At 61.6% G+C, this 56818-nt stretch carries 55 protein-coding genes (1 of these 55 only partly in view); 29 read left to right on the top strand and 26 right to left on the bottom strand.

Going from position 1 to position 56818, the window contains the following annotated elements; genetic code table 11:
* The coding region (locus CC207_RS04965) for an aminopeptidase (protein WP_371916439.1) at positions 1-745 on the bottom strand (745 nt) is incomplete at its 3' end.
* An 88-nt stretch (positions 746-833) separates the two neighbouring features.
* Between CC207_RS04965 and CC207_RS04970 the strand changes: the two genes are divergently transcribed.
* Complete coding sequence (locus tag CC207_RS04970) at positions 834-1253, top strand: hypothetical protein (RefSeq protein WP_088851681.1); 420 nt, start codon at positions 834-836, stop codon at positions 1251-1253.
* 55 nt (positions 1254-1308) lie between these two features.
* Positions 1309-1722: a hypothetical protein gene (locus CC207_RS04975; RefSeq protein WP_028688711.1), complete on the top strand. Its 414-nt coding sequence runs from the start codon at positions 1309-1311 to the stop codon at positions 1720-1722.
* Positions 1723-1761: 39 nt separating this feature from the next.
* Here CC207_RS04975 and CC207_RS04980 read toward each other — a convergent pair whose 3' ends face one another.
* Together CC207_RS04980 and CC207_RS04985 are read right to left on the bottom strand one after the other, a co-directional pair.
* Positions 1762-1995, bottom strand: coding sequence for a DUF1161 domain-containing protein (locus CC207_RS04980; RefSeq protein ID WP_028688712.1), 234 nt, complete (start codon positions 1993-1995; stop codon positions 1762-1764).
* 75 nt (positions 1996-2070) lie between these two features.
* Entirely contained in the window at positions 2071-2496 is a 426-nt protein-coding gene (locus tag CC207_RS04985) for an OsmC family protein (protein ID WP_028688713.1), read from the bottom strand.
* A gap of 152 nt (positions 2497-2648) precedes the next feature.
* On the opposite strand from CC207_RS04985, the gene CC207_RS04990 reads away from it, so the two are divergent.
* A complete protein-coding gene (locus CC207_RS04990) occupies positions 2649-3653 on the top strand; it encodes an LLM class flavin-dependent oxidoreductase (protein WP_028688714.1) in 1005 nt (334 codons plus the stop codon).
* A 72-nt stretch (positions 3654-3725) separates the two neighbouring features.
* Here CC207_RS04990 and CC207_RS04995 read toward each other — a convergent pair whose 3' ends face one another.
* Both CC207_RS04995 and CC207_RS05000 read right to left on the bottom strand, forming a co-directional pair.
* Positions 3726-3947, bottom strand: coding sequence for a DUF1161 domain-containing protein (locus tag CC207_RS04995; protein ID WP_028688715.1), 222 nt, complete (start codon positions 3945-3947; stop codon positions 3726-3728).
* Positions 3948-4049: 102 nt separating this feature from the next.
* Entirely contained in the window at positions 4050-4265 is a 216-nt protein-coding gene (locus CC207_RS05000) for a dodecin (protein ID WP_011531496.1), read from the bottom strand.
* Between the two features lie 150 nt (positions 4266-4415).
* Between CC207_RS05000 and CC207_RS05005 the strand changes: the two genes are divergently transcribed.
* A complete protein-coding gene (locus CC207_RS05005) occupies positions 4416-4742 on the top strand; it encodes a YqjD family protein (RefSeq protein ID WP_028688716.1) in 327 nt (108 codons plus the stop codon).
* On the opposite strand, the gene CC207_RS05010 is transcribed toward CC207_RS05005, so the two are convergent.
* Positions 4739-5632: a LysR family transcriptional regulator gene (locus tag CC207_RS05010; RefSeq protein ID WP_028688717.1), complete on the bottom strand. Its 894-nt coding sequence runs from the start codon at positions 5630-5632 to the stop codon at positions 4739-4741. The genes CC207_RS05005 and CC207_RS05010 overlap by 4 nt on opposite strands.
* A 110-nt stretch (positions 5633-5742) precedes the next feature.
* Between CC207_RS05010 and trpB the strand changes: the two genes are divergently transcribed.
* Together trpB and trpA are read left to right on the top strand one after the other, a co-directional pair.
* On the top strand, positions 5743-6960 hold the full coding sequence (gene trpB / locus CC207_RS05015; protein ID WP_028688718.1) for a tryptophan synthase subunit beta: 1218 nt from the start codon (positions 5743-5745) through the stop codon (positions 6958-6960).
* Positions 6957-7766 (top strand): tryptophan synthase subunit alpha, encoded by an 810-nt coding sequence (gene trpA, locus CC207_RS05020; RefSeq protein ID WP_028688719.1) that lies wholly within the window; start codon positions 6957-6959, stop codon positions 7764-7766. The genes trpB and trpA overlap by 4 nt, the downstream gene beginning before the upstream one ends.
* A gap of 98 nt (positions 7767-7864) precedes the next feature.
* Here trpA and CC207_RS05025 read toward each other — a convergent pair whose 3' ends face one another.
* Both CC207_RS05025 and CC207_RS05030 read right to left on the bottom strand, forming a co-directional pair.
* Positions 7865-8197, bottom strand: a complete 333-nt coding sequence (locus CC207_RS05025; RefSeq protein WP_028688720.1) for a DOPA 4,5-dioxygenase family protein — start codon at positions 8195-8197, stop codon at positions 7865-7867.
* A 51-nt stretch (positions 8198-8248) separates the two neighbouring features.
* The gene (locus tag CC207_RS05030; RefSeq protein ID WP_028688721.1) at positions 8249-9145 is read right to left on the bottom strand and encodes a LysR family transcriptional regulator; all 897 of its coding nucleotides are present in this window, start codon (positions 9143-9145) and stop codon (positions 8249-8251) included.
* A gap of 109 nt (positions 9146-9254) precedes the next feature.
* Between CC207_RS05030 and betC the strand changes: the two genes are divergently transcribed.
* The 3 genes from betC to CC207_RS05045 all read left to right on the top strand — a co-directional run bounded on the left by betC (position 9255) and on the right by CC207_RS05045 (position 13424).
* Positions 9255-10772: a choline-sulfatase gene (gene betC, locus CC207_RS05035; RefSeq protein ID WP_088851682.1), complete on the top strand. Its 1518-nt coding sequence runs from the start codon at positions 9255-9257 to the stop codon at positions 10770-10772.
* Positions 10773-10786: 14 nt separating this feature from the next.
* On the top strand, positions 10787-11710 hold the full coding sequence (gene choX, locus CC207_RS05040; protein ID WP_088851683.1) for a choline ABC transporter substrate-binding protein: 924 nt from the start codon (positions 10787-10789) through the stop codon (positions 11708-11710).
* 148 nt (positions 11711-11858) lie between these two features.
* Complete coding sequence (locus CC207_RS05045) at positions 11859-13424, top strand: SulP family inorganic anion transporter (protein ID WP_088851684.1); 1566 nt, start codon at positions 11859-11861, stop codon at positions 13422-13424.
* Between the two features lie 125 nt (positions 13425-13549).
* On the opposite strand, the gene CC207_RS27105 is transcribed toward CC207_RS05045, so the two are convergent.
* From CC207_RS27105 to hemF, 3 genes are read right to left on the bottom strand one after another with little or no spacing between them, the layout of a single operon-like run.
* Positions 13550-13774 carry a hypothetical protein gene (locus tag CC207_RS27105; RefSeq protein ID WP_139121014.1) on the bottom strand — a complete coding sequence of 75 codons (225 nt, stop codon included), beginning with the start codon at positions 13772-13774 and terminating at the stop codon, positions 13550-13552.
* Positions 13743-14567 carry a shikimate dehydrogenase gene (gene aroE / locus CC207_RS05050; RefSeq protein ID WP_062360019.1) on the bottom strand — a complete coding sequence of 275 codons (825 nt, stop codon included), beginning with the start codon at positions 14565-14567 and terminating at the stop codon, positions 13743-13745. The genes CC207_RS27105 and aroE overlap by 32 nt, the downstream gene beginning before the upstream one ends.
* A 25-nt stretch (positions 14568-14592) precedes the next feature.
* Positions 14593-15504: an oxygen-dependent coproporphyrinogen oxidase gene (gene hemF / locus CC207_RS05055; protein ID WP_011531485.1), complete on the bottom strand. Its 912-nt coding sequence runs from the start codon at positions 15502-15504 to the stop codon at positions 14593-14595.
* A gap of 132 nt (positions 15505-15636) precedes the next feature.
* Here hemF and CC207_RS05060 point away from each other — a divergent pair, with 132 nt between their 5' ends.
* Positions 15637-16614: an NADPH:quinone reductase gene (locus CC207_RS05060; RefSeq protein WP_069015954.1), complete on the top strand. Its 978-nt coding sequence runs from the start codon at positions 15637-15639 to the stop codon at positions 16612-16614.
* A 539-nt stretch (positions 16615-17153) separates the two neighbouring features.
* On the opposite strand, the gene CC207_RS05065 is transcribed toward CC207_RS05060, so the two are convergent.
* Both CC207_RS05065 and dprA read right to left on the bottom strand, forming a co-directional pair.
* Positions 17154-17711 carry an L-threonylcarbamoyladenylate synthase gene (locus tag CC207_RS05065; RefSeq protein WP_069015955.1) on the bottom strand — a complete coding sequence of 186 codons (558 nt, stop codon included), beginning with the start codon at positions 17709-17711 and terminating at the stop codon, positions 17154-17156.
* Positions 17712-17750: 39 nt separating this feature from the next.
* Positions 17751-18848 (bottom strand): DNA-processing protein DprA, encoded by a 1098-nt coding sequence (gene dprA / locus CC207_RS05070; protein WP_069015956.1) that lies wholly within the window; start codon positions 18846-18848, stop codon positions 17751-17753.
* Between the two features lie 208 nt (positions 18849-19056).
* Between dprA and def the strand changes: the two genes are divergently transcribed.
* The 5 genes from def (at position 19057) to CC207_RS05095 (ending at position 23583) form a co-directional block, all read left to right on the top strand.
* Positions 19057-19563 (top strand): peptide deformylase, encoded by a 507-nt coding sequence (gene def, locus CC207_RS05075; RefSeq protein ID WP_028690050.1) that lies wholly within the window; start codon positions 19057-19059, stop codon positions 19561-19563.
* Between the two features lie 62 nt (positions 19564-19625).
* A complete protein-coding gene (gene fmt / locus CC207_RS05080) occupies positions 19626-20558 on the top strand; it encodes a methionyl-tRNA formyltransferase (RefSeq protein ID WP_028690049.1) in 933 nt (310 codons plus the stop codon).
* The gene (gene rsmB / locus CC207_RS05085; protein WP_069015957.1) at positions 20555-21865 is read left to right on the top strand and encodes a 16S rRNA (cytosine(967)-C(5))-methyltransferase RsmB; all 1311 of its coding nucleotides are present in this window, start codon (positions 20555-20557) and stop codon (positions 21863-21865) included. The genes fmt and rsmB overlap by 4 nt, the downstream gene beginning before the upstream one ends.
* A 24-nt stretch (positions 21866-21889) precedes the next feature.
* A complete protein-coding gene (gene trkA, locus CC207_RS05090) occupies positions 21890-23263 on the top strand; it encodes a Trk system potassium transporter TrkA (RefSeq protein ID WP_028690047.1) in 1374 nt (457 codons plus the stop codon).
* Positions 23264-23274: 11 nt separating this feature from the next.
* Entirely contained in the window at positions 23275-23583 is a 309-nt protein-coding gene (locus CC207_RS05095) for a M48 family metallopeptidase (RefSeq protein WP_088851685.1), read from the top strand.
* A gap of 117 nt (positions 23584-23700) precedes the next feature.
* On the opposite strand, the gene CC207_RS05100 is transcribed toward CC207_RS05095, so the two are convergent.
* Together CC207_RS05100 and CC207_RS05105 are read right to left on the bottom strand one after the other, a co-directional pair.
* On the bottom strand, positions 23701-24588 hold the full coding sequence (locus CC207_RS05100) for a lysophospholipid acyltransferase (protein WP_028690045.1): 888 nt from the start codon (positions 24586-24588) through the stop codon (positions 23701-23703).
* A 41-nt stretch (positions 24589-24629) separates the two neighbouring features.
* Positions 24630-25181: a DNA-3-methyladenine glycosylase I gene (locus CC207_RS05105; protein ID WP_028690044.1), complete on the bottom strand. Its 552-nt coding sequence runs from the start codon at positions 25179-25181 to the stop codon at positions 24630-24632.
* 83 nt (positions 25182-25264) lie between these two features.
* On the opposite strand from CC207_RS05105, the gene glyQ reads away from it, so the two are divergent.
* The 4 genes from glyQ (at position 25265) to CC207_RS05125 (ending at position 29631) form a co-directional block, all read left to right on the top strand.
* Positions 25265-26212, top strand: coding sequence for a glycine--tRNA ligase subunit alpha (gene glyQ / locus CC207_RS05110; RefSeq protein WP_011531473.1), 948 nt, complete (start codon positions 25265-25267; stop codon positions 26210-26212).
* Positions 26209-28263 (top strand): glycine--tRNA ligase subunit beta, encoded by a 2055-nt coding sequence (glyS, locus tag CC207_RS05115; protein ID WP_062360031.1) that lies wholly within the window; start codon positions 26209-26211, stop codon positions 28261-28263. The genes glyQ and glyS overlap by 4 nt, the downstream gene beginning before the upstream one ends.
* Before the next feature lie 4 nt (positions 28264-28267).
* On the top strand, positions 28268-28795 hold the full coding sequence (gmhB, locus tag CC207_RS05120; protein WP_028690042.1) for a D-glycero-beta-D-manno-heptose 1,7-bisphosphate 7-phosphatase: 528 nt from the start codon (positions 28268-28270) through the stop codon (positions 28793-28795).
* 65 nt (positions 28796-28860) lie between these two features.
* Positions 28861-29631: a 1-acyl-sn-glycerol-3-phosphate acyltransferase gene (locus tag CC207_RS05125; protein WP_028690041.1), complete on the top strand. Its 771-nt coding sequence runs from the start codon at positions 28861-28863 to the stop codon at positions 29629-29631.
* Positions 29632-29892: 261 nt separating this feature from the next.
* Here CC207_RS05125 and CC207_RS05130 read toward each other — a convergent pair whose 3' ends face one another.
* Together CC207_RS05130 and CC207_RS05135 are read right to left on the bottom strand one after the other, a co-directional pair.
* Complete coding sequence (locus CC207_RS05130; protein ID WP_028690040.1) at positions 29893-31512, bottom strand: MFS transporter; 1620 nt, start codon at positions 31510-31512, stop codon at positions 29893-29895.
* Between the two features lie 97 nt (positions 31513-31609).
* Complete coding sequence (locus tag CC207_RS05135; protein WP_088851686.1) at positions 31610-33259, bottom strand: GMC family oxidoreductase; 1650 nt, start codon at positions 33257-33259, stop codon at positions 31610-31612.
* A gap of 174 nt (positions 33260-33433) precedes the next feature.
* Here CC207_RS05135 and CC207_RS05140 point away from each other — a divergent pair, with 174 nt between their 5' ends.
* Positions 33434-34321 carry a LysR family transcriptional regulator gene (locus CC207_RS05140; RefSeq protein ID WP_028690038.1) on the top strand — a complete coding sequence of 296 codons (888 nt, stop codon included), beginning with the start codon at positions 33434-33436 and terminating at the stop codon, positions 34319-34321.
* Here CC207_RS05140 and CC207_RS05145 read toward each other — a convergent pair.
* Genes CC207_RS05145 through CC207_RS05155 form a run of 3 tightly spaced genes read right to left on the bottom strand, consistent with a single transcriptional unit; the run spans position 34310 to position 37331 of the window.
* Entirely contained in the window at positions 34310-35128 is an 819-nt protein-coding gene (locus tag CC207_RS05145) for a sulfite exporter TauE/SafE family protein (RefSeq protein ID WP_028690037.1), read from the bottom strand. The two genes, CC207_RS05140 and CC207_RS05145, sit on opposite strands and share 12 nt — an antisense overlap.
* Positions 35125-36405 (bottom strand): FAD/NAD(P)-binding oxidoreductase, encoded by a 1281-nt coding sequence (locus tag CC207_RS05150; protein WP_088851687.1) that lies wholly within the window; start codon positions 36403-36405, stop codon positions 35125-35127. Before CC207_RS05150 ends, CC207_RS05145 begins: the two co-directional genes overlap by 4 nt.
* A 41-nt stretch (positions 36406-36446) precedes the next feature.
* Entirely contained in the window at positions 36447-37331 is an 885-nt protein-coding gene (locus CC207_RS05155) for an MBL fold metallo-hydrolase (RefSeq protein WP_062360039.1), read from the bottom strand.
* A 246-nt stretch (positions 37332-37577) separates the two neighbouring features.
* Between CC207_RS05155 and CC207_RS05160 the strand changes: the two genes are divergently transcribed.
* From CC207_RS05160 to CC207_RS05175, 4 genes are all read left to right on the top strand, one after another.
* On the top strand, positions 37578-38876 hold the full coding sequence (locus CC207_RS05160; RefSeq protein WP_062360041.1) for a sigma-54-dependent Fis family transcriptional regulator: 1299 nt from the start codon (positions 37578-37580) through the stop codon (positions 38874-38876).
* 700 nt (positions 38877-39576) lie between these two features.
* Positions 39577-40026 (top strand): hypothetical protein, encoded by a 450-nt coding sequence (locus tag CC207_RS05165; RefSeq protein WP_011953113.1) that lies wholly within the window; start codon positions 39577-39579, stop codon positions 40024-40026.
* Between the two features lie 81 nt (positions 40027-40107).
* Complete coding sequence (locus CC207_RS05170) at positions 40108-41505, top strand: hypothetical protein (protein WP_230491487.1); 1398 nt, start codon at positions 40108-40110, stop codon at positions 41503-41505.
* Positions 41506-41694: 189 nt separating this feature from the next.
* Positions 41695-42222: a hypothetical protein gene (locus tag CC207_RS05175; protein WP_088851690.1), complete on the top strand. Its 528-nt coding sequence runs from the start codon at positions 41695-41697 to the stop codon at positions 42220-42222.
* Between the two features lie 101 nt (positions 42223-42323).
* On the opposite strand, the gene CC207_RS05180 is transcribed toward CC207_RS05175, so the two are convergent.
* From CC207_RS05180 to CC207_RS05190, 3 genes are all read right to left on the bottom strand, one after another.
* A complete protein-coding gene (locus tag CC207_RS05180; RefSeq protein WP_010951457.1) occupies positions 42324-42647 on the bottom strand; it encodes a hypothetical protein in 324 nt (107 codons plus the stop codon).
* Between the two features lie 117 nt (positions 42648-42764).
* A complete protein-coding gene (locus tag CC207_RS05185) occupies positions 42765-43439 on the bottom strand; it encodes a heavy metal response regulator transcription factor (RefSeq protein WP_003253420.1) in 675 nt (224 codons plus the stop codon).
* Between the two features lie 488 nt (positions 43440-43927).
* Positions 43928-45271, bottom strand: a complete 1344-nt coding sequence (locus CC207_RS05190) for an OprD family porin (protein ID WP_003253422.1) — start codon at positions 45269-45271, stop codon at positions 43928-43930.
* 403 nt (positions 45272-45674) lie between these two features.
* Here CC207_RS05190 and CC207_RS05195 point away from each other — a divergent pair, with 403 nt between their 5' ends.
* The 5 genes from CC207_RS05195 (at position 45675) to CC207_RS05215 (ending at position 54137) form a co-directional block, all read left to right on the top strand.
* Complete coding sequence (locus tag CC207_RS05195) at positions 45675-46946, top strand: TolC family protein (RefSeq protein WP_143496067.1); 1272 nt, start codon at positions 45675-45677, stop codon at positions 46944-46946.
* A 68-nt stretch (positions 46947-47014) separates the two neighbouring features.
* The gene (locus tag CC207_RS05200) at positions 47015-48265 is read left to right on the top strand and encodes an efflux RND transporter periplasmic adaptor subunit (protein WP_010951455.1); all 1251 of its coding nucleotides are present in this window, start codon (positions 47015-47017) and stop codon (positions 48263-48265) included.
* 24 nt (positions 48266-48289) lie between these two features.
* A complete protein-coding gene (locus CC207_RS05205; protein ID WP_010951454.1) occupies positions 48290-51451 on the top strand; it encodes a CusA/CzcA family heavy metal efflux RND transporter in 3162 nt (1053 codons plus the stop codon).
* Positions 51452-51613: 162 nt separating this feature from the next.
* Positions 51614-51937 (top strand): DUF2790 domain-containing protein, encoded by a 324-nt coding sequence (locus tag CC207_RS05210; RefSeq protein WP_003253432.1) that lies wholly within the window; start codon positions 51614-51616, stop codon positions 51935-51937.
* Between the two features lie 202 nt (positions 51938-52139).
* Positions 52140-54137 carry a heavy metal translocating P-type ATPase gene (locus CC207_RS05215; protein WP_010951452.1) on the top strand — a complete coding sequence of 666 codons (1998 nt, stop codon included), beginning with the start codon at positions 52140-52142 and terminating at the stop codon, positions 54135-54137.
* 92 nt (positions 54138-54229) lie between these two features.
* Here the strand turns inward: CC207_RS05215 and CC207_RS05220 are convergent, their stop codons facing one another.
* From CC207_RS05220 to CC207_RS05230, 3 genes are all read right to left on the bottom strand, one after another.
* Positions 54230-54454, bottom strand: a complete 225-nt coding sequence (locus CC207_RS05220) for a hypothetical protein (protein WP_010951451.1) — start codon at positions 54452-54454, stop codon at positions 54230-54232.
* Between the two features lie 127 nt (positions 54455-54581).
* Positions 54582-55607, bottom strand: coding sequence for a hypothetical protein (locus CC207_RS05225; RefSeq protein ID WP_011953109.1), 1026 nt, complete (start codon positions 55605-55607; stop codon positions 54582-54584).
* Positions 55608-55905: 298 nt separating this feature from the next.
* A protein-coding gene (locus CC207_RS05230; protein WP_009395904.1) for an OprO/OprP family phosphate-selective porin crosses the window boundary here: on the bottom strand, positions 55906-56818 show its 3' portion. It continues 395 nt past the right edge of the window; 913 of the gene's 1308 nt are visible here — the last part of the coding sequence; the start codon falls outside the window, past its right edge; its stop codon occupies positions 55906-55908.

A 56818-nucleotide genomic window follows, 5' to 3' on the forward strand; every position in this document is an offset into this window, starting at 1 on the left:
GCAATCGCTCGCGGCTGGCCAACACCAGCCGGGTGAACTGTTCGCGCTGCCGGGCCCCGACCTCATCGATGGCAGCCAACCCACGTGCCGCGCGCCATTGCCGTGTTCCCTCCTGCTCGACAAAGGAGGCGAACGACTCGTTGAACTCGGTATCGTCCTGCACGTAGACGCGCTGGTGCGCCAGCTCATGAAAGATCACCGTGGCCAGGCGCTCATCGCCCCAGCCGGCCATGGTCGACAGGATCGGATCGTCGAACCAGCCCAGGGTGGAATAAGCCTCCACACCTCCCACATAGACATCCAGGCCCTCCTGGCGCATCAACGCCGCCGCGCCGCGGGCCGCGCCCTGCCGGTAATATCCTCGATAGGCCACGCAGCCGGCGATGGGGAAGCAATGGGTCACCGGCTGCAACGACAGCTCAGGGGTCGCGAACACATTCCATACCACATACGGTCGCCCCAAATCGGCGTAGACCCGGTAACTGCCGTTGTCCGGCAACTTCAACTGCGCGCTGGCGAAGGCCCGGGCCTTTTCGGCAAACAACAGGCGCTGGCGCAACACCGGGCTGGTGGCAGGACTCTCGATAACCCGGTCCAGCGGCTGGCGTGCCCGCAACAGCTGCCACTGGCCCTCCGCCAGTTGGCCGTAGTAGCTCACGCTGGAGCAACCGCTCAGCAGAACGCCCAGCGCCACGGGAACCAACCCGGTGAAAACGCGGTCGAGAACCCGACGGCTGCAGCGCATGAAAAGAAAAAGTCCAAACATCGAGGCTGTCTATCTCGCTCGTCGGCCGAATGCGACCAAGACTATCTCGCAAAGGGGAAGCTTCGCCATGCGTACTCTGCTGTTTGCCGCCGGCACGCTCGTGCTGCTGTCCGGTTGTGCCTCATTCCTGCCCAGCGCCGACCCGAACCAGGCTTGGATCGACCTGGCCCCGAGTGACAACGACTCGCTGCATGCCTTGCAGGTTGATGAGCGCGCCTGGGCCGACACCCGCTATTTCGAGGTGCAGCCCGGCAATCACGAGCTGACCGTGCGCTACCAGTTCGCCGTGACGCCCAGCAACATCGGCCCGGTGGACGAGCCGCTGTGGCGCGACTGTCAGCTCAATCTCACCTACAAGGACTTCACGGCCGGGCAGCGCTATCAGATGCAGGCCGGCAGTATCGGTTTCCGCCCCTGGATCAAGCTTTACGACCAGCAGCAGAAACTGATCGGCCAAGGCGAGCCGGCAGGCTGCCAGCGCACCTGAACCCCGCGAACGGCGCTATGCTTGTAACCTGTGAACCGCGAGCGGGAGTTTCACCATGCGCCAGCCCATGATGCTGATGGCCCTCAGTGCCCTGGGGGCGTGCGCCAGCCCCTTGCCGCCCGTTGACCCAGGCAAGGCCTGGGTCGATCTCTACACCATCACCCCCGGCAGAACCATCATGGCCGACCGTCTGGACGGCCAGCGCCTGGATGACGGCCGCTACTTCCAGGTGACACCTGGCAAGCATGAGCTGGTGGTGCGCTTCGACTACGAGATCTATTCCGGCGGTTTCAGCACTGACCCCACCGAGCGAACCTGCTATCTCACCGTGCGCTACAACGATTTCAAGGCCGGCCAGCGTTATCGCCTGGAGGCGCGGGCCCCGGCGATGCAGCCGCAGGTGCTGTTGTACGACGCCAACCGAAAGGTGGTCGTGAACGAGCCAAGCAACGTCACCTGTATTCCTTGATCGATGACGGGGCTGCCGTGCAGCCCCGACCGTCGAGCCTTACCGATCGTTCTTCTGGTAGATGATCTTCTTCGTGCCGCCCTCGCAGCTGCCAACGATCATGTTGGGATCACTGACCTCGGCATTGGGCACGATCTCAAGCGTGTAGGAGGAAACCTTGTTCGCCTGGATCTTCGCTTCGATCTCGGCCTTCAGTTCCTCGCACGGCTTGGGCGCGGCCAGTGCGGCGGTGGCCAGCAGGGAAGCCAGCACACCAAATGCAACGCGGATCATGGAACGGCTCCTGGGGCAGGGCAGACGAGCTGCCAACGCTGTTTAGACTACAGGAAACCGCCGCCGTTGCGCCGCCTAGGACAGCAGGGTGGCGTCCAAGCTGATCGTCGCGTTGAGCACCTTGGACACCGGACACCCAGCCTTGGCCTTGTTGGCGATCTCCTGGAACTGCGCCTCGCTGGCCCCAGGCACGGTGGCCTTGAGGGTCAGGTGAACGGCGGTGATGGCAAAGCCATCAGCCTGCTTGTCCAGGCTTACCTCGGCGTGAGTGTCGATCCGTTCAGGCGTGAATCCCGCCTCGCCCAACATCATCGACAACGCCATGGAGAAGCAGCCGGCATGGGCAGCGCCGATCAGTTCCTCCGGGTTAGTCCCAGGCGTGCCTTCGAAACGGGTGTTGAAGCCGTAGGGCGCTTGCTTGAGCGCGCCGCTTTCAGTGGAGATCTGGCCCTTGCCATCCTTCAGGCCACCTTGCCAGACCGCCGATGCTGTCTTCTTCATGCTGCCTCCTGTCACAGGGTTGGGGTGTCTATGGTTCTGAGGACCAAGCCCACGCCAAGTTCAGATCAATCCGCAGGAAGGCATTGAATCCGGCGAATATGCCCATACAGAGTCCAGAAGGCCATGGCCAATCACCTGAAGCGGAGGCTCCAATGACGCACCTGCGAGACCTGAAGATATCCACCCTCGACCTGGTGCCCGTGCGCGCCGATGGGAGCCCCGCGCAATCACTGCGCAACTCGCTGGACCTGGCCCGGCACGTCGAGCGCTTCGGCTACAACCGCTTCTGGGTCGCCGAACACCACAACATGGACGGCATCGCCAGTTCGGCCACCGCCGTGCTGATCGGCTACCTGGCCGGCGGCACCTCGAGCATCCGCGTCGGCTCCGGCGGGGTGATGCTGCCCAACCATGCACCGCTGGTGATCGCCGAGCAGTTCGGCACCCTGGCCAGCCTGTACCCGGGGCGTATCGACCTGGGCCTGGGCCGCGCCCCGGGCTCCGACCAGATGACCGCCCGCGCCCTGCGCCGTGAACGCTCCGGCAGTGCCGACGACTTCCCCGACGATGTCGAGGAACTGTCGCGTTACCTTGGCCCGCGTACAGATGATCAGAAAGTGATCGCCGTGCCTGGCCACGACACCGAGGTGCCAATGTGGTTGCTCGGCTCCAGCCTGTTCAGCGCCCAGCTGGCAGGCATGCGCGGCATGCCCTATGCCTTTGCCTCGCACTTCGCGCCGCGCTACATGCACGAGGCGATCCGCATCTACCGCGACCATTTCAAGCCGTCCACCACGCTGGACAAGCCTTACGTGATGCTCGGCATCCCGATGGTGGTTGCCGAGACCGACGAGAAGGCCGAGTACCTGGCGACGTCGGTGTACCAGCGTATCCTCGCGCTGATCCGTGGCCAGAGCCTGATGCAGCGCCCGCCGGTCGAAAGCATGAATGGACTGTGGCTGCCCCATGAGCGCGATGCAGTGAGCAGTTTCCTGGGCCTGGCGATGATCGGCAGCCCACAGAAGGTGCGGGCGAAGGTGGAGGTGCTGCTGGAACAGACCGGGGCGGATGAGCTGATCTTCACCAGCGACCTGTACGAGCATGCCGACCGGATCAGGTCCTATGAGCTGATGGCTCAGGCCTTGAAGACCGGTTAAAGGTCATCGCGGGGCAAGCCCGCTCCAGGGTACGCTCTGTGGGAGCGAGCTTGCCCCGCGATGGAGCCACAATCAGTCACGGCTATAGGCAATTACCTTGGTCCCAGCCTCGCAGGTACCCACCACCTTGTCGGCAGGATCACCCTTGGGGGCGATCGTAAGCTTGTAACCCTTCACCCCCTTGGCATCCAGCTTCGCCGCAATCTCCGCCTTGAGCTCCTCGCACGGCTTGCCCGCCGCCAGCGCACCACCGGCCAACGCCATCAGCCCCACGGCCAGAATCAACTTCTTCATCGATCGCTTTCCTTGTACAGATCCAAGACGAAAAGGGCGCGAAGCTCGCGCCCTGCAACCTTATTACCCGATCAGGCCGGGCAAGCCTAGCCCAGCTTCGTTTCAGCTGTTGGCGATGCGGAAGCCCACCTTCAGCGTCACCTGGAAGTGCGCGGCCTTGTTGTCGCGGATATGCCCGCGGGTATCGACCACCTCGAACCATTCCAGGTGCTTGATGCTCTTGCCGGCCTCGGCCAGGGCATTGTTGATCGCTTCTTCGATGCTGGTGGGGGAGGATCCGACCAGCTCGATCTTCTTGTAGGTGTGATGATCCGACATGAGTGCTCTCCTGGGTTGGTTAGTCCGTTGAGCCTAGCAGCGCAGGCCCGGTTTACCTGCGAGCGATCGGCGCAGGAGAAAGTTCGACTGCACTTTCTCAGCGCCGCGCAGTCGCATTCCTAACAGCCCATACCGCGAAGGAGAGTCAACATGCCACGCAATTCCCTGCGCCAAACCTCCCTGGAAAGCATGGAAGCCGAGATCGAAAGCCTGCTCAAGACACTGGAGCACCTCAAGCACGATGCCTCGGAGGAGTCCCACAAGACCATGAAGGCGCTGCGCGGCAATGCCGAGAACGCCCTCAAGCATTCGCGCAGCCTGCTCAGCGATGCCTACGAGGAAGTGAAGACCCGCACCCGCCAGACCGGTGTTGCCACCCGAGACTATGCCCAGGAACATCCCTGGACCACTGCGGGTGTGGCAGTTGGCGCCCTCGGCCTGCTGGCCGCCTACCTGATGTGCCGGCGTAATAACTAGCCGACCTGCTGCAGCTCCCGGCGCAGCCATTGCGCCAGCTGCTCGGCGCGCCCGTCCGCGGCGCGCCGGGGCACCCACAGGGCCAACGCAGCGTGGGTCGGGGAGAATCCCCAAGGCGCAGCCAGCCGCCCGGCCTTCAGGTCGTCCGCCACCAGCGGCTGTGGCGCGATGGCCACGCCAAGGCCGGCCACCGCCGCTTCCAGCAGGTAGTACAAATGCTCGAATGCCTGGCCGTAACTCAAAGTGCCAGGCTCGATGCCATGCTGCTGCGCCCAGGTCGGCCAGGCCTGTGGCCGCGAAGTCGTGTGGAGCACGGCCTCGCGTTGCAACGCCACGGCTGGCGCGGCTTTCAAACGATCGAAGCCTTCGAAGCGCGGACTCATCACCGGACCGATCCACTCTTCGGCGAGCACATGCACCTGCATGTCCGCCGGCCATGGCGGCTCGGCATAGACCAGCAACGCATCCAGCCCCGGGCGCCGCGGATCGAGATCGCCTTCACCCGCGGACAGGTGCAGGCGCAACTCCGGCAGGTCGGCCTTCAGGCGCCCCAGCCGCGGAATGAACCAGCGCGCCAGCAGGCTGCCAGAACAGCCGAGCACGAAGGGTGCTTCGTCGGCATCGCGGGAAAGCTCGGCGCAGACACCGCGCAGCCGGTCGAACGCCTCGAAGCTGGCATCACGCAGGCGCACCCCGGCATCTGTGAGTTTGACGCCACGCCCATCCTTGCCGAACAGGGCCACGCCCAGATGCTCCTCGAGCACCTTGATCTGCCGGCTGACGGCACCATGGGTCACATGCAGCGCCTCGGCAGCCTGGCTGACACTGTTCAGCCGGGCGGTCGCCTCGAAAGCCCGCAGGGCGTTGAGGGGGGGAAGGTCATGGGCCATTTGAGTTGTGAGTTTTCCTGACAGGTTTGCGCAATCTTATCGGTTTTCAGCCGGCCACGTCGTGGTTAGAGTAAAGCCCATCACTCATCCATTACGCCCTGGAGCGCCCCATGACCCAGACCCAATACCGCGCCGGCCCCGATGCCAACGGCCTGTTCGGCTCGTTCGGCGGCCGCTACGTGGCCGAAACCCTGATGCCCCTGGTGCTGGACCTGGCCCGCGAATACGAAGCGGCCAAGGCCGACCCCACGTTCCTCGAAGAACTGGCCTACTTCCAGCGCGACTACATCGGCCGCCCCAACCCGCTGTACTTCGCCGAGCGCCTGACCGAGCACTGCGGCGGCGCGAAGATCTTCTTCAAGCGTGAAGAGCTCAACCACACCGGCGCGCACAAGGTGAACAACTGCATCGGCCAGGTGCTGCTGGCCAAGCGCATGGGCAAGAAGCGCCTGATCGCAGAGACCGGCGCCGGCATGCACGGCGTGGCCACCGCCACCGTCGCCGCGCGCTTCGGCCTGCCCTGCGTGATCTACATGGGCGCCACCGACATCGAGCGCCAGCAGGCCAACGTGTTCCGCATGAAGCTGCTGGGTGCCGAGATCGTCCCGGTGACCGCCGGCACCGGCACCCTGAAGGACGCCATGAACGAGGCCCTGCGCGACTGGGTCACCAACGTCGAGGACACCTTCTACCTGATCGGCACCGTGGCAGGCCCGCACCCGTACCCGGCGATGGTCCGCGACTTCCAGTCGATCATCGGCAAGGAAACCCGCGCCCAGCTGCAGGAGAAGGAAGGGCGCCTGCCCGACAGCCTGATCGCCTGCGTCGGCGGCGGCTCCAACGCCATGGGCCTGTTCCACGACTTCCTCGATGACGCCAGCGTGCAGATCATCGGCGTCGAAGCCGGCGGCCACGGCGTGCACACCGACAAGCACGCGGCCAGCCTCAACGGCGGCGTGCCGGGTGTGCTGCACGGCAACCGCACCTACCTGCTGCAGGACGACGACGGCCAGATCACCGACGCCCACTCGATCTCCGCAGGCCTGGACTACCCCGGCATCGGCCCGGAGCACGCCTACCTGCACGAAGTGAAACGCGTGGAGTACGTCAGCATCACCGACGACGAGGCCCTCGACGCCTTCCACGCCACCTGCCGCCTGGAGGGCATCATCCCGGCGCTGGAAAGCTCCCACGCCCTGGCCGAGGCGATCAAGCGCGCGCCGAAGCTGCCCAAGGACCACCTGATGGTGATCTGCCTGTCCGGTCGCGGCGACAAGGACATGCAAACTGTGATGAACCACATGGCCGCCCAGGAGAAACAGGCATGAGCCGTCTCGAACAACGCTTCGCCGAACTGAAGGCCGAAGGCCGTTCCGCCCTGGTCACCTTCGTCACCGCTGGCGACCCGGGCTACGACGCCTCGCTGGAGATCCTCAAGGGCCTGCCGGCCGCTGGCGCCGATGTGATCGAACTGGGCATGCCGTTCACCGACCCGATGGCCGACGGCGTGGCCATCCAGCTCGCCACCCTGCGCGCCCTGGAAGCCGGCCAGACCCTGGCGAAGACCCTGCAGATGGTTCGCGAATTCCGTGTGGATAACCAGACCACGCCCATCGTGCTGATGGGTTACTACAACCCGATCCACCGCTTCGGCGTGGAGCAGTTCGTCGCCGAGGCAAAAGAAGCGGGCGTCGATGGCCTGATCATCGTCGACCTGCCACCGGAACACGACGCCGAACTGGCCACCCCGGCCCAGGCCGCAGGCATCGACTTCATCCGCCTGACCACCCCGACCACCGACGATGCGCGCCTGCCGCGCGTGCTGGAGCGCAGCTCCGGGTTCGTCTACTACGTGTCGGTGGCAGGTGTGACCGGTGCGGGTTCGGCAACCACCGAGCATGTGACCGAGGCCATTGCCCGCCTGCGTCGGCATACCGATCTGCCGATCAGCGTCGGTTTCGGCATCCGCACGCCGGAGCAGGCTGCTGCCATTGCCCGCCTGGCCGATGGCGTGGTGGTCGGTTCGGCGCTGGTCGACAAGATCGCCCAGGCCAAGGATGCCGGTCAGGCAGTGAACGATGTGCTGAGCCTGTGCTCGGCGCTGGCCGAAGGCGTGCGCGCCGCCCGCAACTGATCCGCGCAGCAGGTGTATTTGTGGGAGCGGGCTTGCCCCGCGATAACGATGGTGGACTCACCGCCGCTGTCGCGGGACAAGCCCGCTCCCACGTTGCATCAAGCACCAAATATCGACAGATCCAACGGCCTGATCGCCCCCATCCAGATCGCATGATCGCGGTGATCCGCCAGCTCATCCCCGGTTTCCGGGTGCAGGAACACCACCAGCCCCTTGCGATACAGCGCCAGCCACGGCAACACCACACCCACCACCTCCGGCCCGAAGGCCAGCTGACAGCTCCAGTCAGGGTGCGGCCCGACCGGTTTCTGGTGCATGCGTCCCATGGTCACGGGAAACAGCCGCGTTGCTTCCTCGCATAGTTCACGGGCCTGCTCCATGGTCGATGCGTCGTAGTACACGTGGGCGTGATAGCCCTTGATCCTTTGCACGATGGCTCCTGATTGCAGTAATGCGAACATCTTGAAGTCTACGCCATCTCATTACAGGCGCTCCTGCTCCAGCCAATCCACAAACCGCTCGATCAACGCCCCACGCCGCTTGCGTGGCGGCAGCACCACGTAATACCCCCGCTTCGAGCGCAAGCTGCCTTCCAGCGGCCGGCACAGCAGCCCCTGCCCGACCAGCCCGTCCACCAGATGCGCCCAGCCGATCGCCACGCCTTGGCCAGCAATCGCCGCCTGAATCAGCAGGGTGTAGTTGTCGAACCGCAGTTGACCGGACGGAGGAGGGCTGTCCACACCAAGACCACGGAAGACACCGGCCCAATCGAACCAGCGACTGGCCTGCTCGCCCTTCAGGTGCAACAACGGCAATCGTTGCAAAGCCTCGGCTGACAAGGGTTTGCCATGAGTCAGCCGTGGGCTGCAGACCGGGAAGACCTCCTCATCGAACAACCAGCGACTCTCGCCCTGATGGAAACGCCCATCACCAAACAGCACCGCCACATCGATGTCCGGGCGCAACATCCCCTGGCTGCGCTCGCCGGTCACCAGGCTCACGTCCACCTGTGGATAAGCGTCGTGGAAACGCTGCAAGCGCGGCATCAGCCAGAACGCCGCAAAGGCGAAGTCCGTAGCCACCTGCAGCACCTCGCGCTGGCCGCGCCCACTGGCTTGGGCGACGCCATCGTCCATCGCCTGCAAGCCCTGGTGCACCTGTTCGAACAATAGCAACCCCGCCTCGGTCAACTCGATGCCCCGGTAGATCCGGTCGAACAACCGCGTGCCCAACTGCGCCTCCAGGCGCTTCATCTGCTGGCTGACCGCCGGCTGGGTGGTGCCCAGCTCCACGGCCGCAGCCGTGAAGCTACGCAAGCGCGCGGCGGACTCGAACACGCGCAATGCGTCCAGAGACAGGTCGGCAAGGTGTTCAAACATAAGCATGGCTAATCCCAGTCATTGCCCGACGTGGGCTTTACCCACCTTATCCACAGCTCCATGCTGTATTGCAAGCGTTCACCATAACTCTCGACGATGGAAGGGCACCATGAAGCAACCCAATATCCTGTTCATCATGGCCGACCAGATGGCCGCGCCGCTGTTGCCGATCTACAGCCCGTCGCCGATCAAGATGCCCAACCTGGCGCGCCTCGCCGAGCAGGCCGTGGTGTTCGACTCCGCCTACTGCAACAGCCCGCTGTGCGCGCCCTCGCGCTTCACCCTGGTCAGCGGCCAGTTGCCCAGCCACATCGGCGCCTACGACAACGCCGCCGACTTTCCCGCCGACATTCCGACCTACGCCCACTACCTGCGCCGCATCGGCTACCGCACCGCGCTGTCGGGCAAGATGCATTTCTGCGGCCCGGACCAGTTGCACGGCTACGAAGAGCGCCTGACCAGCGACATCTACCCGGCCGACTATGGCTGGGCGGTGAACTGGGACGCGCCTGACGAGCGCCCGAGCTGGTACCACAACATGTCCTCGGTGCTTCAGGCCGGGCCGTGCGTGCGCACCAACCAGCTGGATTTCGACGAGGAGGTGGTGTTCAAGGCACGCCAGTACCTCTATGACCACGTGCGCGAAGACGATGGCCGGCCGTTCTGCCTGACCGTGTCGATGACCCACCCGCACGATCCGTACACCATCCCCAAACAATACTGGGATCTCTACGAGGCTGTGGATATCCCGCTACCCCGCGACGTGATCGCCCAGAGCCAGCAAGACCCGCACTCGCAGCGCCTGCTCAAGGTCTATGACCTGTGGGACAAGCCGCTGCCCGTGGACAAGATCCGCGATGCCCGCCGCGCCTACTTCGGCGCCTGCAGCTATATCGACGACAATATCGGCCTGCTTCTGCAGACGCTGGAAGACTGCGGCCTGGCCGACGACACCCTGATCATCTTCTCCGGCGACCACGGCGACATGCTTGGCGAGCGGGGGCTTTGGTACAAGATGCACTGGTTCGAGATGTCGGCGCGGGTACCGCTGCTGATCCACGCGCCCAAGCACTTCAAACCTGCGCGCATCAGCGCCAGCGTTTCCACCTGCGACCTGCTGCCGACGTTGGTCGAGCTGGCTGGCGGTGCTGTGGATAAAGATCTGCACCTGGACGGCCGCTCGCTGCTCGGCCACCTGCAAGGGCAGGGCGGGCATGACGAGGTGATCGGCGAATACATGGCCGAAGGTACCGTCGGCCCGCTGATGATGATCCGCCGCGGCGCCTACAAGTTCGTGTACAGCGAGGACGACCCCTGTTTACTCTACGACCTGAGCCGCGACCCGCACGAGCGGGAGAACCTCACCGGCAGCCCCGACCACCAGGCGCTGCTGCAGGCATTTGTCGATGAAGCCATGCTGCGCTGGGATATCCCCAGCCTGCGCCAGCAGGTGCTGGCCAGCCAACGCCGCCGCCGCCTGGTAGCCGAGGCGCTGGCCATCGGCACGCTGAAAAGCTGGGACCACCAACCGCTGGTCGACGCCAGCCAACAGTACATGCGCAACCACATCGATCTCGACGACCTCGAGCGCAAGGCACGTTATCCACAGCCCGCACCCCTGGATTGAGAAGAGAGGCCGCCATGCAGAAGTTCTCCACCGCCGTACTTGCCCTGGCCCTGAGCCTGGGCACGGCCCACGCCGCCGACGGCGACGCGCAATGCAGCACCGTGAAACTGGCCGACCCCGGCTGGAGCGATATCGCCAGCACCAACGCCGTCGCCCGCCTGCTCCTGGAAAGCCTGGGTTACCAGGTGAAGATCGACAGCCTGGCCGTGCCGATCATCTACGGCGGCCTGAAAGATGGCCGGGTGGATGCCTTCCTCGGCAACTGGATGCCGGCGCAGCAGGGTTTTCATGACAAGTTCATCGCCAATGGCGACGTGCAGCAGCTGGCGCGCAACCTGGAGGGCACCGAATTTACCCTGGCGGTGCCCGATTATGTCTGGGAGGCCGGCGTTAAGGACTTTGCCGACCTGCACAAGTACGCCGACAGGTTCGACAAGAAGCTCTACGGCATCGGCTCCGGCGCACCGGCCAACCTGTCGCTGAAGGCGATCATCGACAAGAACGACTTCGCGCTTGGGCACTGGAAGCTGGTCGAATCCAGCGAACAGGCGATGCTGGCCCAGGTGGATCGGGCGGTGAAGAAGCAGCAGTTCATCACCTTCCTCGGCTGGACACCGCATCCAATGAACGTGAAGTTGAAGATGCATTACCTCACGGGTGGCGAAAAATGGTTTGGGAGCAAAGGTGATGTGTACACGCTGACTCGCAAGGGATATCCACAGGCTTGCCCGAATGCGGCGAAGCTGTTGAGCAACCTGACGTTCACGCTGGACATGGAGAACAGCATCATGGCCGAGGTTGTGGACAAGAAGGTGAGCTTTGATGAGGCGGCCAGGGCTTGGGTGAAGAAGCGCCCAGAGTTGCTGGATGGTTGGTTGGCTGGAGTGACTACCAAGGCTGGTGGGGACGCAGCAGAAGCGGTTAAAGCCAAACTCTGATTTTTGTCTGTTAGGCTGCCGGGGCCGCTTTGCGGCCCTTTCGCGACGCAAGGCCGCTCCCACAGGGATTCGCGCTCTTCTGTGGGGCGGCCTTGCGTCGCGAAACGAGGGCAAAGCCCTCGCCAGCGATACTGAACAGGAATGACGCATGCCTCGTCTCCACCACCTGCTGCCCTTCCTCACCTGGCTCCCCCGCCAATCGAGCCGCAGCCTGCGCCAGGACCTGCTGGTAGGCCTGAGCGGCGCCATCCTTGCCCTGCCGCAATCGATCGCCTACGCCCTGATCGCCGGTCTGCCCGCCGAGTACGGCCTGTACGCCGCCATCGTGCCGGTGCTGGTGGCCTGCCTGTGGGGCTCGTCCTGGCACCTGATCTGCGGCCCCACCGCCGCCATCTCCATCGTCCTGTATGCCAGCATCAGCCCGCTGGCCGTGGCCGGCAGCGACGACTACGTGACCCTGGTGCTGCTGCTGACCTTCCTCGGCGGCGTCTTCCAGCTCATGCTGGGGCTGCTGCGCTTCGGCGCGCTGGTCAACTTCGTCTCCCATTCGGTGGTGCTGGGCTTCACCCTCGGTGCCGCCATCGTCATCGCCCTAGGGCAATTGCCCAACCTGCTGGGCCTGGACTTGCCAAGCCAGGCCACGGCTCTGAAGACCGTGCAGGAACTGGCTGACCATGTTGGCGAGGTGGACATGCCATCGCTGGTTCTGGGGCTGAGCACCCTGGCGATTGGCGTGCTGTTGAAACTGTGGCGGCCACGCTGGCCGAGCCTGTTGATAAGTCTGCTGCTGGTCAGCCTGACGGCCTGGCTGTTGCCCGGCGTGTTCGGCCATGTGCCGCGTGTGCCCGCCTTCGTCGGCCAGTTGCCACCGCTCAGCCCACTGCCGTTACTCGATGTGGAACTGATCCTGCGCCTGCTGCCCAGTGCCGTGGCTGTCGGCATGCTTGGGCTGGTCACCAGCCTGTCCATCGCCCGTTCCCTGTCCGCACGTTCCGAGCAACTGATCGACGCCAACCAGGAGATTCGCGCCCAGGGCTTGTCGAACATAATCGGGGCATTGTTCTCCGGCTACCTGTCCTCCGGCTCCTTTACCCGCTCCGGGCTCAGCTACGACGCAGGGGCCCGCTCGCCGTTGGCCGGGGTGTTCTCGGCGCTGTGGGTGGCGCTGTTCGCGGTGGCGGGGGCCGGGCTGATCGCCCATCTGTCGATCCCGGCGATGGCGGGCAGCATCCTGTTGATTTGCTGGGGGCTGGTAGACCATCGCGGCATCCGCGCGCTGTTCCGGGTCAGCCGTTCGGAGTTCCTGGTCATGGCGCTGACCGCCGCCGCGACCCTGCTGCTCGAGCTGCAGACGGCGATCTACGCCGGGGTGCTGGCATCGCTGTTCTTCTACCTCAAGCGCACCTCGAGGCCGCGAGTGCAGCAGAGCCGGGAAGGGGAGGCGGACGTGTTGCGGGTGGGCGGGTCGATCTTCTTCGGCGCAGCGCATTACCTGCAGCTGCGCTTGCAGCGCTGCCAGGGGCCGCATGTGGTGATCGATGCGCGACAGGTGAACTTCATCGATTATTCGGGTGTGGATATGTTGCACCGCGAGGCGCGGCGGTTGATGCGTAATGGCGGAAGCCTGACGTTGCAGCGGGCAAGGCCGCAGGTGATCGAGGAACTGCAGAAGCTGGAAGGCATGGCGAGTTGCCCGATTCGCTTCGAGGGCTGATGGTCAACTGGCATTTCTGTCAGTTGCGAACAGCGTGCAGGCGATGAAAGAGTAAACAACGCTCATTCACTGCGGAGCACGCCATGAGTAGTTGCGTTCATCTCGCCCTGGCACTCGTGCCATTACTAGCTGCTCAAGGCAGCGGCGCTGTGGATAACTGCTGGAGCGTTGCCGATGCTCAAGTACGGATTGCCCGGCTGGAAAGCGACATGACCGCTCGCGATCCCTACACTGGCGAAACGCAATCCACAGCCAAACTCGCTCACTACCAGCAGCAAATCGACCTGGAACGCCAATTCATCCAACAGCGCCCCGAAGTCAACTGCGCGCCAGTTGCCGACGCAACTCATCCAGCACAGGCACCGTGTCAGGACGCACCCCCCGCCAGATAAAGAACGCCTCGGCCGCCTGCTCGGCCAGCATCCCCAGCCCATCCAGCACCTTGGCCGCACCCAGCTTGCTGGCCCACTGGCAGAAAGGTGTCGGCTCCTTGCCATACATCATGTCGTAGCAGACGGTGCGCCCCGCCTCGACCAGGCTGTCGGCAATCGGCGGCAGTTCGCCAGACAAGCTCGCAGAAGTAGCGTTGATGATCACGTCTACCGGCTCCTGCAACCAGCTGAAACCACTGGCCACCACCGGCCCCAGCTCATCGAACTCCCGCGCCAGCTGCTCGGCTTTCTCGACGGTACGGTTGGCGATCACCAGCGACTGTGGCTTGTGCGCCAGGATCGGCTCCAGCACACCCCGAACAGCACCGCCGGCGCCAAGGATAAGGATGCGCTTGCCAGCCAAGGTCACCCCGGCGTTCACCGTCAGGTCACGCACCAGCCCGGCGCCGTCGGTGTTGTCGCCTTGCAAGGTACCGTCGGCCAGCTTGGTCAGGGTGTTCACCGCGCCAGCACGTTGCGCACGCGGGGTGAGGCTGTCGCACAGGCGATAGGCCTCTTCCTTGAATGGCACGGTGACGTTGGCGCCGCTGCCTTGCTTGAAGAAGCCTGTGGCGCAGTCGCTGAACTCGTCCAACGGCGCCAGCAGGGTGGCGTACTCCAGGTCCTGGCCGGTCTGGTCAGCGAACAGGCGGTGGATCAGCGGCGACTTGCTATGGCCGATTGGGTTGCCGAATACGACGTACTGGTCCATGGGAGCTCCTCGGTTATCCACAGGCTTACTGGGCGAGCCAGTCGCGGTCCTGCAGGAAATAGTCGGTCAGGCGCGCTTCCTCGCTGCCAGGCTCCGCTTTCCAATCGTAACCCCAGCGCACCTGCGGCGGCAGCGACATCAGGATCGACTCGGTGCGACCGCCCGACTGCAAGCCGAACAGCGTGCCACGGTCGTAGACCAGGTTGAATTCGACGTAGCGGCCACGGCGGTATTCCTGGAATTCGCGCTGCTTGGCGGTGTACGGCGTGTCCTTGCGGCGCTGGATGATCGGCAGGTAGGCATCGACGTAGGCGTCGCCGATGGCGCGCATGAAGGCGAAGCAGGTGTCGAAGTCCCACTCGTTCAGATCGTCGAAGAACAGGCCGCCGATGCCGCGCGGCTCGCCGCGGTGCTTGAGGTGGAAGTAGCGGTCGCACCAGGCCTTGTAGCGCGGGTAGACGTCGGCGCCGAACGGCGCGCAGGCCTGCTCGGCGACGCGGTGCCAGTGCACGCAGTCTTCTTCGTTGCCGTAGTACGGGGTCAGGTCGAAGCCGCCACCGAACCACCATACCGCCTCTTCACCCTCTTTTTCGGCGATGAAGAAGCGCACATTGGCGTGGGAGGTCGGCACATGCGGGTTGTGCGGGTGGATCACCAGCGACACGCCCAGGGCCTCGAAGCCACGGCCCGCCAGCTCCGGGCGGTGGGCACTGGCCGACGGCGGCAGGCCGGCGCCGAACACGTGGGAGAAGTTCACCCCGCCTTTCTCGATCACCTTGCCCTCGCCGATCACCCGCGTGCGACCACCGCCGCCGGCATCGCGCACCCAGGCATCCTCGACGAAGCGGGCGCCGCCGTCTTCGGTTTCGAGGGCAGAGCAGATGCGGTCTTGCAGGTCGAGCAGGTAGGCTTTTACGGCCTCGGTGCGGCTGGTCATCGGGTCACCTGGAAGGAGCGGGAAAATTCGCCGCGTAGCATACCACCGGCCGACGCCGCGTCGCAGTTGACGGCGGTCAAGCAAAGGCGTCCGATAGAAGGCCTTTGCGACCCTCGACGACAGGAGTATGTGATGGCCAAGCGTATCCAGTTCAGCCAGCATGGCGGCCCGGAAGTCCTGCAACTGGTGGAGTTCGACCCGGCACCGCCCGGCCCGCAGCAGGTGCGGGTGCGTAACCATGCGATCGGTTTGAACTTCATCGACACCTATTTCCGCAACGGGCTGTATGCGCCGCCTGCGCTGCCTTCCGGGCTGGGCACCGAAGCGGCCGGCGTGGTCGAGGCGGTGGGCGAGGGTGTCAGCCGGATCAAGGTCGGCGACCGCGTGGCCTATGCCGGTGGGCCGCTTGGGGCCTACAGCGAGGTGCAGACGCTGCCGGAGGCCAACCTGGTGAAGCTGCCGGAGGCGATCAGCTTCGAACAGGCGGCGGCGGTAATGCTCAAGGGGCTGACCACGCAGTATTTGCTCAAGCAGACCTATGCCGTGCAGCCGGGGGACTTCGTGCTGTTCCATGCCGCCGCTGGCGGTGTGGGGTCGCTGGCTTGCCAGTGGGCCAAGGCGCTGGGCGCGAAGCTGATCGGTACCGTCAGTTCTGCTGAGAAAGCCGAACGGGCCAAGGCCCTCGGCGCCTGGGCGACCATCGACTACAGCCATGAAGACGTGGCCAAGCGTGTGCTGGAGCTGACAGACGGTCAGAAGTGCGCGGTGGTGTATGACGGCGTGGGGGCCGATACCTGGCTGACTTCGCTGGATTGCCTGCGGCCGCGCGGTTTGATGGTCAGCTTTGGCAATGCCTCCGGCGCGGTAACCGGGGTCAACTTGGGGATCCTGTCGCAGAAGGGATCGCTGTATGTCACCCGGCCGACGCTGGCGAGCTACGCCAACAATGCCGAGAACACCCAGGCCATGGCCGATGACCTGTTCGCGATGATCGCCAGCGGCAAGCTGGTTGTGGATATCCAGCAACGGTATCCGTTGAGCGAGGCGGCCAAGGCGCAGGCGGAGTTGTCGGCGCGGCGGACCGTTGGCTCGACTGTGCTTCTGCCTTGAAGCCCCTATCGCGGGGCAAGTCGCAGCGGCCGAAGGGGTGGGTTGTGGTGTTAGGAAGTGGTGGATCGGGGACAATCTTCTTGTTCATGGCAACCTCTACCAGAGTAGGGCTGACACCTCGTCCGTTACCACACGAATGGGTGGCAGCTGTACACGGGGTGGTAAACCGGGGAGGTACCAGACCCGGCAGGCTCGAAAGCCTCCCGCGCACAGCCGCCATAGACGACTCTGATACCTTCCTGTTACCGGGTTACCACACCCGATCGCCAAGTTATTCGGCGACGGTTTGGAGCCTAAAGGCAGGCGTTCCCACTGAGAAGGTAATGGCAGTCGACAGACTGCGTAGGATATTTCTCTGAATTCAGAATGGGCAGCCATCTGGGTGCAAATCAGAAAAATCGGCGGGAATTCTGGGGCCGCTTTGCGGCCCTTTCGCGGCACAAGGCCGCTCCCACAGGTTACAGCGCCAAGCCTGAGAGCTGCGCTGTACCTGTAAGAGCGGCCTTGTGTCGCGAAACGAGGGCGAAGCGCCAGCGGTATCAGCCCGGGCGCACAACCTCGCCGGTCGCCAGGTCGCGAATCAGGCTCGGGTTCTTCCGCCCACCCAACGCCCCACCCAGCACCATGTCCAGCTGCTTGTGGAAATACTGCTCCACCCGCAACCGGCTCTTGGCCGCCGGGCGCCCAGCCGGGTTGCAAGAGGTGGAAATCAGCGGCCCCACCAGCGCGCACAGCTCGCGCACCTGTGGATGATCGCTGACTCGCAAGGCCACGGTGTCATGCTGCCCGGTCACCCACTCGGGCAGCAGACCCTGGTGCGGCACCAGCCAGGTGTTAGGCCCAGGCCAGGTGGCGCTCATGCGGTCGATCCAGTCCTGGGGGAAATCCTCGAACAGAAAGTCGAACTGGCGAATGTTGTCGGCGACCAGGATCAGCCCTTTATCCACAGGTCGCGACTTGAGCGCCAGCAGGCGATACACCGCGTCCTCGTTCCACGGGTCGCAGCCCAGGCCCCAGACCGCTTCCGTCGGATAGGCGATCACCGCACCCGCCTTCACCTCGCGCGCGGCTTGTTGCACACGCCAACTGCTCACCATTTTCCGTCTCTCCGCATTAACGCCGTGCGCGCAGTGTACTTAGCCCGCACGGGCAAACCAACGCCCGGCTTCATTGCTCACCCGGCCTTCGAGCTCCAGCTCGGTAAGGCTGGCCAGTACCTGGGCCAGTGGCAGGCCGCTGCTGCTGGCCAGGCCCTCGGTGGTCTGGGGTGCGGCGTGGAGCAGGGCGATCAATGGATGAGCGGGTTTATCCACAATCGCAGGCGGCAGGTTCTGCCACCCACGCAGGCTGTCGAGGATCTGCTCCACGCTTTCCACCAGCAGGGCACCGTCGCGGATCAACTGATGGCAGCCCTTGGCGCCGGGGTGATGAATGGACCCGGGAATCGCGTACACCTCCCGCCCCTGTTCGGCGGCAAGCCGTGCGGTGATCAACGAACCGCTGGCCAGGCTGGCCTCGACCACCAGCACACCCAGCGACAAGCCGCTGATGATCCGGTTGCGACGCGGGAAGTTGCCGGCCAGCGGGCCGGCATCCAGCGGGTACTCGGAAACCAGCGCGCTGCCACTGTCGAGCATTGCCCGTGCCAGGTCACGGTGGCGCTGTGGATAAAGTTTTTGCAACCCCGTGCCGAGCACCCCGATGGTGTGCCCGCCGGCTTTCAAAGCGGCCCGATGAGCGGCACCGTCGACGCCCAGCGCCAGCCCGCTGGTGATGGTGAAACCAGCCTGGGAAAGGCATCGGGAAAACGCGCCTGCGGTATCCAGCGCCGGGGGTGAAGCACGCCTGCTACCCACGATCGCCAGTTGCGGTTGTTCGAGTAAATCGGGGTCGCCCGCGACGAACAACAGCGGCGGCGGATCGTCTATCTCGGCCAGCAACGCCGGGTAGCCAGGCCCGTCCCACATCAGTAAATACTGGCCCGGACGCTCTAGCCAGCGCATTGCAGCCAATGCGCCATCGCGCACTTGCGGGCTGCGCCGGGCGTCTATACTGGCAACCTTCAGTCCCAACGCCTGCCAGGCACTGGCCGGCGCGCTGAGTGCCGACGAGGCACTGCCGAACGCTTCGATGAGGGTATGGAAACGACGCAAGCCAATCTCCGGAAGGCTATGAAGACGCAGCCGCGCCTCCAGTTCCGCAGGCGGACAAGGCGACGAACGGGATGGGTTCATGGTGGATCATCCTTGATCGACAGGGGGCCAGATACGTGGCACAACCTGTGGATAACTTTGTGAGTAACACTTTGAAAAGCTGTCCATGAAATGGCAGCTATCAAGCCCATAGAGACCCTAGCCAAGCTTCACAGGTGCCGAACGCCCCATTTCCCTTTATTATGTGTGCTCAGTTTTCAACCGACCGCACAGTGACTGCCTGACCGCCATGGCTATTTTGAACATTCTCGAATTTCCCGATCCGCGCCTGCGCACCATCGCCAAACCGGTGACGGAGTTCGACGACGCCTTGAGCCAGCTGATCGACGACATGTTCGAGACCATGTACGAGGCGCCCGGCATCGGCCTGGCCGCGACCCAGGTCAACGTGCACAAGCAGGTCGTGGTGATGGACCTGAGCGAAGACCGCAGCGAGCCGCGCGTCTTCATCAACCCCACGGTCGAGGAACTGACCCACGACATGGGCCAGTACCAGGAAGGCTGCCTGTCGGTGCCCGGCTTCTACGAGAACGTCGATCGCCCGCTGCGCGTGCGGGTCAAGGCCCAGGACCGCGACGGCAAGCCCTACGAACTGGAATGCGAAGGCCTGCTGGCCGTGTGCGTGCAGCACGAGTTCGATCACCTCAACGGCAAGCTGTTCGTCGATTACCTGTCCCAGCTCAAACGCGATCGGATCAAGAAGAAGCTGGAAAAGCAGCACCGCCAGCAAGCCTGATCCCCACCTTCCAGAAGGCTTGCTCCGGCAAGCCTTTTTCTTTTTGAAGAAGCGAGAACTCCATGCGCATCGTCTTCGCAGGCACTCCAGAGTTTGCCGCCGAACACCTCAAGGCCCTGCTCGACAGCCCGTACGAGATCGTGGCCGTCTACACCCAGCCCGATCGCCCGGCCGGCCGTGGCCAGAAGCTCATGCCGAGCGCAGTCAAGGCGCTGGCCGTGGCCCACGACATCCCGGTGTACCAGCCGCAGACCCTGCGCAACGCCGAGGCGCAAGCCGAGCTCGCCGCGCTCAAGCCGGACCTGATGGTGGTGGTCGCCTACGGCCTGATCCTGCCGCAAGTGGTGCTGGATATTCCGCGCCTGGGCTGCATCAACAGCCACGCCTCGCTGCTGCCGCGTTGGCGTGGCGCGGCGCCGATCCAGCGCGCCGTGGAAGCCGGCGACGCCGAGAGCGGTGTGACCGTGATGCGCATGGAAGCCGGCCTGGATACCGGCCCGATGCTGCTCAAGGTGGTCACCCCGATCAGCGCCGAGGACACCGGTGGCACCCTGCATGACCGCCTCGCCGAAATGGGCCCGCCTGCTGTAGTCCAGGCAATCGCCGGCTTGGCAGACGGTTCGCTGCAAGGTGAAGTGCAGGACGATGCCCTGGCCACTTATGCCCACAAGCTGAACAAGGACGAAGCCCGCATCGACTGGAGCCGCCCGGCCGTCGAGCTGGAGCGCCTGATCCGTGCCTTCAACCCCTGGCCGGTGTGCCACAGCACCCTCGACGGCGAAAGCGTGAAGGTGCTGGCCGCCAACTTGTCCACAGGCAAGGGCGCCCCCGGCGAAATCCTCTCCGCCAGCAAGGACGGCCTGGTGGTCGCCTGCGGTGACGGCGCACTGAGCCTGACCCGCCTGCAACTGCCAGGCGGCAAGGCCCTGGCCTTCAGCGACCTGTTCAACAGCCGTCGCGAGAAGTTCGCCGGTGGCAAGGTGCTCGGCCAATGAACCCACGCCTGGCCGCCGCCCGTGCCCTTGCCGCCGTGCTCAGCGGCAAGGCTTCGCTGAACAGCTCGCTGCCGGCGCAGCTGGACAAGGTCGAGGAGCGCGACCGCGGCCTCACGCAAGACCTGGCCTTCGGCACCGCCCGCTGGCAGCCACGCCTGGACCTGCTGGCCGCACAACTGCTGCAGAAGCCATTCAAGGCCGCCGACGCCGATGTACAGGCGCTGCTGCTGGTCGGCCTGTACCAGCTGTTCTACACGCGCATCCCGGCCCACGCCGCCATCGGCGAAACCGTGGGGTGCGCTGACAAGCTCAAGAAGCCGTGGGCCAAGGGGCTGCTCAACGCCGTTCTGCGCCGCGCCCAGCGTGAAGGCGAGGAACTGCTCGCCAGCATGGAACGCGACCCGGTGGTGCGTACCGCCCACCCGCGCTGGCTGCAGAAGTCGCTGAAAGCCTTCTGGCCGGAACAATGGGAAGCCATCTGCGCCGCCAACAACGCCCACCCGCCGATGATCCTGCGGATCAACCGCCGCCATCACAGCCGCGATGCCTACCTGGCGCTGTTGGCCGAGGCCGGCATCCAGGCCAGCGCCTGCCAGTACAGCCGTGACGGCATCGTCCTGGCCGAGGCCTGCGACGTGCGCGGCCTGCCGGGCTTCGCCGACGGCTGGGTGAGCGTGCAGGACGAAGCCGCGCAGCTGTCCGCCGACCTACTCGAACTGGCCCCCGGCCAGCGCGTGCTCGACGCCTGCTGCGCCCCGGGCGGCAAGACCTGCCACCTGCTGGAAGCCGAACCTGGCCTGGCCCACATGGTCGCCATCGACCTGGAAGCCAAGCGGCTGGCCCGCGTGCGCGAGAACCTCGACCGCCTCAAGCTCGACGCCGAGCTGATCGCCTGCGACGCCCGCGATACCGCCAGCTGGTGGGACGGCAAACCGTTCCAGCGCATCCTGCTCGATGCGCCCTGCTCGGCCACCGGCGTGATCCGCCGCCACCCCGACATCAAGCTGACCCGCCAGGCCGAGGACATCCCGGCCCTGGCCACGCTGCAAGGCGAGCTGCTCGACGCCCTGTGGCCGACCCTGGAAGTGGGCGGCATGCTGCTCTACGCCACCTGCTCGAGCCTGCCGACTGAGAACACCGAAGTGATCGACGCCTTCCTCGCCCGCACCCCCGGCGCCCGCGAACTGGACCTGGCCACCGAGGCCGGCCTGCGCCAGCCCCACGGCCGCCAGTTGCTGGCCCAGGAAGGCGGCCACGACGGTTTCTACTATGCCAAGCTGATCAAGATCGCCGCCTCGCGCGGGTAAGAACAAGAACCTAGGGAGTAGCGGATGAAGATCATCATCCTCGGCGCAGGACAGGTCGGCGGCACGCTGGCGGAGCATCTGGCCAGCGAAGCCAACGACATCACCGTGGTCGACACCGATGGCGACCGTCTGCGCGACCTGGGCGACCGCCTGGACATCCGCACCGTGCAGGGCCGCGGCTCGCTGCCGACGGTGCTGCGCCAGGCCGGCGCCGACGACGCCGACATGCTGGTGGCGGTGACCAACAGCGACGAGACCAACATGGTCGCCTGCCAGGTCGCCTATTCGCTGTTCCACACCCCGACCAAGATCGCCCGGGTGCGCGAGTCGGCCTACCTGACCCGCGAAGAGCTGTTCGACAACGACCATATCCCGGTGGACGTGCTGATCAGCCCTGAACAGGTGGTGACCAACTACATCAAGCGCCTGATCGAACACCCCGGCTCGCTGCAGGTGATCGACTTCGCCGAAGGCAAGGCCCAGCTGGTGGCGGTCAAGGCCTACTACGGCGGCCCGCTGGTGGGCCAGCAACTGCGCCAGATCCGTGCCCACATGCCCAACGTCGATACCCGCGTGGCGGCGATCTTCCGTCGCGACCGGCCGATCACGCCTCAGGGCGACACGGTGATCGAGGCCGACGACGAGGTGTTCTTCATTGCCGCAAAAAAGGATATCCGCGCAGTGATGGGCGAGCTGCGGCGCATCGACGAAACCAACAAGCGCGTGGTCATCGCCGGCGGCGGACAGATCGGCGAGCGTCTGGCCGAGGCCATCGAGAGCCGCTACCAGGTAAAGATCATCGAGATGAACCCGGCGCGCTGCCGCTACCTCTCCGATACCCTGGAGAGCACCGTGGTGCTGCAGGGCAGCGCTTCTGATCGCGACCTGATGCTCGAAGAGAACATCGCCGACGCCGACATCTTCCTGGCCCTGACCAACGACGACGAAGCCAACATCATGTCGTCGCTGCTGGCCAAGCGCCTGGGCTCGCGCAAGGTGATGACCATCATCAACAACCCGGCCTACGTCGACCTGGTGCAGGGCGGCGAGATCGACATCGCCATCAGCCCGCAGCTGGCCACCATCGGCACTTTGCTGGCCCACGTGCGCCGCGGCGATATCGTCAGCGTGCACTCGCTGCGCCGGGGCGCGGCCGAGGCCATCGAAGCGGTGGCCCATGGCGATTCGAAATCGAGCAAGGTGGTGGGCAAGGCCATCGAGGACATCTCGTTGCCACCGGGCACCACCATCGGCGCGATCATCCGCGACGAGGAAGTGCTGATCGCCCACGACGACACGGTGATCGAGTCGGGCGACCATGTGATCCTGTTCGTTGTGGATAAAAAGCATATTCGGGACGTGGAGAAGCTGTTCCACGTGGGCCTGAGTTTCTTCTAGGAGGGAAGGACATGCGCGAATCGCTGGAGAAGATGCTGGCCAAGGGTGTGGATAACCCGCTGCTGAGATTCGGGCTGGGCAAGGCCTGGCTGGACGAGGGCAATGGCGCGCAAGCGGCGGTGCACCTGTCGGCTTGTGTGAAGAAGGATCCGAAGTACTCGGCTGCGTGGAAGCTGCTGGGGAAGGCGTATCAGTTGAGCGGGGATCTGGACGGCGCGCGCAAGGCCTGGGAAGAGGGGATCGTCGCGGCGCAGGCCCATGGCGACAAGCAGGCCGAGAAAGAAATGACCGTTTTTCTCAAGAAGCTAAACAAGGCTTGAGATCGCCGGGGCTGCTTTGCAGCCCATCGCGACACAAGGCCGCTCCTACAGAGGATTGCGATCGCCTGTAGGAGCGGCCTTGTGTCGCGAAAGGGGCGCAAAGCGCCCCCAACAATCTCAATACCAGCGCGCCTCACCCGCCGGACGCTTCTTGAAGCGCTTCATGCTCCACATGTACTGGCTCGGATACTCGCGCACATAACGCTCGACCACCTTGCTCATGGCCGCCGCCGATTCAGTCACATCGGTGCTGTACATCGCTTCCGGCGCCGCTTCCAGGAACACCTTGAAACCCGAGCCATCCGGCAACCGCAGGGCATGCAGGAAAACCCCCACCGCCTTGCCGCCAGCCAGCATGTTCGGCACGAACTTGCTGGTCAGCGCCTGGGTGCCGAGGAACGGCACGAACACACCCGCGGACTCGGCCGGCTCCGGGTCGGCCGGAATCCCCACTTGGCCACCCCGGCGCACTTCCTTGATCACGCTGAGGATGCCTTCCTTGGTCGAAGGCGCCACGCGGTTGCCCATCTGCACCCGCTGTTCACGCAGCAGGTCATCCACCGCCTTCAGCTTGGGCGGGCGGTAGAAGATGATCGGTTTGCACTGGTTGCAATAGAAGTGGTTGAGCACTTCCCAGTTGCCCAGGTGGCTGGTGATGCCCACCACGCCCTTGCCCGAGGCCAGGGCCTGCTCCAGCACTTCAAGGCCGTGCACTTCCTTGACTAGCTCCAGCGAGCGCTGCGGCGGCCAGATCCAGGCACAGGCGCTCTCGACAAACGACTTGCCGATGTCCTTCAACGCACGGCCAACCAGCTGCTCGCGTTCGACCGGGTCCATCTCCGGGAAACACTTGGCCAGGTTGATGCGCACGACATTGCGCGAGCCATTGGGGATTTTCCACATCAGCCAGCCGATACCGGCGCCGACGCGCTGCACAGCGCCCCAAGGCAGCTTGGCAAACAGGCGCAGCACCCCGACCATCAGGGCGCCCTTGAACTTTTCCACAGGCGAATTCCTTATTTCAGCAAGGCGCGCATTGTACCCCGTCAGCGCACCAGCGCGGCGTAGCGATCGCAGTCGGTGGTGTGGTCCATGACCATGCCGGTGGCCTGCATGAAGGCGTAGCAGATGGTCGGCCCGACAAAGGTGAAACCGGCCTTTTGCAGGGCCTTGCTCATGGCCTTGGCCTCGTCGGTGACCGCCGGCACGTCGCCACGGCCCTGGAAATGATTGATCTTCGGCGCGCCTCCGACGAACGACCACAGCCACTGCGCCGGGTTATCCACAGCCAGCCAGGCCAGGGCGTTGCGGCGCACGGCCTTGAGCTTGAGACGATTGCGGATGATGCCGGGGTCCAGCATCAGCTCCTCGATGCGCTCATCGCTCAGGCGCGCCAGCTTCACCGGATCGAAGCCATCCAGCACCTGGCGATAGCGTTCGCGTTTCTTCAATACCGTGATCCACGACAACCCCGCCTGGAACCCTTCGAGCAAAAGCATCTCGAAGAGCAACGCCGGGTCGTGCTGCGGCGTTCCCCACTCGTGGTCGTGATAGGCCTGGTACAACGGATCGTCGGAACACCAAAAGCAGCGTGGCATAAGGCTCCAATAACGTAGAGGGCGAGGCGAATCGGGTATACTCCCGCTCTTTACATCCGCATCCCCAGATACAGGTGAATTTCGTGAGCCAGCCTACGCCAGCCGTGCGTACCTTCCAAGACCTGATCCTCGCCCTGCAGAACTACTGGGCCGAGCAAGGTTGTGTGGTGCTTCAGCCCTACGATATGGAAGTAGGCGCCGGCACTTTCCACACCGCTACCTTCCTGCGCGCCGTCGGCCCGGAGACCTGGAACGCCGCCTACGTGCAGCCCAGCCGTCGCCCTGCCGACGGGCGGTATGGCGAAAACCCCAACCGCCTGCAGCACTACTACCAGTTCCAGGTGGTGCTCAAGCCGAACCCGGCCAACTTCCAGGAGCTGTACCTCGGCTCGCTGAAAGCCATCGGCCTGGATCCGCTGGTTCACGACATCCGCTTCGTCGAAGACAACTGGGAATCGCCGACCCTCGGCGCCTGGGGCCTGGGTTGGGAAATCTGGCTGAACGGCATGGAAGTGACCCAGTTCACCTACTTCCAGCAGGTCGGTGGCATCGAGTGCTACCCGGTCACCGGTGAGATCACCTACGGCCTGGAGCGCCTGGCCATGTACCTGCAGGGTGTGGACTCGGTCTACGACCTGGTATGGGCCGACGGCCCGTTCGGCAAGGTCACCTACGGCGACGTGTTCCACCAGAACGAAGTGGAGCAGTCGACCTACAACTTCGAGCACGCCAACGTCGAGAAGCTGTTCGAGCTGTTCGACTTCTACGAAAGCGAAGCGAACCGCCTGATCAAGCTGGACCTGCCGCTGCCGACCTACGAAATGGTCCTGAAGGCCTCGCACACCTTCAACCTGCTGGACGCCCGCCGCGCCATCTCGGTGACCGAGCGCCAGCGCTACATCCTGCGCGTGCGTACCCTGGCCCGGGACGTGGCGCAAAGCTATCTGCAAGCCCGCGCACGCCTGGGCTTCCCGATGGCCTCTCCCGAACTGCGTGACGAAGTGTTGGCTAAGCTGGAGGCTGCACAATGAGTGCTCAAGATTTCCTGGTTGAACTGGGCACCGAAGAGCTGCCACCGAAGGCCCTCGCCACCCTGGGCGACGCCTTCCTCGCCGGCATCGAGAAAGGCCTGCAGGCCGCCGGCCTGAACTACACCGGCAAGCAGGTCTACGCCGCGCCGCGCCGCCTGGCCGTGTTGATCCGCCAGCTGGACGTGCAGCAGCCGGACCGCAGCATCAACATCGACGGCCCGCCCGTGCAGGCCGCGTTCAACGCCGAAGGCCAGCCGACCCAGGCCGCCCTGGGCTTTGCCAAGAAGTGCGGCGTGGAGCTGTCGGACATCGACCAGAGCGGCCCCAAGCTGCGCTTCTCCCAGCACATTCCGGGCAAGGCCACCGCCAGCCTGCTGCCGACCATCGTCGAGGATTCGCTCAACGACCTGCCAATCCCCAAGCGCATGCACTGGGGCGCCAGCCGTGAAGAGTTCGTGCGCCCAACCCAGTGGCTGGTGATGCTGCTGGGCGATCAGGTGGTCGACTGCACCCTCCTGGCCCAGAAGGCCGGCCGTGAATCGCGTGGCCACCGCTTCCACCACCCGGAAAACGTACTCATCACCACCCCTGCCAACTACGTCGAGGACCTGCGCAAGGCCCACGTGCTGGCCGACTTCGCCGAGCGTCGCGAGCTGATCAGCAAGCGCACCGCCGAGCTTGCCATGCAGCAGGAAGGCACGGCCATCGTGCCGCCGGCGCTGCTGGACGAAGTGACCGCCCTGGTCGAGTGGCCGGTGCCGCTGGTGTGCTCGTTCGAGGAGCGTTTCCTCGAGGTGCCGCAGGAAGCCCTGATCACCACCATGCAGGACAACCAGAAATACTTCTGCCTGCTGGACAGCGAAGGCAAGCTGCTGCCGCGCTTCATCACCGTGGCCAACGTCGAGAGCCGCGATCCGAAGCAGATCGTGCAGGGTAACGAGAAGGTCGTGCGCCCACGACTGACCGACGCCGAGTTCTTCTTCAAGCAGGACAAGAAGCAGCCGCTGGAAAGCTTCAACGAGCGCCTGAAGAACGTGGTGTTCCAGGCTCAGCTGGGCACCGTGTTCGACAAGGCCGAGCGCGTTTCCAAGCTGGCCGCCTTCATTGCCCCGTACATCGGTGGCAGCGCCGCCAACGCCGGCCGTGCCGGCCTGCTGTCCAAGTGCGACCTGGCCTCGGAAATGGTCGGCGAATTCCCTGAAATGCAGGGCATCGCCGGCTACTACTACGCCCTCAACGACGGCGAGCCGCAAGACGTCGCCCTGGCGCTGAACGAGCAGTACATGCCGCGCGGCGCCGGCGCCGAGCTGCCGCAGACCCTCACCGGTGCCGCCGTGGCCATCGCCGACAAGCTCGACACCCTGGTCGGGATCTTCGGCATCGGCATGCTGCCCACCGGCAGCAAGGACCCGTACGCCCTGCGTCGTGCTGCCCTGGGCGTGCTGCGTATCCTGATCGAGAAGCAGCTGGACCTGGACCTGGCCGTCGCGGTCGAGTTCGCGGTCAAGCAGTTCGGTGCCAAGGTCAAGGCCGCCGGCCTGTCCGAGCAGGTGCTGGAGTTCGTCTTCGACCGCCTGCGCGCGCGCTACGAGGACGAAGGCATCGACGTCTCCACCTACCTGTCGGTGCGTGCCCTGAAGCCGGGCTCGGCGCTGGACTTCGACCAACGCGTGCAGGCCGTGCAGGCCTTCCGCAAGCTGCCGGAAGCCGAAGCCCTGGCCGCGGCGAACAAACGCGTATCGAACCTGCTGGGCAAGGCCGAAGGCGCCATCGCCGACCAGGTCGAGCCGAAGTACTTCGACAACGCCAATGAGTTCTCCCTGTACTCGGCCATCCAGCAGGCCGACCAGGCCGTGCAACCGATGGCGGCCGCGCGTCAGTACAGCGAGGCCCTGGCCCGCTTGGCCGCCCTGCGTGACCCGGTCGATGCCTTCTTCGAGGCGGTGATGGTCAACGCCGAGGATGCCAAGGTGCGCGCCAACCGTTATGCCCTGCTCAGCCGCCTGCGCGGTCTGTTCCTGGGCGTGGCCGATATCTCGCTGCTGGGGTGAGCCGTTGAAACTGCTGATCCTTGATCGAGACGGAGTGATCAACCACGACTCCGACGCCTACATCAAGTCGCTGGAGGAGTGGATCCCCATTCCTGGCTCGATCGAGGCCATCGCGCAGTTGAGCAAGGCAGGCTGGACGGTGGCGGTTGCCACCAACCAGTCCGGCATTGCCCGCGGCTACTACCCGCTGGAAACCCTCGAGGCCATGCATGCGCGCCTGCGCGCGCTGGTGGCCGAGCAGGGCGGCGAGGTCGGCCTGATCGTGCATTGTCCGCACGGCCCGGACGAGGGCTGCGACTGCCGCAAGCCCAAGCCCGGCATGCTGCGGACAATCGCCGAGCACTACCAGGTACCGCTGGCCGGCGTATGGTTCGTCGGTGACAGCAAAGGTGACCTGGAGGCGGCCCTGGCCGTCGATGCACAACCCGTGTTGGTAAAAACCGGCAAGGGTGAAAGGACCCTGGAAAAAGGTGTCCCGCAAACTACACTGATTTTCGACGATCTGGCAGCCATCGCCAGAGAAATTATTTAAATGAGTGCGCCAGGACCGGCGCACTTTTCATTAGGCGGGCACGCCCCGCAACGGTACATGCCACTATGTCGATCCTGCAGGCGATCAGAATCTTTCTTTTTTACCTGCTGTTGGGCACCAGTTCGCTGCTGTGGTGCTCGCTGAGCTTCTTCGTCGCGCCTTTCCTGCCGTTCCCCAAGCGCTACAAGTTCATCAACGTGTACTGGTGCCGCTGCGCGCTGTTCCTGGTGCGGACGATCCTGCGTATCGACTACAAGGTCACCGGCGCCGAGAACGTGCCTGACGTGCCCTGCGTGATCCTGTCGAACCACCAGAGCACCTGGGAGACATTCTTCCTCTCGGCGTACTTCTCGCCGCTGAGCCAGGTACTCAAGCGCGAGTTGCTGTACGTGCCGTTCTTCGGCTGGGCCATGGCCATGCTGCGACCGATCGCCATCGACCGGAAGAACCCGAAGGAGGCTCTGCGCCAAGTTGCCAGCCAGGGCGACGAACTGCTCAAGCAGGGTACCTGGGTGCTGATCTTCCCCGAAGGCACCCGCGTGCCGCATGGGCAGATGGGCAAGTTTTCCCGCGGCGGCACCGCGCTGGCGGTGAATGCCGGCCTGCCGGTATTGCCGATCGCCCACAACGCCGGCAAGTTCTGGCCGCGTGAAGGCTGGGGCAAGCGCCCGGGCACCATCGAGGTGGTGATTGGCGAGCCGATGTATCCGGAGGGGACAGGCCCGCGTGCCATCGCCGAGCTCAACGACCGTGCCCAGGCATGGAACGAGGCGGCTCAACGCGCCATGGGTTCGCTGCCGCCAGCGGCGGAAAAACCCGAGCAGCAGCCTGCCTGACGTTCTGTGGATAACTTGTTAGCAATTTTTGGATTAAGCGTCTTCAAACATAGCTAAGTGATTGAATTAGCTATTTATTTCCGTGTATGACGTTTTTTCGAAAATCGTGCATAAGTTTTTTCCCGCGATAAAAAAACCGGCTTTTACGCCGGTTTTTTTGTGCATGGGTTTCCCTTCTAGCTAGTTGACGCGATACCTGTAGGAGCGGCCTTGCCGAGGCGTCGGACCGGTCGGAAAGGGCCGCAGAGCGGCCCCAGTGCCTCACACCTTGTCGATATCCACATCCCGGGTCTCTTTCAGGCAGAAGATCCCCACCACCAGGCTCACCCCGGTGATCAGCACCGGGTACCAAAGCCCATAGAAGATATCCCCGGTATACACCACCAACGCGAACGACACCGTCGGCAGGAAGCCGCCGAACCAGCCGTTGCCGATGTGGTAGGGCAGCGACATCGAGGTGTAGCGGATGCGCGTCGGGAACAGCTCGACCATCACCGCCGCCAGCGGCCCGTAGGTCATGGTGGCGATCAGGATCATGGCGACGATCAGCACCACCACCATCACCTGGTTCACCTGCGCTGGGTCCGCCTTGGCCGGGTAGCCGGCGCTATCGATGGCACTGCGCATGGCCGTTTCGTCGAAGCCATTGATGGTCTTGTCGCCGATGCTGACGATCACCTCGCTGCCAGCGACACTCACCGAGCTGTAGGGCAGGCCCTGCTTGACCAGGAACGTCTTGACCTTGTCGCACGGGCTGTCGAAGCGTGCCTTGCCCACCGGATCGAACTGGAAGGTGCAGCCCTTGGGATCTGCGGTGACGACGATCGGCGCCTGGCGACTGGCGGCGTCGATCTGCGGATTGGCGTAATGGCTCAGGGCCTTGAACAGCGGGAAGTACAACACCGTCGCCAGCAAAAGGCCAAGCATCAGGATCGGCTTGCGCCCGACCCGGTCCGATAGCCAGCCGAAGAACACGAAGAACGGCGCACCGATCACCACGCTGATGATCAGCAGGGTGTTCGCCTGGGCCGGGTCCATCTTGAGCATCTGGGTCATGAAGAACAGCACGTAGAACTGCGCGGTGTAGAAGGTCACCGCTTGCCCGGCATTGATGCTGAACAGTGCCGTGAGCACCACTTTCAGGTTCGGCCAGGAGGTGAACGACTCGCGGATCGGCGACTTGCTCACCTTGCCCTGGGCCTTCATTTTCACGAAGGCCGGCGACTCGTGCATGCTCATGCGGATCCAGGTGGATATCGCCAGCAGCACGATCGACAGCAGGAACGGCAGGCGCCAGCCCCAGGTTTCGAACTGGTCGCCACTGATGTAGCGGCTGGCCAGGACGACGGTCAGCGACAGCAGCAGGCCCAATGTGGCAGTGGATTGGATGAAGCCGGTGTGGAAACCACGTTTGCCATGAGGCGCGTGCTCGGCGACATAGGTGGCCGCGCCGCCGTATTCACCGCCCAACGCCAGGCCCTGGAGCATGCGCAGCACCACCAGGATGATCGGCGCGGCGATACCGATGCTGGCGTAGGTGGGCAAAAGACCCACGGCGAAGGTCGACAGGCCCATCAGCACAATGGTCACCAGGAAGGTGTACTTGCGCCCGATCATGTCGCCCAGCCGGCCGAACACCAGCGCGCCGAACGGGCGCACCAGGAAGCCGGCGGCGAAGGCCATCAGGGCGAAGATGAAGGCGGTGGTGTCGTTGACCCCCGCGAAGAATTGCTTGCTGATGACCGCGGCCAGCGCGCCATAGAGAAAAAAGTCATACCACTCGAACACCGTCCCGAGGGATGACGCGAAAATGATCTTGCGCTCTTCACGACGGCTTGGGCTGCTCGCCGCCGCCCCCTGTTCCTGGATGTAATCCGACATCGTTGCTGTCCTCGGCCCGCAGGCCACAGTGATTATTCTTGTTGTTCCACTGTCGGCGACTTGCGACCACAAGCCGCCGCTGTTGCAAACACCCGGGTCAGGGCGTCGGTATCGCGCTGGCGTCGCTGAGGTTGGTCTGGGTATTGGCCCCCTTGAGGATCAGTTGTGCCGCCTTTTCGGCAATCATCAACGTGGGTGAACAGGTATTGCCGGAGACGATCTGCGGCATGATCGAGGCGTCGGCCACGCGCAGGCCGGGAATGCCATGCACGCGAAGCTGGTTATCCACAACATCGAGCGCGCCACTGCCCATGCGGCAGGTGCCCACCGGGTGGAAGATGGTGGTACCGATCTGGCCGGCGGCCTGGTGCAGCTCGTCCTCGCTCTGCAAGGCGGGGCCTGGCAAATACTCGCGAGGATCGAAGGCCGCCAGGGCAGGGGCCTGGACGATGCGTCGGGTGAGGCGGATGGCCTCGGCGGCGACGCGCAGGTCCTCGGGGTCGCTCAGGTAGTTGGGGTCGATCACCGGCGCGGCATTCATGTCCGCCGAGCGGATGTCGATGCGTCCACGGCTCGCCGGGCGCAGGTTGCACACCGAGGCGGTGAACGCCGGAAAGCGATGCAGCGGCTCGCCGAAGCGGTCCAGCGACAACGGCTGCACGTGGTATTGCAGGTTGGCCGTTGCCTGCTCGGGGCCTGAACGGGCGAAGGCGCCCAGCTGGCTCGGCGCCATGGCCAATGGGCCACTGCGGTCGTAAGCGTAGCGCAGGCCCATGCCCAGCTTGCCCCACAGGCTGTTGGCCATCTGATTGAGGGTGCGGGTGTTGTGGACCTGATAGATCAGGCGCAGTTGCAGGTGATCCTGCAGGTTGCCGCCAACCCCGGGCATCTCATGGCGAACTCCGATACCCAAGCCTTCGAGCAGCTTGCGTGGGCCGATGCCGGAGCGTTGCAGAATGCCGGGCGAGCCCACGGAGCCCGCGCACAGGACGATCTCGCGGCGAGCGGCGAACTCATGCCAGGCGCCTTGCCACGAGGCCTTCACCGCCCGGGCGCGGGTGTTGTCGAGCAGCACCTGGTCGACCTGCACGCCCGTCAACACTGTCAGGTTGGGGCGCTTGAGGATGGGCCTGAGAAACGCCTTGGCCGAGTTCCAGCGCACACCGCTGCGCTGATTGACCTGAAAATATCCACAGCCCGCGTTGTCGCCCATGTTGAAGTCGTCGACCTTGGCGATGCCACTCTGCTCGGCGGCATCGCGGAAGGCATCGAGGATCGGCCAGCTGTAGCGCTGCTGCTCCACCCGCCATTCCCCCTCGGCGCCGTGGCTGTCGCTGGCGCCGGCGAAGTGGTTCTCGCAGGCCTTGAACAAGGGCAGCACATCCTTCCACGCCCAGCCGTCGTTGCCTTGCTCGGCCCAGCGGTCGTAGTCGGCGGCCTGGCCCCGCATGTAGATCATGCCGTTGATCGACGAGCAGCCGCCCAGCACCTTGCCCCGTGGATAACCCAGGCTGCGACCGTTCAGGCCGGGCTGGGCCTCGGTCTTGAAGCACCAGTCGGTGCGTGGATTGCCGATGCAGTAGAGGTAACCGACGGGGATGTGAATCCAGGGATAGTTGTCGCGGCCACCCGCCTCGAGCAGCAATACGCGGCACGAAGGGTCGGCGGACAAGCGGTTGGCCAGTAGGCAACCGGCGGGACCGGCTCCCACGACCACATAGTCGTAGACAGGATCGGCTGATGGCATGTGCAACCTCGCGCCTGATTATTATTCTTGTCCCGATCCATCTTATTGATTAATTTCGCCGAGGAAACACGAGATTTTGCGCAGCCGTTGTGCGTTTTAGCACAACGACTATCTGATTGTGGGAGCGGGCTTGCCCCGCGATGGCTTCAACAGCCAGCACTTCCAAGGACGCCCATGTTCGACTGGAACGATCTGCGGTTTTTCCTCGAGTTGCAGCGCAGCGGCCGCCTGCTCACCGCCGCCAAGCGCCTCAACACCACCCACAGCACCGTGGCCCGGCACATCGAGAGCATCGAAAAGCACCTGGGTACCGCGCTGTTCGTCCAGCACGCCCAGGGCTATGAACTCACGCCTTCCGGCCAGGCCCTGCTCAAGCACGCCGAAGCCATGGAGAACGTTGCCCTGCTGGCGCAGGAAGAAATCACCCAGGCCATCACGCCACTGGGCAAGATCCGCCTGGGGGTGACCGAAGGCATCGGCATCATGTTCTTCACCCCGCGCATGAAAGCCTTGTTCCAACGCTACCCGGGGCTCGAAGTGGAATTGGTGGCGGTGCCGCGTTTCGTCAGCATCCTCAACCGCGAAGCCGAGATCAGCATTCACCTGGAACGTCCCAACGCCGACCTGCTGATCACCCGCAAGCTCACCGATTACCGCCTCGCCCTGTACGCCAGCCAGGACTACCTGGACCGCGCACCACCGCTGCACAGCCGCGAAGACCTGGCCCGGCACAGCTGGATCGGCTATGTCGACGACCTGCTGTTCAGCCAGGAGCTGCTGTTCCTCAACAGTTTCTGCCGGGCGCCCACCGTGGTGTTCCGCAGCACCAGCGTGATCGCCCAGCAGCACGCGGCACAGGCCGGGCTGGGCATCGCCGTGTTGCCGAACTACATGGCCCGCCACGATCCGAAGCTGGTGCGCGTGCTGCCCAGCGAGACCATCCAGCGCAGCTACTGGATCTGCACACGCCGCGAGCTGCACAAGTCGGTACGCCTGCGGGTGGTGTGGGACTACCTGCTGGCGCTGTGCGCCGCCGAGCAGGACGAGTTGCTAGCCGAATAGCGCCTTGCCGGCCAGTAACACCGCGGCGCCACAACCCACCACGGCGAACAGCTGCTGCAGGCGCGGGCCGGCCAGCTTGCTCGCCAACGGCCGCGCCAGCAGCAAACCCAGCACTGCCCCCACCGCGAACGGCGCCGCGACCCACCAGTGCATCACGCCCGCCACGCTGGCGCTGATCACGCTACCGGTAGACACCAGGGCAATCACCGCCAGCGAGGTGGCGACGATGCTTTTCATGTTCAGGTTGGTATAGCGGTTCAGCGCCGGGATGATCACGAAACCACCACCGACCCCCAACAGGCCTGACAGCAACCCCGACAGCATCCCGGTGAACGCCAGTGCCCGGGCGCAGGGCAGGGTCCAGCGCAAGCGCCCCTGCAGCGGGTTGAGCACGCAGGGCATGATCTCCCGCTCCCCACAGGGCGACTCGCCACGCAGTTCACGCGCGGCCTTGCGCCAGATCCGCAGGCAGGCGTACACCAGTACCCCGGCGAACACCAAGGCCAACGGCGTGTTGGGCAAACGATGGGCGAGCATCAGGCCGAACGGCGCGCAGGCAATTCCGATCACCGCGATGAACGCGGCCGCCCGATAGCGCACCAGCCCTTGGCGCAGGCCGAGCACCGCACCAACCGACGCCGCCAGCCCTACGGCCAGCAGTCCGATCGGCGCCGCCTCGACCATGCTCAGTCCCAGGCCGAACACCAGCAGCGGCACCGCCAGGATGCCACCGCCGGCGCCGGTCAGCGCCAGCACCGCGCCAATGATCGCGCCGAGCCCGGCGCCCAGCAGTTGGTGTTCGATCACTGCTGCGCCTCGACCACCAGAGGTTGCGGCCGGGCTAGCCATTCGCGGCCCTTGAGCATGGCCTTCCAGTACAGCGGCGGCAGGATCTGCGCCTTGAGCAACCAGGCCAGGCGGGTTGGCTTGCGGCCATCGAGCAGCCAGCGCGGGAAGCTCGGCGCCACCTTGCCGCCATAGGTAAACTCGGCCAGGACGATCTTGCCGCGTTCCACCGTCAACGGGCAGGAACCATAGCCATCGTACTGGGCCAGGGTCGACAGGCGACCGAGTGCCACCAGCACATTGTTGGCCACCACCGGCGCCTGCTTGCGGGCGGCGGCGGCGGTCTTGGCGTTGCTGGTATTGGCCACGTCACCCAACGCGTGGACATTGCCGAACTGGCGATGACGCAAGGTATGCGGGTCGACATCCACCCAGCCCGCCGCATCGGCCAGCGGGCTCTGGCGGATGAAGTCAGGCGCCACCTGCGGCGGCACCACATGCAGCATGTCGAAGGCTTCGACCCGGGTCTCGGTGGTGCCATCGGGGAGGGTACGGATAAACGTGGCGCGCTTGTTCGGACCATCCACCGCCGTCAGGCGATGCTGGTAGTTCAGGTCCACGCCGTACTTGTCGATGTAGCTCATCAGCGCCGGCACATAATCCGGCACACCGAACAGCACCGCCCCGGCATTGAAGAAGCTGGCCCTGACATTGCCCAGGTGCCCCTTGCGCAACCAGTGATCACAGGACAGGTACAGCGCCTTCTGCGGCGCACCGGCGCATTTGATCGGCATCGGCGGCTGGGTGAAGAGGGCGCGCCCCTGCTTGAGGTTCTGTACCAGTTGCCAGGTGTAGGGCGCCAGGTCGTAGCGGTAGTTGGAGGTGACACCGTTGCGACCGAGGGTCTCGCTCAAACCCTCGATGGCGTTCCAATCGAGTTTCAATCCCGGGCAAACCACCAGTTGCTCATAGCTGACCGCACGCCCGTCCTCGAGCACGACCAGTTGCCCTTGAGGGTCGAAGCTCTCCACCCGCGCCTTGATCCAACGCACGCCACGGGGCAGGGTGGCCGCCATGGTCTGGGCGGTGCTCGGCGCCTTGAAAACACCGGCACCGACCATGGTCCAGCCAGGCTGGTAGTAGTGCACGTCGGCAGGGTCGATCAGGGCAATGTCCAGCGACGGATCACGGGCGATCAGGCTGGACGCGGTGGCGATACCAGCGGCACCGGCGCCGACGATCACCACCTTGTGGTGGTCGGCACGGAAGGAATCGGCAGGGGACAGCAAGGCAGGCATGGCGGTGTTCCTTGGAAATCTCGTTATGGGTACGGCGTGGCTTACAGCTTGTTCAGCGGGATCTTCAGGTAGCTCACACCGTTGGCTTCAGGTTCGGGGAATTGCCCGCTGCGCATGTTGATCTGCACCGACGGCAGGATCAGCACGGGCATGTCGAGGGTCTTGTCACGGGCTTCGCGCATCTGCACGAAGCTGTCTTCGCTGATCCCTTCATGGATATGAATGTTGTCGGCGCGTTGCTCGGCCACGGTGGTGACGAAGCGCAGCTCACGGCCACCAGGCAGGTAGTCGTGGCACATGAACAGCCGGGTCTGGTCGGGGAAGGCGAGCAGGCGACGGATCGACTGGTACAGGGTTCGCGCGCTGGCGCCAGGAAAGTCGCAACGGGCGGTGCCATAGTCGGGGGTGAACAAGGTGTCGCCGACGAACACAGCGATCTCGCCCGCATCCTCGACCATGTAGCTCATGCACGCCGGGGTATGCCCAGGGGTGTGCAGGGCACGGGCATGCAGGTTGCCGATGCGAAATCCCTCCTCATCTTCGAACAGGACGTCGAACTGGCTGCCGTCACGGGCAAAACCCGGCTCGGCGTTGAACAGGGTGCCGAAGACTTTCTGCACCTGGGTGATCTGCGCGCCGATCGCGATGCTGCCGCCAAGCCGCTCCTTGAGGTAGGCCGCCGCAGACAGATGGTCGGCGTGCACATGGGTATCCAGGATCCATTGCACCTTGGCATCCAGCGCTTCGACGCGGGCGATCAGCTTGTCCGCCGAATCGGTGCAGGTGCGCCCGGACTTGGGGTCGTAGTCCAGCACGCTGTCGATCAGCGCGCATTGGCGCGTCTCGCCATCCATGACCAGGTAGCTGATGGTCCAGGTCGCCTTGTCGAAGAACGCTTCGACGTGAAGGTTGTTGCCGATGATCATTGCACTCTCCAGTTATCCACCGAGCCTCCTTGAAGGCATAGGCAGTGAAGGGTGCTTTATCAAGATACATGCCAGCCCTTCAGATAGGACGCCGTCCCCTTGCAGGAGCGGCCTCGTGCCGCGATGGCTGCGCAGCAGCCCCATTACAGCCAGCCAAAGGTGACAGTTCCTGGCAGTCGACTGTCAGCCGATGGCAGTGTTTGGCAGTCCTTGCTACCCTCGCCAGGTCCTTCACCTGGTGCTGTCATGCTAGCCGCTTCCCATCCCGCGATCCTCGCGCTGGTGTCCTACCTCGAACACGATGTGCTACCCAGCATCGTGCTGGATACCGACTACAACATCCTGGCTGCCAACGCGGCGTACCGTCGTCAGTTCGGCAACGAGGAGCACGCGCCGATCGGCGAAAAATGCCACCGGGTCTCGCACCACTATGCCGTGCCCTGCGACCAAGCCGGGGAACATTGCCCGCTGCGCAAGTCGCTGGACAGCAAAGTGCCCGAGCGCGTGCTGCACATCCATCACACCCCGCGAGGGCCGGAGCATGTGGATGTGGAACTGCGCCCGATCCTCGATGACGAGGGCAGGGTGGTGGCCTTCGTCGAACGCCTGACCAGCGTCACACTGGCATCGGCACAACCTCAACAACAAGGGTTGGTTGGCCGGGCGCCAGCCTTCAAGAACGCCGTGGCCAGTTTGCAACGTGCAGCCCCTGCGCAGATTCCGGTACTGCTCCAGGGCGAGTCGGGTACGGGCAAGGAGCTGTTCGCCCGCGCCTTGCACCTGGGTAGCCCCCGTGCCAATGGCCCCCTGGTGGTGGTGGACTGCACCGGGCTGACCGAGTCGTTGTTCGAGAGTGAACTGTTCGGCTATGAGAAGGGCGCCTTCACCGGCGCGACTCAACGCAAGATCGGCCTGGCCGAGGCTGCTCACGGTGGCACCCTGTTCCTCGATGAGATTGGTGAAGTACCGCTGGCGATGCAGGTGAAACTGCTGCGCCTGATCGAATCCGGCAGCTTCCGTCCGGTCGGCAGCACGCGCACGGTCCATTCGGATTTCCGCCTGGTCTCGGCCACGCACAAGCCCTTGAAGGAGATGGCCGCCGAAGGGACGTTTCGCGAAGACCTGTATTACCGCATCAGCGGATTCCCGATTCGCCTGCCATCGCTGCGTGAGCGAGTCGAGGATTTACCGTTGCTCTGTGAGAGTCTGCTGCAACGCATGGCCGGCAAGCACTCGCCCAAGGTCACCGCCGAAGCACTCGCTTGCCTCAACCTGCATACATTCCCAGGCAACATTCGCGAGCTCAGAAACATCTTGGAGCGCGCGCGGTTGTTTGCTGATGATGGGCTGATTCGTCCCGAACATCTTCCGGAAGATATCCACCCGACTGTAAGGCAACCAGGTGTTCGGGGACGTAGGAACGAAATGGCCGATCTGGCCCATGCCCTGGAAACCTTCAGCGGTTCCCGAAGTGAATTGGCCGATCACCTCGGGATGAGCGAACGCACGTTGTACCGCCGACTTAAAGCATTGGGGATTTCGTAGTTCCACGTGGAACATTCATGAAGGTAAAAAAAAAGCCAATCCCTGGGGATTGGCTTTCTTGTACTACCCGCAGATGTAGGTTCACAAAATAGGTGATAGGCCAGACCCCGTGAAATTGGAATCTTCGCCATTTTTTTTGTGAAATGAAGGGGTGCTTTTCACAGAAAAGCCGAGAAATCCCTACTCACCAATCACAAAAGTTGATTGGCCTGGAAAGGGCCGTTTACGACCGACGCGTGACTTTTCGGTAAGGGATGAGGAGTAGTCGCAGCGATCCTTTAGCTCCTAGTCTGGCGACCTTGGGTTCAGAATCCGACTGGCAATGCCCGCCGTCACTACTTCAGAGGAACCAGCTTCCTCTGCTGCCAAAATTGCGGGGGGCTCATGCTGGTACCCAGGCCCGACAAATGCGCAGTTGCAGCCCTCAATTGCAAGGCTATCCAAAGCGGCACGCGTGTCAATCAAGATCTGATGCATGACGATGGCCGGCCTCACGGAGGTGAAACCGGAGATTCAGATTGACTAAACCGACCCCGTAGACACCAACCTCCACGAAGGCCGCTATCGACCCAAAGCTGTCCTTCAAGAAAGGCAGCTAACGGCGAGAAGCGGTCATTTTGTATCTACAGGTTTCGGGGCGATTCACTCGTCTGATGCTCAGGAGCACCAGGATGGGCGTCAAGGAGGTGGTCATCTTGAGGTGGACTATGCTGACCAGTTGCTCTCAAATCTAATCGTGAGGTCCTCCATGGCAAACCCCAATCTGCTGGCTCTATTCAGAGATGAAGTCCTTCTGACCGGGCCTGAAAGCTCCCTTCCAAGCAACCTATCTCAGTTCTGGCTTGAGGAGCTCCAGAGTCATCTGGAGAGGTATTTCGACGGTTTGAACTCGGATTCAGATGCAGAAGAGAAGGATCTCGACATCTCTCTCCCACTCGCAGCGATCATCCACATCTTGTTCGCGAAGAATGGTGGGGAGGAGATATCCGAGAGCTCTGAAAAGCTGTACGAGTATTTCCAAGACTACCGGCTCGAACTGGCCCTTGAAGAGATCACGCGAAAGACTCATGTGGCTGCCGAGGCTGCAACCATTGAGACCATCTTCACCAACCGAGATGTCCTGGTGGAACAAGGCCCCCTTCTTCAATAGGTACCTCCACCGATGCCATCGCCGGCGGGCACGCTCCGAGGCATTGATGGAATGCATTTTGACGGCTGCCGAGATCAGCGAATGAAAGAAATTGCTGCGCCGATGTTCGATCTAATCGCTTTGTCGCTTCCACGAGGGTTGGGGTTTGGGGACAGCCCGCCAGTAGGGGCATGGCTTAGTGAGGACGGAATTTCTTGTGCCGCTCTAACCCGAAATATCCATGCCGGCAGCTTCGGAATTGTCACCTTGCGGCGTCGTGTCGATAGCGTGTGGGTGCTCCTCAGCCATAGTGAGCGCACCACTGGCGAGTCTGAAGCCCGCGCCTCAATCAGCCATTTTCTCTATACCCAAGCCCATCCGCTTCCACTCCCTTCAGGTGAACGACGACGTGCTCCTCTAAGCAGAATGGGTAAGCGCACACCAAGCGTGGTGTTCAAATCACTATTTGATCCAAGCCGCCGTATTGGGGCGTGGGCGCTGAATCAACTGTATCTCGCACTGCCATCCCCAGACAGAAATTGGGTTCCCGATTGCCAGACTGAGAATTTTCACACCCGCCTCTGGGAAGCCCACCTATTAGCGATTTTTCGTGAACAGGGACTCTTGGTCACCCAGCCTAAAGAATCACCCGATTTTCACATCGAGAATAGGCTGGGAGATGAGGCCTGGGTTGAAGCAGTGACAGCCAACCCGGAAGAGCGGTATGAGCATTTTGGCGCCTCGCCGGTCCCCCCACCCGCTGACCGACATGAGCGTTTCTTAGGAGCGGCTGCAGAAAGGTTTGCGAGGACCATCCAAAACAAATTGGACAAGCGTTACGAATCCCTACCGCACGTGGAGGGTAAGCCGCTCATTCTGGCCTTAGCCGATTTCCATGCGCCCAGTTCAATGCTGTGGAGCAGGGAGTCGCTCATCAGCTATCTCTATGGCTTTGCAGTTCACTCATCTGCGCATCGTGGTACGCACCTGATAACTGTGGAGGAAGAGACATCTCTGCTATCAGGGCGCCCCAACGGCCTATTTACGCTAATGGAAAATGCCCATCTTTCAGCGGTCATTTTCACCAATGCCTGCACAGTGCCAAAGCTCAGCCGAGTGCCGATCTCAGGTGGAGCTCATCTAGACGGGTACCGATACTTGCGGTTTGGTGAGTTTTTCGACCGTTCTCCGGGAGCATCACGAGGTATCCCATTTCTGTTGGATGTAGCGTCCAGCGACTACGGTCAGCTCTGGCCGCAATATGGCTACGAGCCGTGGTCTGCTGAAGTGGAGGTATTCCATAACCCTATGGCACTATACCCGGTGCCTAATGAGTTGATACCAGAAGTCACCCACTGGAGAGAAGTAAACGGAAGAGTCGAGTGCGAATCTTTCTTTGATGTATCCATACTCCGATCCAGAACACTCGTCCTCAGTGCAAACGCTAAGGTTCCGTCACTCGATGAGTTGCTGACAGCAGCCAGTCCTCCAGAGCTCTGACGGCGGCGGGGTGGCCGCATCGTTGCCACGCAGGTAGATGAGAATTTCTCAGCAAGCTACCCAGCCAGGGGAAGGACATGAGATCCCCTGCGCAATTCAGGACCGTTGAAGCGTCACCTCTCTTCGGGTAAAAGCATGACCGTCATACAACGCTACAACAGCGTCATACCCGAGAGCATAGGAAGAAAAATGTCGATCCAAGGACTAAAACGATACTTTGGAAACAAGATTCACGCAGTGATAATGATGGCCCCGCTTAAGCGGGAAATGATACGCCTCGGCATATGCACCCTTATGGCGATTATTCTGAATATCATCTTGTATACCGGCGTTGAAGTAGACGGCACCATCAAGCCGTGGGCAGAAACCCCGATAAAACTGTTTGCATCGTCGATGTTATTCGCCTTCATGATCAAGGCTTTTCTGCCAGTTCTCGGCTGGACGATACTGAAAGCAATGCTGTTGAGTGCGAACAATGCCTTCAGCGGCATACTGAGTTTTTTGGGCAATCAGTTCACAGGCGTCATGTACTGTACCGGAATTATTATGGGTTCTATCACGATTAAATTGCATATGGTTTCCGGGGTTTTAGACTCTGAGTTTGCTTATCTGTCCGCAATCGTATTTGCTTCCGGGGTTTTATATTTCTATGTGCTGCAATGCGCCATTCAAAAAACAATGAGTCCGGCCCTGCGTACACCAGCAGTACCGCGTTAAACCACTAGGCTGTGACTATTCATCTCTGGTGCTCAGTAGGCGCTCGCTCTGCTGAACCCTCACCCATACACAACCATTAATGGACTGGCCCGCCTTCGACTTTATGAAGAAGGCGAGCGAGCACGTGACTGATTGCGCATGTATTCCGAGATGAGACTTTCGAAATTGATGTCCGCCTCCTCAACGAGAATATTGACGTGACAGTACAGCTCTTCAGGACCTCTGAGATAATTGAAAATCCTTGATCTAACGATGCCGCAAACCCCTTCTTTGACCGCCGTAGAGGGGAGGTTGATAACATCGCCAACGCACGGGATAAGAGCTAGGCCATGGTCGCTGTTGAAGACAATGTCAGCTGGACAGGCATCAATGCTGGCATCGGATTGTCCTTGCGAAACCTGCTGATAATCAATGCTATACCTCATGTACAGCCTACCTCATTTGTTGAGTGAGGAATCAGCGCCGCGGATCGTAAACAGAAACCTCAAGTTCGCAAGCGACGGGAGCATGTAGCGGATTTTCGGTACTAGAGAGCTTGGCAACTATCGTTTTTCAAGCACATACCCTACGCCCCGAAGCGTATGTATCAGTTTGGTCTCGAAAGGGTCATCTATCTTGGCTCTGAGTCTTCGAATCGACACCTCTACAACGTTTGTGTCGCAGTCAAAATTCATATCCCAAACCTGCGAAATAATTTGGGTGCGGCTCAGCACCACACCGGTATTACGCATCAGGTAATGCAGTAACGCGAATTCTTTCGTGGTCAGGTCAATGCGCTGACCGTCCCTGAATGCCCTGTGCCGGCTCTGATCAAGCTCCAGGTCAGCGACGCGAATGACCTCTACGGATGCAGGGTGATCTGACCTGCGCATCAAGGCGCGAACCCGGGCCAGCAGCTCAGGGAACTCAAATGGCTTGATCAGGTAGTCATCTGCTCCGTTCTCCAGCCCCCGGACCTTATCCGCCAGCCGGCTTCTCGCCGTCAGCATCATGATACGGGAAGGGCAGTTTTTACGACGCAACAACTCAAGGACCTGCCAACCGTCCATCTCTGGCAGATTTATATCCAGGATAATCAGCTCATATTCGTGCTGCTTAGCCAAGAATAATCCATCTGACCCGGTGTGGACGCAATCTACGACATAGCCACATTCCGTCAGACCTTGACGCACATACTCCGCAGTTTTTACTTCATCCTCAATTACCAGAATTCGCATGGGATTTTGTCTCGATATCACTGAGCAATTAACCGCGCACGCGCGCCGGCATTATTGAAAGGGATGGTAAATCAAAATGAGCGTGCCGGGGCTCAAATGACGGATTTGTAATTTCTAGGTAATACAGTTGATAGTCTGGCGGTATATCTTGTCGCGGTTTGGGTTTGACAGTTGCGGGCCCTCTCTCCAGCAGGTGATTTGACCTTATGAAGTATTGGGTTATTTTCTTCTTTGTGCTGGCTTCGTTCCGCTCAGATGACGGCGAGGTCGCTCACATTGAAGAGACTGGTCATTGGTGTAGTCATGAACTTCACCGGCATGCGATGCGTACAATCGAACGCCTACTTGAATTTTAGGCAAAAAAAGGCGCCCAATGGGCGCCAAATATCCACCTTTTACCAAAGGAGCACTTAAGCCACTCAAGGTGAATTCGTAATGCTCGTTTTACTAATAGGACCAGTTAATGAATAACTGGTCCAGTTAGCGAATTACAGAATCGAAAGCGGGTACTCAATGATCACACGGGTTTCATCCAGATCCGATTCGAATGCAGTGGCACGTGTGGTTGCCTGGCGCAACCGGAAGGACAGATCTTTTGCTGGACCGGTTTGGACAACGTATTTGACTTCGACGTCACGCTCCCAACGCTTCTGATTGTCGAGCGGGTTGCCGTTGTCATCAGTGCGCATGTAGAACTGGTTAGCGTTCGAGTAATCCGCGCCCGAGCCTCTGGCGTAGCGGGTCATGAACGTCAGGCCTGGAATGCCGTAGCTGGTGAAGTTCAGGTCATAGCGCAGCATCCAGGAACGCTCTTTCGGCGAGTTGAAGTCGCTGTACTGGATGGAGTTGTCGACGAAAATCGAGTCCGACTGACGCAGGTAGTCAAAATCGTCGTCGCCGTTGTTGCGCTGGTGCGACAGGGCTAGGGTATGGGCACCGTAACGCACGCCGACCTTGGCACTCCAGATGTTGTTGTCGAATTCACCCAGGCGCTTCTTACCTTCATCTACGGCTTTGTAGTAGTTGAAGCCACCGATCAGCGCCAGATCGTCGCTCAGCGGGTAAACCACGCTGGTGCCGGCGTAGTACTGATTCCAGACGTCTTTCAGCTGGCTGGCGTAGACGCTCACAGTCCAGTTGTCGTTGATCGAGTAGTCACCGCCACCGTAACCGATCCATGGCGAGTTGACCGGGCCGCCGTAGAACGTCACGAAGTTGTCGTTCAGGTTGCTTGAGACCGGCTGGCTCATCGCATGCAGACGACCACCCTGCAGGGTGAGGCCTTGGATGCTGGTGTTCTCAACGGTCACGCCGCGGAAGCTTTCTGGCAGCAGGCGAGAGTCGCCGGATGCAACGACCGGAGTCGATGGGAAAACATCACCTACTTTCACGATGGTATCGAACAAGCGGACTTTGGCTGCGCCGCCGACCTTGGTGTATTCGTCGCGAGCTTCGCCCTTGTTATCAACGGGTAGCACGTCGAAGGAGCTACGGCCGCCGTTGCGCCCATCACCGGTGTCGAGCTTGAGGCCGATCATGGCGAAGGCATCAACGCCAAAGCCAACGGTTCCCTGGGTAAACCCAGAGTTGAATTTGCTGATGATCGCGTGCGCCCAGGCTTCGGAGTAGCCGTTGGTGTTGCCCTTGCCACTGTTATAAGTGGGGGCAGTGCTGTCGCGGTTATCACGGTTGAAGTAGAAGTTACGGTTCAGCACTGTAAGGCTGCTGCCTTCAATGAAGCCTTCTGGCTTGTCTTCTGCCTGTGCCGAAATAGCATAGCTTCCAGACAGCGCAGAAACTGCCGCCAAATACAGTGGTACTTTGATTTTCATCCGATGCTCCTTTGATTCACGGCAGTTTTTATTATGTTTACCGGCGCGGGTGTCGTTAATTGTTCTGACCAGGCGGCGCGCCTAGCGTAGCGCGAGCTCATATTTGCAGGCCGAAGATAACGGGGGGGTGATAGGAAAATTACAATTTCGTCATCTACCTGTTGTTCGGGCCTTCGCACCGCGTGTTTGCCATCTCCGTTGCTTGTAACGAAATCATCGTGTCGGGTTTGGTTTCCCAGTATTTTCGGGCATTACAGGACATTCTTACGGAATTGTAATTTTCTAGCCACCCCTCTGATAGCTACCGCTCATTAGAGTGCCATCACCTAATCAAGTGGGGCTTGGCAGCTGTTTCGGCGTTCTCGCCAAGCTTTATCGAAGTTTGTGCACGAGGACCATCAAAGTGCCCCGGTATAACCGCAATGTCTTACCCAAGACCCCCGTCTCGCCCTGGAAGATCGCTGCACTCTGTGCAGTCATCTCTGGGTTGATGGCGCCTGCAGCCCTTGCCCAAAGCATCAGCTTGCCCCAGGCGCTTTCGACGGCCATGGATGCCAACCCAGACCTGGCCGCGGCCAGGCAAGAAATTGGGATCGCTGATGGTGCTCGCAAGCAGGCCGGGCTTATCCCCAACCCCACAATCTCGTATGACGTGGTAGACACCCGTCGTAACACCAGCCAGACGACTGTCTCTCTCAGCCAGACCCTTGAGCTGGGCGGTAAGCGGGGGGCTCGTGTTGACGTCGCCACATACGGGCAGACCGCCGCACAGCTTGAGTTAGACCGTCGCGTTAACGGCCTGCGTGCAGATGTCGTCCAAGCCTTTTACGCCGCGTTGCGGGCCCAGACAGGTCTCGACCTGGCCAAGCAATCTCTCGAACTGACTGAGCGCGGTCTTCGCATCGTCGATGGCCGTGTTCGCGCAGGTAAGTCGTCCCCAGTGGAGGCGACCCGCGCTCAAGTGCAACTGGCCGAAGCCCAGCTGCAAGTTCGACGTGCAGAAACGGAAAAAGCGACCGCTTACCAACAGCTCGCTCAAATTACCGGGAGCTCAGTCACCGTGTTTGATCGACTCGAATCGCCAACCCTCTCCCCGGGCTTGCCACCTCGCACTGAAGATCTGCTGGCTAAGCTCGACCAAACAGCAGAAATGCGTCAGGCCGTGGTGCAGATAGACAAGAGCGATGCCTCGCTCGGCTCAGAGAAAGCTCAGCGTATCCCGAACCTTACTGTCAGTGTAGGTAGCCAGTACGACCGCTCTGTGCGCGAGCGGGTCAACACTGTGGGCCTGTCTATGCCTTTGCCGCTGTTCGATCGTAACCAGGGCAACATTCTTTCCGCTTCTCGTCGTGCAGATCAGGCCCGGGACCAGCGCAATGCTGTTGAGCTGCGCCTGCGCACCGAAACCCAAACCGCGTTGAACCAATGGTCCACCGCCATGCAGGAGGTCGAGTCCTACGACAAGACCATTCTGCCTTCAGCCCAACAAGCCGTAGAGACCGCAACCCGCGGCTTCGAGATGGGCAAATTCGGTTTCATCGAAGTGCTGGATGCCCAGCGCACCTTGATCGTCGCTCGTGGCCAATACCTCGAATCGTTGGCAGCGGCGACCAATGCGCGTGCGCAGGTGGAAAGGGTTTATGGCGAAGTCGGCTCAACCGCCGGCACTCGCTGAACGGGCCAAACATTTTCTTCGGCACACAGCCTTGAACAAGCCGGTGCCTACGATCAGCAGGAGTAGCAATGGATAACAAACGCAAGATCGCCCTCGCGGTAGCCGCTGTGGCAGCCCTCGGATTTGGCAGCCTTGCCTGGAACAACAGTTCCGGACAGCAGGCCGCCAGTACTGCCGAGCATGGCGCTAACGATGGCCATGGCGACGAAAAGAAAGCCGCATCTGCCGCCAAAGAGGAAGGTGATGAGGGCCATGGTGAAGAAGGCCACAGCGAAGAGGGCGGTGAAGAAGAGGGCAAGCTGACGCTCAGCGCTGAACAGATCAAGGCCGCTGGTGTTGCCCTGGAAGCTGCAGCGCCTCGTGACCTCGGTACCGTCGTGAGCTTCCCTGGCGAAATTCGCTTCGACGAAGATCGTACTGCCCACGTGGTTCCTCGTGTTCCTGGCGTTGTTGAGGCTGTCCAGGCCAACCTGGGCGAGACGGTCAAGAAAGGGCAAGTCCTCGCGGTAATCGCCAGCCAGCAGATCTCTGACCTGCGCAGCGAACAACAGGCCGCACAGCGTCGCGTCGAACTGGCGCGTGTGACCTTCGAACGTGAGAAGCAACTGTGGCAGGACAAGATCTCTGCAGAGCAAGACTACCTCCAAGCACGCCAAGCGCTGCAAGAAGCGGAGATCTCCTTGGCCAACGCCAAGCAGAAGGTCGGCGCAATCGGTGCCTCGGTTAACTCCGTTGGCGGTAATCGTTACGAGCTCCGCGCTCCCTTCGACGCCGTGGTAGTGGAGAAACACCTGACCGTCGGCGAAGTCGTCAGCGAGGCGACCAACGCCTTCATCCTTTCCGACCTGAATCAGGTCTGGGCGACCTTCGCAGTTCCGCCGACAGATCTGGGCAAGGTCACGACTGGCCGTGCAGTGAAAGTCTCTTCGCCTGACATGAACGTCGAGGTCGAAGGGAAGGTGGGTTATGTCGGCAGCCTGCTGGGCGAGCAAAACCGTGCAGCTACTGTCCGCGTCACCTTGACCAACCCCAACGGCGCCTGGCGTCCAGGCCTGTTCGTAAACATTGCGGTCACCTCCCAGACCGATCGAGTTGCCGTAGCGGTCCCTGAGCACGCTGTGCAGACCGTTGAAGACAAACCTTCGGTATTCGTACGCACCCCAGATGGCTTTGACACCCGCCCGGTAAAACTGGGTCGCCGCGACAATGGGTACGTGGAAATCATCGACGGTATTGAAGCCGGCGCCCAGGTAGCAACCAGTGGCAGCTTCACACTCAAGTCCGAGCTCGGCAAAGCTTCTGCCGAACACGGTCACTGATGCGAACTGACAGGATGATTTCTCATGTTTGAACGTATCATCAGATTCGCCATCGAGCAGCGCATCGTAGTAATGATCGCCGTTCTGATCATGGCGGGTATCGGTATCTACAGCTATCAAAAGCTGCCCATCGATGCGGTACCCGATATCACCAACGTCCAGGTGCAGATCAACACTGCAGCGCCTGGTTACTCGCCCTTGGAAACCGAACAACGGATCACGTTTCCAGTTGAAACGGCCATGGCCGGTCTCCCGGGCCTTCAGCAGACCCGTTCCCTGTCTCGCTCTGGCCTGTCTCAGGTCACCGTGATCTTCAAGGATGGCACTGACATCTTCTTTGCCCGCCAGTTGATCAACGAGCGGCTGCAGGTTGCGAAGGAACAGCTGCCAGAAGGTGTAGAGGCCGTCATGGGTCCGGTATCTACCGGCCTCGGCGAGATCTTCCTGTGGACTGTTGAAGCCGAAGATGGCGCGGTCAAAGAGGACGGTACGCCGTACACCCCGACCGACCTGCGCGTGATCCAGGACTGGATCATCAAGCCTCAGCTGCGTAACGTCCCGGGTGTGGCCGAGATCAATACCATCGGCGGTTATGCCAAGCAGTTCCTGGTTGCGCCGGATCCAAAGCGCCTGGCTACCTACAAGCTGACACTCAATGACCTGGTCGCAGCGTTGGAAAGTAACAACGCCAACGTCGGTGCCGGCTACATCGAGCGTAATGGTGAACAGTTGCTCATCCGTGCACCGGGTCAGGTAGGCAATATCGAAGACATCGCCAACATCGTGATCACCAGTGTGGATGGTGCACCGATTCGCATCAGCAGCGTTGCTGACGTCAGCATCGGTAAAGAGCTCCGTACAGGTGCTGCTACTGAGAACGGCCGCGAAGTCGTGCTCGGTACCGTGTTCATGCTGATTGGTGAAAACAGCCGCACCGTATCTCAAGCTGTCGCCGCCAAATTGGCGGACATCAACCGCACCCTGCCAAAGGGCGTGGTGGCTGTGACTGTTTACGACCGTACCAACCTGGTTGAAAAAGCCATCGCGACGGTGAAGAAGAACCTGGTGGAAGGCGCGATCCTGGTTATCGCCATTCTGTTCCTGTTCCTCGGCAACATCCGTGCGGCTCTGATCACCGCGATGGTGATTCCGCTGTCCATGCTGTTCACCTTCACAGGCATGTTCAACAACAAGGTCAGTGCCAACTTAATGAGTTTGGGGGCACTCGACTTCGGCATCATCGTCGACGGTGCCGTGGTTATTGTAGAAAACGCGATCCGTCGACTGGCTCATGCGCAACATAAGCATGGCCGCATGCTCACCAAAACCGAACGCTTCCACGAGGTCTTTGCCGCGGCGCGAGAAGCTCGCCGGCCGCTGATCTTCGGTCAGCTGATCATCATGGTGGTGTACCTGCCGATCTTCGCCCTCACCGGCGTCGAAGGCAAAATGTTCCACCCGATGGCCTTCACCGTTGTGATGGCGCTGCTGGGTGCAATGGTCCTGTCCGTTACCTTTGTTCCTGCAGCTATTGCCATGTTCGTCACTGGCAAGGTGAAGGAAGAGGAAGGCGTGGTCATGCGCACAGCTCGACTGCGCTATGAACCGGTTCTGCAATGGGTGCTGGGACATCGGAACATCGCTTTCTCGGCCGCAGTAGCCTTGGTCGTGCTCAGTGGTTTGCTGGCAAGTCGTATGGGTAGCGAGTTCATCCCAAGCCTCAGTGAGGGTGACTTTGCGATGCAGGCCATGCGTGTGCCTGGAACGAGCCTCACTCAATCTGTCGAGATGCAGCAGCGTCTGGAGAAAGCGGTGATTGCGCAGGTGCCTGAAGTTGAGCGGATGTTCGCACGCTCGGGTACCGCAGAAATTGCATCTGACCCGATGCCGCCGAACGCCTCTGACGCCTACATCATGCTCAAGCCTCAGGATCAGTGGCCTAACCCGAAGAAGCCTCGTGATGAGCTGATTGCTGAAGTGCAGAAGGCCGCAGCGGGTGTTCCAGGAAGCAACTACGAGTTGTCGCAGCCAATCCAACTGCGTTTCAACGAGCTGATTTCGGGCGTGCGTAGTGACGTCGCTGTGAAAGTCTTCGGCGATGACATGGACGTGCTCAACAACACCGCCAACAAGATCGCGGCAGCGCTCAAAGCGGTCCCGGGCTCATCGGAAGTGAAAGTTGAGCAGACATCCGGCCTGCCGGTGCTGACCATCAACATTGACCGCGAAAAAGCAGCACGCTACGGCCTGAACATCGCGGATGTTCAGAACTCGATCGCTATCGCCGTGGGTGGCCGTCAGGCCGGCACGCTGTATGAGGGCGACCGTCGGTTCGACATGGTAGTACGCCTACCAGAGACCGTTCGCACCGACGTAGCGGGTATGTCCAGCTTGCTGATCCCGGTACCTGCCAATGCGGCACAGGGTGCCAATCAGATCGGCTTCATCCCGCTGTCCCAGGTCGCCAATCTGGACCTGCAACTGGGCCCGAACCAAATCAGCCGCGAGAACGGCAAACGTCTGGTTATCGTCAGCGCCAACGTTCGAGGCCGCGATCTGGGGTCCTTCGTTGAGGAGGCGACCGCATCGCTGGACAAGAAGGTGCAAATCCCTGCGGGCTACTGGACGACTTGGGGGGGCCAGTTCGAGCAGCTGCAGTCGGCTGCCAAACGCCTGCAGATCGTTGTTCCAGTCGCCTTGCTGCTGGTCATGACCTTGTTGTTCCTGATGTTCAACAACCTGAAGGACGGCATGCTGGTCTTCACCGGTATTCCATTCGCACTCACCGGTGGTGTTGTGGCGTTGTGGCTGCGGGACATCCCACTGTCGATCTCGGCAGGTGTCGGCTTCATTGCACTGTCCGGCGTTGCAGTACTGAACGGCCTGGTGATGATTGCCTTCATCCGCGGGCTAAGGGAGGAGGGACGAACGCTCAGACAGGCAGTCGATGAAGGTGCATTGACCCGTCTGCGACCTGTTCTGATGACAGCCTTGGTAGCGTCCCTGGGCTTCATCCCGATGGCTTTGGCCACCGGCACCGGTGCCGAAGTTCAGCGGCCATTGGCGACGGTGGTGATTGGCGGGATCCTGTCCTCCACCGCACTGACCTTGCTGGTACTGCCTGCCCTGTATCACTGGGCACACCGCAAGGATGAAGACGGCGACGAGGCCGAAGTGGTTAGCTAACAGCCTCCGCTAAAGAGAAGCCCACAACACGTGTTGTGGGCTTTTTTGTTTAAAGTGAAGTAGATGCACTTACCTTTCAAAATTGTAAGTTTCTCGTCATGCCGGTGATGCCTATGCATTGCTAAGGTTACGCCCGAGAAGTTTTGAAATTGAGAGGGTTTTATGAAAAAGCTAATTATCGCTGCTGCACTTGTTGTTTTCTCGGTGGCTTCGCAGGCCAACACTTTCTCCGAGAGCAAGCAGCTTCAATACACCAAGGAACACCAGACCGCAGTGGCCAAGTACGCGGAGAAAAATGGCAAGCCAATGCCAGAGATTCAGGATTACAAATATGGCATGAAGATAGACGTTGCGAAATTCGTACGTCAGTCGCAGGACCCCCGTACCTGCCAGGTCTATCCACGGTTGATGACCTTCGAGGACTCCCAGGGCACGCTCAAGACTGTTCGTTACTCGATGTATTCGCAATGCATCAACAACAAGTAGTAAACGATTTGAACAGAACAATTAGAGAATTCATAAATGCCAGGCAGTGCCTGGCATTTTTTATTACGCCCGATACCCCATAGCTTCGAAATGTTAACGCCTGGGCTCGGGCAAACCGTGCAATAGATCTTAGCCAACCAACAGAGACGGCTCCCCAACTGCAGAGGGCAATTGGAAGCCTTGACCCCAGAAGGGACGAGTTATGAAGAGTTTGCTTGAACGCCCTGATGACCAAGCCGGGCATGAAGGTCATAGCCATGAGCATGGCGGCATTTTTGGAATGAACACAGAGCTGATTTTCGCGCTGATCTGTGGTGCTCTCCTGGGTGCCGGAGCTCTCGCAGGAAAACTTGGCCTGATTGATCGTCTGCCTCTGATTCTGTACGTGTCGGCCTACGTGTTCGGTGGATGGTTCACCACTAAGGAAGCGGTTACCAACATCCGTCAGAAACGCTTCGAGATCGACTCGCTGATGCTTCTCGCCGCAGTCGGTGCCGCGAGCATCGGCGCCTGGGCGGAGGGGGCTCTGCTGCTGTTCCTGTTCAGTCTGGGGCATTCCCTTGAAAGCTACGCGATGGGGCGGGCCAAGAAAGCGATTGAGGCACTGTCCAAGCTCGCACCAGCCACCGCGATCGTACGCAGAGCAAATGGCACGGTGGAGATGCCCGTGGAGCTGCTGGTTCCCGGTGACGTTGTCATCGTGCGCCCCAATGACCGCCTGCCGGCCGATGGTTTTGTAGTCGTAGGCTCCTCAAGTATCAACCAGGCGCCAGTAACCGGTGAGAGCGTCCCCGTGGACAAGCAACCTGTTCCTGATGCCGAACTCGCACGCAGCAAGCCAGATGCAGTGGATGCAGCCTCGAAAGTCTTCGCCGGTACCATCAATGGCGAAACGCTCATCGAGGTTGAGGTAACACGGCGCTCTACGGAGAGTACCTTGGCGCGGGTCATCAAGATGGTCAGTGAAGCCGAAGTCAGGAAGTCACCGACCCAGCGATTCACGGACCGCTTCCAACGCATATTCGTCCCGTTGGTTTTACTGCTGGTAGTCGGGCTGCTATTTGCCGGCATTTTCCTTGACGAGCCGTTCCGTGACTCGTTCTACCGGGCGATGGCCGTACTGGTTGCAGCCAGCCCCTGCGCGCTCGCGATCGCTACACCAAGCGCCATTCTCTCTGGCATCGCCAGGGCAGCCCGAGGTGGCGTGCTGATCAAGGGCGGTGCGCCACTTGAAGAGCTTGGATCATTGAATGCCATGGCATTCGACAAGACCGGTACCCTGACCGAAGGGCGCCCACGTATCACCGATGTAATACCCATAGGCGGCACGCAGATCGAGGATCTGCTAAACGTCGCCATCGCTGTGGAGTCGATGAGCGACCATCCGCTGGCTGCGGCAATTGTGCGTGACGGTGAAGAGATGATTGGCACACGGCGCCGATTCCAAGCCAAGAACATGAGCAACATGATTGGCCGCGGCGTGCGTGCTGAGCTTGATGGGCAGTTCGTCTGGATTGGCAAGGTCGAGATGTTCGGTACCAATGGTATTCCCGCACTCAGCAAGGCAGCCCTGGAGGCTGCGGAGCGTCTACGTCAGTCAGGCCGTACCACCATGGTGGTACGGCGTGCTGACAAGGATCTGGGCGCTATCGGGCTATTGGACACACCCCGGGAGGGGGCCAAAGAGGCACTCCAGAAGCTTAGAGAGATGGGCATCGAACGCATGGTCATGATTTCTGGAGACCACAACCGCGTTGCAGAGGCTGTAGCCAAACAAGTTGGCTTAGATGAAGCGTGGGGAGACCTGATGCCGGAAGACAAGGTCAAGGCCATCAAAAACCTGCGCCTTAGCGCCAAGGTGGCCATGGTGGGTGACGGCGTCAATGATGCCCCTGCCATGGCCAGTTCGAGCGTTGGTATCGCAATGGGGGCTGCTGGATCTGATGTTGCCCTGGAAACGGCTGATATCGCGCTTATGGCTGACGACATCAGGCAACTCCCATTTGCGGTGGGGCTGAGCCGTCACACGCGATCGATCATCCACCAGAATCTGTTCGTCAGCTTGGGGATTGTGGCCATCCTGGTTCCGTCCACCATCATGGGCTTGAGCATTGGTGCCGCTGTTGCGATCCATGAGGGCTCCACACTGTTGGTCGTCTTCAACGCCTTGCGCCTGTTGGCCTACCGCAGAAGCACCTGATCCCTGAGCTTCAATCATGAAGCTAAGCAGGGAAATGACCTGAAGTAGAAGTACGGGTCGTGCGCGATCAGCGCACGACCCGTACTTTTCTCTCACTCGTCGATCCCGATGCGCTTGAGGCTTTCAAGGGCCTTTCCGCACTCAGGTGAGCCATGCCGTAAGCCGCAGGCCAATGCAGCTTTGAGGCTCATGACACCGGCTACGAAACCGACTTGATTGCCGACTCCGTGTCCGTCCGCAAATCCCTGATCATACGCAATCTCGACAAGCGCATTGATCGCCGCCAGGGTGTCCTGTTTGTTTTTACTCTTTTGCATATCTACTCCGCGAGCATTCAGCTCATATCGCTCGGTTAGGTGGCGGCGCCTTCAGGTTTGGGGTGAGCGAATCCCGCTCCCATAGCCAATCCCTAACGGGGGGCTCAGCCCGCCACCGTAAGGAAAATCAGCTATTGAGAGCAGATGACTCGTTTTGGTCACCCGTGCTGCTCGCCTCACCGCATTGGCACTGAGTGGGTACATCCGGGTAGTCGCTGTGATTCTCAATGAACAGCGTTCGGCAGGTTTCGCACCCATAGATCCGGGGCAGGGATTTAAGGCCGCTCGGAAGCACGTCACTCAGAGGCTCGTTATGCCAAGGAGCCCCGTCAAGGATTCTTGAACGCAGGATGTTTCCCAGGCGCCAGGTGTCACTTTGTGCGCGCCAGGACCACATCGGCGCAGAAAGCGAATACTGGATGAAGGTCTCTTGTGACTGCCTGGATAGCGGGTACTTGGGGCGGGTCCAGCCGGAATCGATGATGCTGAAACCCATGCCCATTTCTGCGCTCGGGTGGGTCTTTTCACCAAAGAAACGGTCATGCGTCGCTGGAGCCGTCGCATGATGGTCAGTCGGTGGGAATACCCACAGATAACACTCATCCCGGTTGACCATGCTGATGAGCTCGCTTGGCCCCCGCATGGGGGAATTTGCAGCCAGGGCGAAGCGATCCTTCCACGACATTTTGGGAGGCGGCGCAATACCAGCAGCGATGGCCAACGTGGCAGTCTTGGGGACGAAGCGATCGCCTAGCTCGTTCAGATCCAGGTTCTTGCAGAGAGCCTTGAAGGCCTTTTTGCGAGTCTTCGAGCTGAAGGAGGGGTCAAGGAGCAGGCGAACCTGGTTCACGCCGATTCCCGCAGTTCGTAGCACCTCAATGACTTCTTCAGCCACACCGACTGCTTGAAGATCGGTCAATCCTAAGCACGTTTTCGCCCGCTCGACCGCCGCGTAGAGGTTGTACTGCCGTGTCTCGTTGTCACGACAGACCTGAATTGGCAGCTTGTCTTGGATGGCAACTTGCGGTGCAACGGAGCCGATGGCCGCGTGGAACAGCTGGTGGAGGTGCAGATGAGAGTACGGGCGGCCAGAAGCCGAGAACGAGGCGTGCAGCTGAGCAGCGAGAGGTTGAAGCAGCTTTTTTGCAGACATGACTATCCCCTAATGAGCGACGTTGGGGTAGCTGCGCTTGTAGGGCCGTTAGACGCGAAGCTGGACGTCGAATCAGGTTCAATCATGAATAGGAGTCAGGTTTGATTTGCTTGCACGGCCACCATGCAAAGCCCGACGCGGCAATCACATCAGATTCGCCGAGCTTTGGCAAGAGCGGTCATCGGTAAGCGAAAGCAGGTAGGAGGAGGGCGCTCCATGCTTGATCACCTCCAGAAACAGGAAAGCCGGAAGCACGTTGAGCGCTTCCGGCTTTCTCACGTCAGACTGATGAGAGGGATCAGAAGACGTATTGCAGGCGGGTCACGATGGCATTGCCGCTGTCGTCGCCCACGGTGTTCTCGTTGTTGTCGGTGCGCACGTTGATGTAGTTGGCACTGACTTTCACCGCCTCGTTGACGTACCAGTTCACACCCACCGTGTGGCTCTTGGCCTTGCGCTCGTTCGATTGGTCCGCCGCGGTGACCAGGTTGCCGTCTTCGACCTTGATATCGTCAAAGCGGTAGAAGACTTCCCAGGCCCCCAGTTCCTTGTTCTCTGGTTTGATAGTGTCGAACTTGGCACCATCGAGCTTGTAGATACGCGGCTCGCCGGTCAGGGTGTAAGCCATCTGGGCGTAGTAACCGGAGGCCTTCATGTCGTTGTTGGCCTGGTCAGCTTTCAGCTTGCGGCGAAGGTATTCCGCTTGAACCGAGAACGGGCCGGTGGCCCAGGCACCTTCGAGACCCCAGACCGAGTCGTCCTTCCACAGGCCATCTTGTGCAGCAGCACCGCCAAACAGCATGCGGTTGCCGTTGGTGCCGGCATCGCCGCCGCCATTGGTATCTACACCGCGGACGCCCAGACGCGAACGAATCCGGGTATCGACCGCACTGTTTTTGAGGTCGCGGTAAGCGTACTGAGCACCGACGTGCAGGACGTTGCCATCACTGTGCAGCGGTGCGAACACGCCACGTACGTTGTAGCGCTTGGTGCTGTCGCCATCCGAGTTGTTATTGGTTTCGCTGAAAACGCTACCGGAAACATAAGCCATGTCAGCGATGGTGCTGGTGGCTTGAACACCCATGCCGGCGTTGTCGTTGATCCAGTCCGCCAGGTCGTACGAGAGGTTCCGCTCCATGGCGGTGGTCCACTTCGAACTGGTGGCTTTCTCAAGACCGAAGTCGGTGTAGAAACGGCCAAAGCGCAGTTGC

It is taken from the genome of Pseudomonas sp. DrBHI1 (genome assembly GCF_002205115.1).
Lineage (GTDB): Bacteria > Pseudomonadota > Gammaproteobacteria > Pseudomonadales > Pseudomonadaceae > Aquipseudomonas > Aquipseudomonas mosselii.

Excerpts from the sequence above, each read along its gene's own strand:
- CC207_RS04980 (WP_028688712.1), bottom strand. The coding sequence starts at position 1,995 with ATGATCCGCGTTGCATTTGGTGTGCTGGCTTCCCTGCTGGCCACCGCC.
- glyS (WP_062360031.1), top strand. The coding sequence starts at position 26,209 with ATGAGTGCTCAAGATTTCCTGGTTGAACTGGGCACCGAAGAGCTGCCA.
- CC207_RS04975 (WP_028688711.1), top strand. The coding sequence starts at position 1,309 with ATGCGCCAGCCCATGATGCTGATGGCCCTCAGTGCCCTGGGGGCGTGC.
- CC207_RS05105 (WP_028690044.1), bottom strand. The coding sequence starts at position 25,181 with ATGCCACGCTGCTTTTGGTGTTCCGACGATCCGTTGTACCAGGCCTAT.
- CC207_RS05135 (WP_088851686.1), bottom strand. The coding sequence starts at position 33,259 with ATGCCATCAGCCGATCCTGTCTACGACTATGTGGTCGTGGGAGCCGGT.
- fmt (WP_028690049.1), top strand. The coding sequence starts at position 19,626 with ATGCGCATCGTCTTCGCAGGCACTCCAGAGTTTGCCGCCGAACACCTC.
- choX (WP_088851683.1), top strand. The coding sequence starts at position 10,787 with ATGCAGAAGTTCTCCACCGCCGTACTTGCCCTGGCCCTGAGCCTGGGC.
- CC207_RS04970 (WP_088851681.1), top strand. The coding sequence starts at position 834 with ATGCGTACTCTGCTGTTTGCCGCCGGCACGCTCGTGCTGCTGTCCGGT.
- CC207_RS05180 (WP_010951457.1), bottom strand. The coding sequence starts at position 42,647 with ATGAGGTATAGCATTGATTATCAGCAGGTTTCGCAAGGACAATCCGAT.
- trpA (WP_028688719.1), top strand. The coding sequence starts at position 6,957 with ATGAGCCGTCTCGAACAACGCTTCGCCGAACTGAAGGCCGAAGGCCGT.
- CC207_RS05215 (WP_010951452.1), top strand. The coding sequence starts at position 52,140 with ATGAAGAGTTTGCTTGAACGCCCTGATGACCAAGCCGGGCATGAAGGT.
- hemF (WP_011531485.1), bottom strand. The coding sequence starts at position 15,504 with ATGACCAGCCGCACCGAGGCCGTAAAAGCCTACCTGCTCGACCTGCAA.
- CC207_RS05200 (WP_010951455.1), top strand. The coding sequence starts at position 47,015 with ATGGATAACAAACGCAAGATCGCCCTCGCGGTAGCCGCTGTGGCAGCC.
- CC207_RS27105 (WP_139121014.1), bottom strand. The coding sequence starts at position 13,774 with ATGAGTTGCGTCGGCAACTGGCGCGCAGTTGACTTCGGGGCGCTGTTG.
- rsmB (WP_069015957.1), top strand. The coding sequence starts at position 20,555 with ATGAACCCACGCCTGGCCGCCGCCCGTGCCCTTGCCGCCGTGCTCAGC.
- CC207_RS05170 (WP_230491487.1), top strand. The coding sequence starts at position 40,108 with ATGAAAGAAATTGCTGCGCCGATGTTCGATCTAATCGCTTTGTCGCTT.
- def (WP_028690050.1), top strand. The coding sequence starts at position 19,057 with ATGGCTATTTTGAACATTCTCGAATTTCCCGATCCGCGCCTGCGCACC.
- CC207_RS05030 (WP_028688721.1), bottom strand. The coding sequence starts at position 9,145 with ATGTTTGAACACCTTGCCGACCTGTCTCTGGACGCATTGCGCGTGTTC.
- CC207_RS05140 (WP_028690038.1), top strand. The coding sequence starts at position 33,434 with ATGTTCGACTGGAACGATCTGCGGTTTTTCCTCGAGTTGCAGCGCAGC.
- CC207_RS05185 (WP_003253420.1), bottom strand. The coding sequence starts at position 43,439 with ATGCGAATTCTGGTAATTGAGGATGAAGTAAAAACTGCGGAGTATGTG.
- CC207_RS04985 (WP_028688713.1), bottom strand. The coding sequence starts at position 2,496 with ATGAAGAAGACAGCATCGGCGGTCTGGCAAGGTGGCCTGAAGGATGGC.
- CC207_RS05000 (WP_011531496.1), bottom strand. The coding sequence starts at position 4,265 with ATGTCGGATCATCACACCTACAAGAAGATCGAGCTGGTCGGATCCTCC.
- CC207_RS05125 (WP_028690041.1), top strand. The coding sequence starts at position 28,861 with ATGTCGATCCTGCAGGCGATCAGAATCTTTCTTTTTTACCTGCTGTTG.
- CC207_RS05060 (WP_069015954.1), top strand. The coding sequence starts at position 15,637 with ATGGCCAAGCGTATCCAGTTCAGCCAGCATGGCGGCCCGGAAGTCCTG.
- CC207_RS05005 (WP_028688716.1), top strand. The coding sequence starts at position 4,416 with ATGCCACGCAATTCCCTGCGCCAAACCTCCCTGGAAAGCATGGAAGCC.
- CC207_RS05220 (WP_010951451.1), bottom strand. The coding sequence starts at position 54,454 with ATGCAAAAGAGTAAAAACAAACAGGACACCCTGGCGGCGATCAATGCG.
- trpB (WP_028688718.1), top strand. The coding sequence starts at position 5,743 with ATGACCCAGACCCAATACCGCGCCGGCCCCGATGCCAACGGCCTGTTC.
- trkA (WP_028690047.1), top strand. The coding sequence starts at position 21,890 with ATGAAGATCATCATCCTCGGCGCAGGACAGGTCGGCGGCACGCTGGCG.
- CC207_RS05130 (WP_028690040.1), bottom strand. The coding sequence starts at position 31,512 with ATGTCGGATTACATCCAGGAACAGGGGGCGGCGGCGAGCAGCCCAAGC.
- CC207_RS05045 (WP_088851684.1), top strand. The coding sequence starts at position 11,859 with ATGCCTCGTCTCCACCACCTGCTGCCCTTCCTCACCTGGCTCCCCCGC.
- CC207_RS05150 (WP_088851687.1), bottom strand. The coding sequence starts at position 36,405 with ATGCCTGCCTTGCTGTCCCCTGCCGATTCCTTCCGTGCCGACCACCAC.
- CC207_RS05210 (WP_003253432.1), top strand. The coding sequence starts at position 51,614 with ATGAAAAAGCTAATTATCGCTGCTGCACTTGTTGTTTTCTCGGTGGCT.
- CC207_RS05225 (WP_011953109.1), bottom strand. The coding sequence starts at position 55,607 with ATGTCTGCAAAAAAGCTGCTTCAACCTCTCGCTGCTCAGCTGCACGCC.
- CC207_RS05190 (WP_003253422.1), bottom strand. The coding sequence starts at position 45,271 with ATGAAAATCAAAGTACCACTGTATTTGGCGGCAGTTTCTGCGCTGTCT.
- CC207_RS05155 (WP_062360039.1), bottom strand. The coding sequence starts at position 37,331 with ATGATCATCGGCAACAACCTTCACGTCGAAGCGTTCTTCGACAAGGCG.
- dprA (WP_069015956.1), bottom strand. The coding sequence starts at position 18,848 with ATGAACCCATCCCGTTCGTCGCCTTGTCCGCCTGCGGAACTGGAGGCG.
- CC207_RS05160 (WP_062360041.1), top strand. The coding sequence starts at position 37,578 with ATGCTAGCCGCTTCCCATCCCGCGATCCTCGCGCTGGTGTCCTACCTC.
- CC207_RS04995 (WP_028688715.1), bottom strand. The coding sequence starts at position 3,947 with ATGAAGAAGTTGATTCTGGCCGTGGGGCTGATGGCGTTGGCCGGTGGT.
- CC207_RS05065 (WP_069015955.1), bottom strand. The coding sequence starts at position 17,711 with ATGGTGAGCAGTTGGCGTGTGCAACAAGCCGCGCGCGAGGTGAAGGCG.
- CC207_RS05205 (WP_010951454.1), top strand. The coding sequence starts at position 48,290 with ATGTTTGAACGTATCATCAGATTCGCCATCGAGCAGCGCATCGTAGTA.
- CC207_RS05095 (WP_088851685.1), top strand. The coding sequence starts at position 23,275 with ATGCGCGAATCGCTGGAGAAGATGCTGGCCAAGGGTGTGGATAACCCG.
- CC207_RS05175 (WP_088851690.1), top strand. The coding sequence starts at position 41,695 with ATGTCGATCCAAGGACTAAAACGATACTTTGGAAACAAGATTCACGCA.
- betC (WP_088851682.1), top strand. The coding sequence starts at position 9,255 with ATGAAGCAACCCAATATCCTGTTCATCATGGCCGACCAGATGGCCGCG.
- CC207_RS05010 (WP_028688717.1), bottom strand. The coding sequence starts at position 5,632 with ATGGCCCATGACCTTCCCCCCCTCAACGCCCTGCGGGCTTTCGAGGCG.
- aroE (WP_062360019.1), bottom strand. The coding sequence starts at position 14,567 with ATGGACCAGTACGTCGTATTCGGCAACCCAATCGGCCATAGCAAGTCG.
- CC207_RS04990 (WP_028688714.1), top strand. The coding sequence starts at position 2,649 with ATGACGCACCTGCGAGACCTGAAGATATCCACCCTCGACCTGGTGCCC.